47 protein-coding genes, 1 pseudogene and 1 riboswitch (2 of these 49 only partly in view) are annotated in these 57487 nt (G+C 63.6%); of the genes and pseudogenes, 29 read left to right on the forward strand and 19 right to left on the reverse strand.

What is annotated here, in order from left to right:
• The 5 genes from PAN08_RS09295 to PAN08_RS09315 form a co-directional block, all read left to right on the forward strand.
• Positions 1-1194, forward strand: partial view of a methyl-accepting chemotaxis protein gene (locus PAN08_RS09295; RefSeq protein WP_269791240.1) — the 3' portion only. 843 nt of this gene lie to the left of the window's left edge; 1194 of the gene's 2037 nt are visible here — the last part of the coding sequence; the start codon falls outside the window, past its left edge; it ends in the stop codon at positions 1192-1194.
• A 117-nt stretch (positions 1195-1311) separates the two neighbouring features.
• A complete protein-coding gene (locus tag PAN08_RS09300; RefSeq protein ID WP_269791241.1) occupies positions 1312-7935 on the forward strand; it encodes an Hpt domain-containing protein in 6624 nt (2207 codons plus the stop codon).
• Entirely contained in the window at positions 7922-9286 is a 1365-nt protein-coding gene (locus PAN08_RS09305; RefSeq protein ID WP_269791242.1) for a chemotaxis protein CheB, read from the forward strand. The genes PAN08_RS09300 and PAN08_RS09305 overlap by 14 nt, the downstream gene beginning before the upstream one ends.
• A 25-nt stretch (positions 9287-9311) precedes the next feature.
• Positions 9312-9785, forward strand: coding sequence for a chemotaxis protein CheW (locus PAN08_RS09310; RefSeq protein WP_269791243.1), 474 nt, complete (start codon positions 9312-9314; stop codon positions 9783-9785).
• A gap of 175 nt (positions 9786-9960) precedes the next feature.
• The gene (locus PAN08_RS09315) at positions 9961-10500 is read left to right on the forward strand and encodes a hypothetical protein (RefSeq protein ID WP_269791244.1); all 540 of its coding nucleotides are present in this window, start codon (positions 9961-9963) and stop codon (positions 10498-10500) included.
• A 164-nt stretch (positions 10501-10664) separates the two neighbouring features.
• Here the strand turns inward: PAN08_RS09315 and PAN08_RS09320 are convergent, their stop codons facing one another.
• Positions 10665-11399 (reverse strand): 16S rRNA (uracil(1498)-N(3))-methyltransferase, encoded by a 735-nt coding sequence (locus PAN08_RS09320; protein WP_269791245.1) that lies wholly within the window; start codon positions 11397-11399, stop codon positions 10665-10667.
• 123 nt (positions 11400-11522) lie between these two features.
• Between PAN08_RS09320 and nudE the strand changes: the two genes are divergently transcribed.
• The 10 genes from nudE to PAN08_RS09370 all read left to right on the forward strand — a co-directional run bounded on the left by nudE (position 11523) and on the right by PAN08_RS09370 (position 19150).
• Positions 11523-12071 (forward strand): ADP compounds hydrolase NudE, encoded by a 549-nt coding sequence (gene nudE, locus PAN08_RS09325; protein WP_269791246.1) that lies wholly within the window; start codon positions 11523-11525, stop codon positions 12069-12071.
• On the forward strand, positions 12068-12874 hold the full coding sequence (gene cysQ / locus PAN08_RS09330) for a 3'(2'),5'-bisphosphate nucleotidase CysQ (protein ID WP_269791247.1): 807 nt from the start codon (positions 12068-12070) through the stop codon (positions 12872-12874). The genes nudE and cysQ overlap by 4 nt, the downstream gene beginning before the upstream one ends.
• A 74-nt stretch (positions 12875-12948) precedes the next feature.
• Complete coding sequence (gene mazG / locus PAN08_RS09335) at positions 12949-13767, forward strand: nucleoside triphosphate pyrophosphohydrolase (protein ID WP_269791248.1); 819 nt, start codon at positions 12949-12951, stop codon at positions 13765-13767.
• The gene (locus PAN08_RS09340) at positions 13764-14087 is read left to right on the forward strand and encodes a YnfA family protein (RefSeq protein ID WP_269791249.1); all 324 of its coding nucleotides are present in this window, start codon (positions 13764-13766) and stop codon (positions 14085-14087) included. The genes mazG and PAN08_RS09340 overlap by 4 nt, the downstream gene beginning before the upstream one ends.
• 40 nt (positions 14088-14127) lie before the next feature.
• On the forward strand, positions 14128-14430 hold the full coding sequence (locus tag PAN08_RS09345) for a DUF962 domain-containing protein (RefSeq protein ID WP_269791250.1): 303 nt from the start codon (positions 14128-14130) through the stop codon (positions 14428-14430).
• A gap of 146 nt (positions 14431-14576) precedes the next feature.
• The gene (locus PAN08_RS09350; RefSeq protein WP_269791251.1) at positions 14577-15548 is read left to right on the forward strand and encodes an SPFH domain-containing protein; all 972 of its coding nucleotides are present in this window, start codon (positions 14577-14579) and stop codon (positions 15546-15548) included.
• A gap of 3 nt (positions 15549-15551) precedes the next feature.
• Complete coding sequence (locus tag PAN08_RS09355) at positions 15552-15983, forward strand: NfeD family protein (protein ID WP_269791252.1); 432 nt, start codon at positions 15552-15554, stop codon at positions 15981-15983.
• A gap of 89 nt (positions 15984-16072) precedes the next feature.
• Positions 16073-17179, forward strand: coding sequence for a glycine cleavage system aminomethyltransferase GcvT (gene gcvT, locus PAN08_RS09360; RefSeq protein ID WP_269791253.1), 1107 nt, complete (start codon positions 16073-16075; stop codon positions 17177-17179).
• A 90-nt stretch (positions 17180-17269) separates the two neighbouring features.
• Positions 17270-17665, forward strand: coding sequence for a glycine cleavage system protein GcvH (gene gcvH / locus PAN08_RS09365; RefSeq protein WP_269791254.1), 396 nt, complete (start codon positions 17270-17272; stop codon positions 17663-17665).
• Between the two features lie 663 nt (positions 17666-18328).
• Positions 18329-19150: a hypothetical protein gene (locus PAN08_RS09370; protein WP_269791255.1), complete on the forward strand. Its 822-nt coding sequence runs from the start codon at positions 18329-18331 to the stop codon at positions 19148-19150.
• A 467-nt stretch (positions 19151-19617) separates the two neighbouring features.
• Here the strand turns inward: PAN08_RS09370 and PAN08_RS09375 are convergent, their stop codons facing one another.
• Positions 19618-21030 (reverse strand): serine hydrolase domain-containing protein, encoded by a 1413-nt coding sequence (locus PAN08_RS09375; protein ID WP_269791256.1) that lies wholly within the window; start codon positions 21028-21030, stop codon positions 19618-19620.
• A gap of 79 nt (positions 21031-21109) precedes the next feature.
• Between PAN08_RS09375 and PAN08_RS09380 the strand changes: the two genes are divergently transcribed.
• Together PAN08_RS09380 and PAN08_RS09385 are read left to right on the forward strand one after the other, a co-directional pair.
• A complete protein-coding gene (locus PAN08_RS09380) occupies positions 21110-21715 on the forward strand; it encodes a LemA family protein (RefSeq protein ID WP_269791257.1) in 606 nt (201 codons plus the stop codon).
• 97 nt (positions 21716-21812) lie between these two features.
• Positions 21813-23708, forward strand: coding sequence for a M48 family metallopeptidase (locus PAN08_RS09385; RefSeq protein ID WP_269791258.1), 1896 nt, complete (start codon positions 21813-21815; stop codon positions 23706-23708).
• An 80-nt stretch (positions 23709-23788) separates the two neighbouring features.
• Here the strand turns inward: PAN08_RS09385 and PAN08_RS09390 are convergent, their stop codons facing one another.
• Entirely contained in the window at positions 23789-25384 is a 1596-nt protein-coding gene (locus PAN08_RS09390; protein WP_269791259.1) for a choline dehydrogenase, read from the reverse strand.
• Between the two features lie 135 nt (positions 25385-25519).
• Here PAN08_RS09390 and PAN08_RS09395 point away from each other — a divergent pair, with 135 nt between their 5' ends.
• Together PAN08_RS09395 and PAN08_RS09400 are read left to right on the forward strand one after the other, a co-directional pair.
• Positions 25520-26869, forward strand: a complete 1350-nt coding sequence (locus PAN08_RS09395) for an MFS transporter (RefSeq protein WP_269791886.1) — start codon at positions 25520-25522, stop codon at positions 26867-26869.
• Between the two features lie 50 nt (positions 26870-26919).
• The gene (locus tag PAN08_RS09400) at positions 26920-27267 is read left to right on the forward strand and encodes a DUF1304 domain-containing protein (RefSeq protein ID WP_269791260.1); all 348 of its coding nucleotides are present in this window, start codon (positions 26920-26922) and stop codon (positions 27265-27267) included.
• A gap of 29 nt (positions 27268-27296) precedes the next feature.
• Here the strand turns inward: PAN08_RS09400 and PAN08_RS09405 are convergent, their stop codons facing one another.
• The 4 genes from PAN08_RS09405 to PAN08_RS09420 form a co-directional block, all read right to left on the reverse strand.
• The gene (locus tag PAN08_RS09405; protein ID WP_269791261.1) at positions 27297-27701 is read right to left on the reverse strand and encodes a hypothetical protein; all 405 of its coding nucleotides are present in this window, start codon (positions 27699-27701) and stop codon (positions 27297-27299) included.
• A gap of 6 nt (positions 27702-27707) precedes the next feature.
• Positions 27708-28187: a hotdog fold domain-containing protein gene (locus tag PAN08_RS09410; RefSeq protein ID WP_269791262.1), complete on the reverse strand. Its 480-nt coding sequence runs from the start codon at positions 28185-28187 to the stop codon at positions 27708-27710.
• Positions 28188-28252: 65 nt separating this feature from the next.
• Positions 28253-30727: an acyl-CoA dehydrogenase gene (locus PAN08_RS09415; protein WP_269791263.1), complete on the reverse strand. Its 2475-nt coding sequence runs from the start codon at positions 30725-30727 to the stop codon at positions 28253-28255.
• Entirely contained in the window at positions 30724-31608 is an 885-nt protein-coding gene (locus tag PAN08_RS09420) for an alpha/beta hydrolase (protein WP_269791264.1), read from the reverse strand. The genes PAN08_RS09415 and PAN08_RS09420 overlap by 4 nt, the downstream gene beginning before the upstream one ends.
• A gap of 187 nt (positions 31609-31795) precedes the next feature.
• On the opposite strand from PAN08_RS09420, the gene PAN08_RS09425 reads away from it, so the two are divergent.
• Positions 31796-32398: a TetR/AcrR family transcriptional regulator gene (locus tag PAN08_RS09425; RefSeq protein WP_269791265.1), complete on the forward strand. Its 603-nt coding sequence runs from the start codon at positions 31796-31798 to the stop codon at positions 32396-32398.
• A gap of 137 nt (positions 32399-32535) precedes the next feature.
• Here the strand turns inward: PAN08_RS09425 and PAN08_RS09430 are convergent, their stop codons facing one another.
• From PAN08_RS09430 to PAN08_RS09440, 3 genes are all read right to left on the reverse strand, one after another.
• The gene (locus tag PAN08_RS09430) at positions 32536-35376 is read right to left on the reverse strand and encodes a TonB-dependent receptor (RefSeq protein ID WP_269791266.1); all 2841 of its coding nucleotides are present in this window, start codon (positions 35374-35376) and stop codon (positions 32536-32538) included.
• Between the two features lie 237 nt (positions 35377-35613).
• Positions 35614-36438 (reverse strand): hypothetical protein, encoded by an 825-nt coding sequence (locus PAN08_RS09435; RefSeq protein WP_269791887.1) that lies wholly within the window; start codon positions 36436-36438, stop codon positions 35614-35616.
• Positions 36439-36589: 151 nt separating this feature from the next.
• Positions 36590-37483 (reverse strand): Hsp33 family molecular chaperone HslO, encoded by an 894-nt coding sequence (locus PAN08_RS09440; protein WP_269791267.1) that lies wholly within the window; start codon positions 37481-37483, stop codon positions 36590-36592.
• A 73-nt stretch (positions 37484-37556) separates the two neighbouring features.
• Between PAN08_RS09440 and mtgA the strand changes: the two genes are divergently transcribed.
• From mtgA to PAN08_RS09455, 3 genes are read left to right on the forward strand one after another with little or no spacing between them, the layout of a single operon-like run.
• The gene (gene mtgA, locus PAN08_RS09445; RefSeq protein WP_269791268.1) at positions 37557-38306 is read left to right on the forward strand and encodes a monofunctional biosynthetic peptidoglycan transglycosylase; all 750 of its coding nucleotides are present in this window, start codon (positions 37557-37559) and stop codon (positions 38304-38306) included.
• Positions 38307-38333: 27 nt separating this feature from the next.
• The gene (locus PAN08_RS09450; protein ID WP_269791269.1) at positions 38334-39353 is read left to right on the forward strand and encodes a glycosyltransferase family 2 protein; all 1020 of its coding nucleotides are present in this window, start codon (positions 38334-38336) and stop codon (positions 39351-39353) included.
• Positions 39313-39744 (forward strand): CBS domain-containing protein, encoded by a 432-nt coding sequence (locus PAN08_RS09455; protein WP_269791270.1) that lies wholly within the window; start codon positions 39313-39315, stop codon positions 39742-39744. The genes PAN08_RS09450 and PAN08_RS09455 overlap by 41 nt, the downstream gene beginning before the upstream one ends.
• A 19-nt stretch (positions 39745-39763) precedes the next feature.
• Here PAN08_RS09455 and PAN08_RS09460 read toward each other — a convergent pair whose 3' ends face one another.
• The 4 genes from PAN08_RS09460 to PAN08_RS09475 all read right to left on the reverse strand — a co-directional run bounded on the left by PAN08_RS09460 (position 39764) and on the right by PAN08_RS09475 (position 45381).
• On the reverse strand, positions 39764-41734 hold the full coding sequence (locus tag PAN08_RS09460; RefSeq protein ID WP_269791271.1) for an AsmA family protein: 1971 nt from the start codon (positions 41732-41734) through the stop codon (positions 39764-39766).
• A gap of 130 nt (positions 41735-41864) precedes the next feature.
• Positions 41865-42497, reverse strand: a complete 633-nt coding sequence (locus PAN08_RS09465) for a hemolysin III family protein (RefSeq protein WP_269791272.1) — start codon at positions 42495-42497, stop codon at positions 41865-41867.
• 151 nt (positions 42498-42648) lie between these two features.
• Positions 42649-44253 carry a peptide chain release factor 3 gene (locus PAN08_RS09470; RefSeq protein ID WP_269791273.1) on the reverse strand — a complete coding sequence of 535 codons (1605 nt, stop codon included), beginning with the start codon at positions 44251-44253 and terminating at the stop codon, positions 42649-42651.
• A 288-nt stretch (positions 44254-44541) separates the two neighbouring features.
• A complete protein-coding gene (locus tag PAN08_RS09475; RefSeq protein WP_269791274.1) occupies positions 44542-45381 on the reverse strand; it encodes a M23 family metallopeptidase in 840 nt (279 codons plus the stop codon).
• Positions 45382-45500: 119 nt separating this feature from the next.
• A riboswitch (SAM riboswitch) is annotated at positions 45501-45620 on the forward strand.
• Between PAN08_RS09475 and PAN08_RS09480 the strand changes: the two are divergent.
• The 3 genes and pseudogenes from PAN08_RS09480 (at position 45614) to PAN08_RS09490 (ending at position 49029) form a co-directional block, all read left to right on the forward strand.
• A pseudogene (locus tag PAN08_RS09480) lies at positions 45614-46718 on the forward strand (homoserine O-succinyltransferase). (Overlaps the previous riboswitch by 7 nt.)
• Entirely contained in the window at positions 46715-47965 is a 1251-nt protein-coding gene (locus PAN08_RS09485; protein ID WP_269791276.1) for an O-succinylhomoserine (thiol)-lyase, read from the forward strand. The pseudogene PAN08_RS09480 and the gene PAN08_RS09485 overlap by 4 nt, the downstream one beginning before the upstream one ends.
• Positions 47962-49029, forward strand: a complete 1068-nt coding sequence (locus tag PAN08_RS09490; protein ID WP_269791277.1) for a homoserine dehydrogenase — start codon at positions 47962-47964, stop codon at positions 49027-49029. The genes PAN08_RS09485 and PAN08_RS09490 overlap by 4 nt, the downstream gene beginning before the upstream one ends.
• A gap of 205 nt (positions 49030-49234) precedes the next feature.
• Here the strand turns inward: PAN08_RS09490 and PAN08_RS09495 are convergent, their stop codons facing one another.
• Together PAN08_RS09495 and PAN08_RS09500 are read right to left on the reverse strand one after the other, a co-directional pair.
• Positions 49235-50116, reverse strand: a complete 882-nt coding sequence (locus PAN08_RS09495; protein WP_269791278.1) for a hypothetical protein — start codon at positions 50114-50116, stop codon at positions 49235-49237.
• A gap of 356 nt (positions 50117-50472) precedes the next feature.
• Positions 50473-51855, reverse strand: coding sequence for an L-serine ammonia-lyase (locus tag PAN08_RS09500; protein ID WP_269791279.1), 1383 nt, complete (start codon positions 51853-51855; stop codon positions 50473-50475).
• Positions 51856-51951: 96 nt separating this feature from the next.
• Between PAN08_RS09500 and PAN08_RS09505 the strand changes: the two genes are divergently transcribed.
• Positions 51952-52185: a glutaredoxin family protein gene (locus PAN08_RS09505; protein WP_269791280.1), complete on the forward strand. Its 234-nt coding sequence runs from the start codon at positions 51952-51954 to the stop codon at positions 52183-52185.
• A 25-nt stretch (positions 52186-52210) separates the two neighbouring features.
• Here the strand turns inward: PAN08_RS09505 and PAN08_RS09510 are convergent, their stop codons facing one another.
• Both PAN08_RS09510 and PAN08_RS09515 read right to left on the reverse strand, forming a co-directional pair.
• Complete coding sequence (locus PAN08_RS09510; protein ID WP_269791281.1) at positions 52211-52873, reverse strand: response regulator transcription factor; 663 nt, start codon at positions 52871-52873, stop codon at positions 52211-52213.
• Between the two features lie 185 nt (positions 52874-53058).
• The gene (locus tag PAN08_RS09515; protein ID WP_269791282.1) at positions 53059-53856 is read right to left on the reverse strand and encodes a 3-hydroxybutyrate dehydrogenase; all 798 of its coding nucleotides are present in this window, start codon (positions 53854-53856) and stop codon (positions 53059-53061) included.
• Between the two features lie 114 nt (positions 53857-53970).
• Here PAN08_RS09515 and PAN08_RS09520 point away from each other — a divergent pair, with 114 nt between their 5' ends.
• Both PAN08_RS09520 and PAN08_RS09525 read left to right on the forward strand, forming a co-directional pair.
• Positions 53971-55803 carry a 3-hydroxybutyrate oligomer hydrolase family protein gene (locus tag PAN08_RS09520; RefSeq protein WP_269791283.1) on the forward strand — a complete coding sequence of 611 codons (1833 nt, stop codon included), beginning with the start codon at positions 53971-53973 and terminating at the stop codon, positions 55801-55803.
• Between the two features lie 174 nt (positions 55804-55977).
• Positions 55978-56574: a HutD family protein gene (locus PAN08_RS09525; RefSeq protein WP_269791284.1), complete on the forward strand. Its 597-nt coding sequence runs from the start codon at positions 55978-55980 to the stop codon at positions 56572-56574.
• Positions 56575-56649: 75 nt separating this feature from the next.
• Here the strand turns inward: PAN08_RS09525 and PAN08_RS09530 are convergent, their stop codons facing one another.
• A protein-coding gene (locus PAN08_RS09530) for a sulfite reductase subunit alpha (protein ID WP_269791285.1) crosses the window boundary here: on the reverse strand, positions 56650-57487 show its 3' portion. 773 nt of this gene lie beyond the right edge of the window; the window shows 838 of its 1611 coding nt (coding positions 774-1611); the start codon falls outside the window, past its right edge — the gene reads right to left on this strand; its stop codon occupies positions 56650-56652.

The following is a 57487-nucleotide window of genomic DNA, read 5'->3' on the forward strand; positions in this document are numbered from 1 at the left end:
CTGGAAAGCAGCCGCAAGCTGTTCGACGCGTTTTCGGCATTCGGCTCGGCCCGTGACACCCGCATCTTCCCGAACTTCTGGTGGAGCGTGATCTTCGGCGGCCTGTCGGTGTTGTCGATTGTTGGCTTTGTGTGGAGCTCGGTGCGCGGCCGTTCGCGCGAGCAGGAGCTGCGTTACCAGACCCAGGTGGAATTCAACAGCCGCAACCAGCAGGCGATCATGCGGTTGCTGGACGAAATCAGCTCACTGGGTGAAGGCGACCTGACGGTAAAGGCCTCGGTGACCGAGGACATGACCGGCGCCATCGCCGACGCTATCAACTACGCCGTGGACGAACTGCGCAACCTGGTGACCACCATCAACGACATGTCCGGCAAGGTGGCCGTGTCCGCGCAGGAAACCCAGGCAACGGCCATGCAGCTGGCCGAAGCGGCCGGTCATCAGGCCGACGAAATCACCAGCGCTTCCGAGCGTATCGGCGAAATCGCGTCGTCCATTGAACAGGTGTCGCGCAACTCCACCGAGTCTGCCGAAGTGGCACAGCGCTCAGTGGTCATCGCTACCGAAGGTGCCGGCGTGGTGCGCCAGACCATTCAGGGCATGGACCAGATTCGCGACCAGATCCAGGAAACCTCCAAGCGCATCAAACGCCTGGGTGAGTCCTCGCAGGAAATCGGCTCGATCGTGGAACTGATCAACGACATTTCCGAGCAGACCAACATCCTGGCCTTGAACGCGGCCGTGCAGGCGGCATCGGCCGGTGAAGCCGGTCGTGGTTTCGCTGTGGTGGCCGACGAAGTGCAGCGACTGGCAGAACGTACCTCCGGTGCGACGCGGCGAATCGAAGGCCTGGTGCAGGCGATTCAGGCCGATACCAACGAAGCGGTTACCTCCATGGAACAGACCACCGCCGAAGTGGTGTCCGGTGCACGCCTGGCCGAAGACGCCGGTACCGCGCTGACAGAAATCGAACGCGTGTCCAACGCACTGAACAACTTGATTAAGAACATCTCCATCGCCGCGCACCAGCAGGCCTCGGCTGCAACGGACATCACCCAGACGATGGGCGTTATCCGGCAGATTACCGGCCAGACGTCGCAGGGTGCCGGGCAGACCGCCGATTCGCTGGGCCAGCTGAACCAGCTGGCTGCGGAGCTGCGCCGTTCGGTGGCCGACTTCAAGCTGCCGGCCTGATCGGCTGAGTGCGCTGATGCAGGCGGGGATGCAAAGGAACCAGCAGATGAAGTGTCGTCATAACGCAAAGCAGGGCCGCCCGAACGGCATGCGATTGATGCTGTACAGGGGAATGCAATGAGTACCTTGCGCGATGCCATGAGCCACGCGGCACTTGGCTGGGTAAAACCCGAGCTGGACGAGACCCTGCGCCAGGTGCGCAGCGAGGTCGAATACTTCGTGGAAGACCCCGGCGACACCAGCCGCATGCGGTTCTGTGCCGGCTACCTGCATCAGGTGCAGGGCACGTTGCGCATGGTCGAGTTGTACGCACCGGCGATGGTTGCCGAGGAGCTGGAGCAACTGGCAAACGCAGTGCGCGACGGCGCGGTCACCGACCGCGACGAAGCCTGCGGCACGCTGATGCGCGGCACGGTGCTGTTGCCTGACTACCTGGAGCGCCTGCAGAACGGTCACCGCGACATTCCAATCGTGTTGTTGCCGCTGCTCAATGAAATCCGCGCGGCACGCGGCGTGGAAGGCATCAACGAAGGCGTGTTGCTGGCGTTCAACCCGGATGCCAGCAATGCCACCCCGGACGAGGTTGAGCACGCACGCGGTAGCTTGAGCGGTCGCAATCGTGAGTTGCTCGATACGGTTGGCAGTGCGGTCAAAGAAGAACTGATGCGCATCAAGGATGCGCTGGATCTGCACGTGCGTACTGGCGGCAACCCCGCTGATCTGCAGGTGCAGGTGAGTGAACTGGGAGCGGTCGCCGACACCCTCGGGGTGATGGGGCTGGGCGTGGCGCGCGGCATCGTGGGTCAGCAGCGCGATGCGCTGCGCGACGTGGTGTCCGGTGCCCGCATCATCGACGACAACCTGTTGCTGGATATCGCCGGTGCACTGCTGTACGTGGATGCATCGCTGGACGACCAGGTCGAACACCTGGGCGCCAATCCCGGTGGCGAAGACGATGCCGGTACGGTGGAAACCCGCCGCACGGTGGAAGTGCTCGCGCACGAGGCCATTGCCAATTTCACCGCCGCGCGCGAATCGTTCGTGGCCTTCATCGAAACCAACTGGGACCACCAGCGTCTGGCCGAAGTGCCGCGCCTGCTGGATGAAGTCTGCGGCGCGCTGCGCATGCTGGAAATCCCGGAGCCGGCGGGTTACCTGCAGGCGGTGCGCCAGTACATCCAGGCCGAGTTGATCGAACGCCAGCGCGTGCCCAGTGGCCGCCAGCTCGATACGCTCGCCGACGCGATGGCCAGCCTGGAGTACTACCTCGAAGCCCTGCGCGACCGTCGTCCCGGCCGCGAGGAAATTCTCGACATCACCCGCACCAGTCTGGAGACGTTGCGCTACTGGCCGCTGCCGTCAGCGACGGACCGGGCAGAGCCGGTCGAAATTGCCGCGCCGTGGGCAACCGCCGCGCGGGATGGCACCGACGACACCACCACGTTGCAGGAATCGCCGATTGCGGCAGAAGCGCCGGAGCCGACGCCTGTCGCAGCGTCCGCTGTGCCGCCGCCGTTGCCATCGCTGGCTGATGTGCAGGCGTCGACGGACACCGGGATTCCGCTGGTATTCGCAGCCGCGATCAACGCCAAGCCGATGCTTGTTGCACCCGAATCCGCGCCGGAAGTGGCTTCGGATTCGCAGGTGTTCGATCCGGTTGCTGCCGAAGATACTTCGACGACGGGCGACACGGGCTTCACTTTGGCTCCCCTCACGCTCGACGGTTTTGAGCGCGATGAAGCGAGTGAGGCCAGCGCGCTCGAACCGCTTGCCTTCGATCCCATCGCAGCCGAGCGGGACACCGCGTCTTCGGCCTCTACCGATGTCTATACGTTCGACAGCAGCTTGCTGGAGCTGGACGTGCAGGACGAGCCGGCTGCCGAACCACAGTCTGCCGAGCCTGCGTATAACTTTGATCTGGATGCCGCCAACGCCTTCTTCGAGCCGGTACTTGAAGAAACGGCGCCGGTGATGCCCGACGCTCAGGTGTCAGGGGCGTCGCTGGATTGGCAGCTGGATGCAGCGCCGCTGGCGAACGCGGAGCTTGAGCCGCTGGAGCTGCCGACCGACAGCCTCCGCAATGCCGACGTACCTGCTGTCGCGCTCGAAACGCACGTGGACGCCGAAACGGCTGCATTCATGGCCGAGCTCAATGCTGCCTCGGAGTCGTTCGGCAGCTTCACCGCCGCGGCTGACGTGGCTGAGCCGGTTGCCGAAATCGGGCTGACGCAGGCCGCGAGCATCACGGCAACGCCGTTTGCGGGCGCTGCCACGCATCAGCTGGAAGGTGGCTTCATCGACAACGGTGATGCGATTGACCAGGACATCCGCGAAGTCTTTATTGAAGAATTCGACGAAGAGCTGGTGAACCTGGGCAACCTGTTGCCCGCATGGCGTGCTGCGCCCGGCAATGCCGAGCGCCTGCGCCCGGTGCGCCGCGTGTTCCACACGCTCAAGGGCAGTGGCCGCCTGGTTGGCGCCCGCACCCTGGGTGAGTTCAGCTGGAAGATCGAGAGCATGCTCAACCGCGTGCTTGAAGGCAGCCGTTCGGCCAGCCCGGCAGTCGTGGCCATGGTCAGCCAGGCTTACGACGTGTTGCCGGAACTCAATGCTGCATTGCGCGGCAATGGCACCATCCAGTCTGATCTGATCGCCATGCAGGACGTCGCCGAGCGCATTGCTGCCGGCGAGGAAGCCTTCCACATTGTCGGCGCGACGGCCGCTCCTGCGGCCACCGACGAACCTGTGTTTGAAGCAGCGCCGTTGAATGTTGACGACGGCGAAGGCATGCCTGCCTCGGTGGACAGCGTGCTGCGCGAAATTCTGGAAGCCGAGATCGGGGTTCACCTGGAAACGGTGAACCATTGGCTGGCGCAATCGCAGCTGCAGCCGCAACCGGCGTCGGAAGACCTGTTGCGCGCCGTGCACACCATGAGTGGCGCATTTGCGATGACCGATGTGCCGGTGATCACCGGCATTACGACGCCGGCCGAGTCGTTCGTGAAGCGCTCGCTGGCGGCGGGCATCACGCCGACCGCCAGTGGCGTGGACGCGTTGGCACAGATGGCAGCTGCAGCGGCGACTACCATCGCTGCATTGAGTGACCCGTCGCCGCGTATTCCGGCCTTCCCGGGTGTTGCCGAGCGCCTGCAGGCGCTGGCTGACGCGCTGCCCGATGCCAAGTGGCCGCCGATGGCGATGGATGAGGATGTCGCATTTGGCGATGCTGAATCCCCGTTTGACGCCGAACCCGAAGCTGAGCAGGGCGCGCTGGAAAAAGCCCCCAGGGCCGCGCTGGAAGGCGTCGAAGACCTGTCCGCCTACTTCGACCCGACGTTGCTCGATGGCACCCTCGGCGATCTGCCATCGTTCCTCTCCGAGCCCGTGCGTCCGGTTGCTCCCCCGTACGACGAAGCGGTCGTTGCGACGACTGAACAGTCGTTCGTTGAAGCGCCGGCCATCGTGGCCTCCGTCGATGAGCCGTCTGAGTTGTTGCAGGTTGAAACGCTGGATTTCAGCGATATCGGCGTGCCGGACACGGTCGAAGCCGAGGCCGCGCACACGAGCGACACCGTAGTAGCGGACGAACGGGTTGTGCCTGCGCCGCTGGCCGAAGAAATTGTGGCTGACGAAATCAGCCTTGCTGACGCAGACCTGGAAGAAGTGGCGTTGGTCTCCGCAGCGTCTGTTGACGCCGAGAATGCTGCCAACGACCAACTGGCTGTTGAGCTGCAAACGGGCGCGGTCGCGCAGCGTCCTGCGATGGACTTCGACGCAGAAAGCGCCACTGAATCGTTTGAGGTCGAAAAGACCGTTGTCGGTGAAGAGGCCGCTGACGCCGCTGCCGTGGAGAACGACGCCGTTTCGGCTGAAATCGCAGCGACGGACGCAAGCCAAACCGAATTGCCGGTTGAAGCCGCCGATGTGGCCGACGCTCCGGTGGAAGTGGTCACCGAAACCGAAACCGAAATCGAGGCTGCCGGCGAAGTCATCGACAATGCCGATGAACTGGACATCGCTGCTATCGCACCGGCCGTGATCGATGACATCGAAGAAGAAACGGCTTCGGTGGAAATCGCCTCGGTAGAAATTGATGAGACGGCGGAAGCGTCGGACGCCATCGACGTTGAAGCGTCTGCCGAAGCATCGCAGCCGTCCGTCGAAGAAGTCGAAGTTGCAGAGGCTGAAGAAGCTACGTCCGAGGCTGCCGTGGTTGAAGACAGCGCCGACATTGAAGAGCAGCAGGAAGAAACCATCGACGAACTGCCGTCGGAGCCGACCAGGATCGAACTGGCGCCGCTCACCGCGCCGCTGCCGGACGATGCTGCACCGCCGGTCACCGTTCCGCTGGCCGCACAGTTCGATGCAGGCCCGCTGGACTTCAGTGAGTTGGATCGCGAACTGATCGACATCTTTGTCGAGGAAGGCAAGGACCTGCTCGACCATTGCGATGGTCTGGTCAGCGAACTGCGTAGCGCGCCGGAAGACCGCGAAGCACTGGCCGGCCTGCAGCGTGATCTGCACACCCTCAAGGGTGGCGCGCGCATGGCAGGCATCAACGCCATCGGCGACCTCGGCCACAGCATTGAATCGCTGCTGGAAGCCGTTGCCGCGAACCGTACCGAGATGACCCGCAGTGACGTGCAGCTGCTGGAGCGTGGTTTCGACCGCTTGCACCAGTTGCTGACCCGTACCGGCGAGCACCGCGCGGTGCTGATGCCGACCGACCTGCTGGAAGCGTTTGAAACGCGTACCGAGGGCCGTGCTGAAGCAGCTGCCGGGCCGGCCGTTGCTGCCGTGGTCAAGGCCGCATCGGTCACTACCGTGCAGGCGCCCGCAGCCGTGGTGCCGCAACCGCTGGCTGCCAACGAGCCGTTGTCGGCACCGTTGGCCGAAGAACAAGCAAGCGAAGAAGACGGTTCACCGCGCGGGCAGGAGCAGGTGCGCGTGCGCGCCGATCTGCTCGACAGCCTGGTCAACCATGCCGGTGAAGTGGCGATCTACCGCTCGCGTCTGGAACAGCAGCTAGGTGCCTTCCGCGGCGCCATGGCCGAGCTGGACCGTACCAATGCGCGTCTGCGCGACCAGCTGCGCCGTCTGGATCTGGAAACTGAAGCGCAGATCGTCGCCCGCTATCGCCGTGAGCACGAACAGGCTGACCAGACTTTCGATCCGCTGGAGCTGGACCGCTTCTCCACCCTGCAGCAGCTCAGCCGCGCGCTGAACGAATCGGCGGCCGACTTGGGTGGCTTGCAGGGTGTGCTGGACGATCTGTCCCGCAACTACGACGTACTGCTGCAACAGCAGTCGCGCGTCAGCTCGGAACTGCAGGAAGGCCTGATGCGCGCGCGCATGGTGCCGTTCGATGGTTTGGTGCCGCGCCTGCGTCGTGTGGTGCGCCAAGCCGCGCACGAAACGGAGAAACAGGTTCACCTGAAGCTGGAAGGCACCCACGGCGAACTGGATCGCAATGTGCTCGACCGCATGGTCGCGCCGTTGGAACACATGCTGCGCAATTCCGTGGCCCATGGCTTGGAGCAGCCTGCCGCACGTGTTGAAGCGGGCAAGCCGGAGGAGGGCGAAATCACCCTGCGTCTGCGTCGCGAAGGCTCGGAAATCGTGCTGGAAGTCGGCGATGACGGTGCCGGCCTGGACCGCGAGGCGATCCGTCGCCGTGCGGAACAGCGCGGCCTGCTGGCCGCCAACGAAGAACTGGACGACGTGCAGCTGGATCAGATGATCTTCGCTTCCGGCTTCAGCACCAGCGAACAGGTCAGCCAGTTGGCCGGCCGTGGTGTGGGCATGGACGTGGTGCGCAACGAGGTCCGTCAGCTCGGTGGCTCGGTGGACATCCACTCGGTGCGCGGCCAGGGCGCCATGTTCACCCTGCGCCTGCCGCAGACGCTGGCGGTTACCCAGGCGGTGTTCGTGCGTATTGGCGAAACCACCTACGCGGTGCCGGTGGCTTCGGTCAGCGGTATCGGCCGCATCTCCCGCGAGCGTTTTGAAGCCGGGCAGGGCGGTTACCACTACAACGGCGAAGACTTCACCCTGTACAACCTCGGCGCATTGGTCGGCCATGCCGCTGCCAAGGCGGAGGGTCAGGCGGAAATCCCCTTGCTGCTGGTGCGCTCGGGCGACCTGCGTGCGGCCGTGGCCATCGACCAAGTGCTGGGCAACCGCGAAATCGTGGTCAAGCCGGTAGGCCTGCAGCTGGCTTCGGTGCCGGGTATCTACGGTGCAACCATCACTGGCGAAGGCAATGTGGTGGTGATCCTGGACGTGGCGCCGCTGGTGCGTCGTCACCTGGCCCAGCCGCAGCAGCCGGTGGAAACCACGGTGGTCGCACAGCAGCGTCATGTGCCGCTGGTGATGGTGGTGGATGACTCGCTGACCATGCGCAAGGTCACCGGTCGCGTGCTGGAGCGCCACAACTTTGAAGTCGTGGTTGCACGTGACGGTATCGAGGCACTGGAGCAGCTGGAAGAGCGCGTCCCCGACCTGATGCTGCTGGATATCGAAATGCCACGCATGGACGGCTACGAGCTGGCTACTGCGATGCGAGCCGATGCCCGCTACAAGGGCGTGCCGATCGTGATGATCACCTCGCGCAGCGGCGATAAACATCGCCAGCGTGCCTTCGAGATCGGCGTGCAGCGCTACCTCGGCAAGCCGTATCAGGAGCTGGATCTGATGCGCAATGTTTATGACCTGCTGGGGATAGCACGTGTACGCGACTGATGACTCGGCCAAGCCGGTAGCACTGTTGGCCCGCGCCGGTGCGGCCCGCGATCGCCTGCGCGAAGCGGTAGCCGCTGCCGGCGGCCGCATCGTGCTGGAAGAAGATCCCAACGCGTTGGACGCGGCAGCCTTCGACGCGGCCGCGCCCCAAGTGGTGCTGGTGGCGCTGGAGCCGGCGGTGGAAGACGCATTGGAGCGTCTGGAAGCCGTGCTGGAAGCGCCACACTTGAGCCTGCTTTTTGAAGAAGCCGAACTGGCCGCGCGTCGTGAAGGCTGGGAAGCGCAACGCTGGATCCGCCATCTGGCAGCCAAGTTGCAGGGCCACCACAACGTGTTGCCGCCGGGTTCGGAGAGTGAACAGGCCGAAGCGGCCATCGCTGCGACGGCAGCACCGGAATCGGCATGGCAGGCGCCCGCGCCACCGCGGGATGCGGCGTTGAATTTCGAACTGGAGGAAGCTGCTGCCGTGCTCGGTGATTGGCAGCCGGACGCTCACCCACCGGCACCGGTGGTGCAGGAAGCACGCCCCGAAGTATTGGATTTCGATCAGCTGATCGCCGCGCCAGCAACGGTTGCCACGCCTGCGCAGGAAACAACAACGCGCAGCAGTGCGGTCCCGCCGCCGTTGCCGCCGCTGGACGCCACCGTGGTCGAACCTGACACCGCGCTGCCAAAAGCTGCCGGTGATTTCCATAGCTGGTCGCTGCTGGAAGACGACGGCTACACCGTTGAACCCGTCGTGGTGGACGTGGAGAAAGAACAGGCCCCGGTGCTGGCCAGCCTGCTCAACAGCGAATTTTCGCTGGTAGACATTGATGCGGGCGCTGATGAGGTGAACGGCGCCGTGCTGCTGCTTGCCGGCATCGGCGGCCCTGATGCAGTGCGTCGTGTGCTGTCGGGCCTGCCGGAAGATTTTCAGCGGCCAGTGCTGGTGCAGCTGCGCCTGGACGGTGGCCGCTACGCCAACCTGGTCAAGCAGATGGCGCGGGCAACGGTGTTGCCGGTGGTGTTGGCCGACCCGGGCCAGCCGCTGGTTGCGGGCAACGTTTACATCCTGCCGGACGAAATTGGCCTGGAGCTGTCTGGCGCCGGTTTGAGTTTCAGTGCCGAGCAAAACGATCTGCTGTCGATCATGCCGCCTGCACGCAGCGCGGTAATGATGCTTAGTGGCGCCGACGTGGCCCTGGTGCCGCAGGTGCTGGAATTCGCTGACAAGGGCGGTTGGGTGGCCGGGCAGATCGGTGAGGGTTGCTACGACCCCGCTGCCGCCAGCCAGTTGGCCGTGGCCGAAATGACCGCCGGCGATCCGGAATACCTGGTAGCGGAATTGGCCGTGCACTGCGCCGGCTGACACCGCCGCGATCAAGGAACAGACGATGAGCTATGCAAACAATGACGAAGTACGCGGTGTCCTGATTCAATCCGGCAACGAGCGCGTGCTGTTGCCCAACGCCACCGTGGCCGAAATGATGTCACGCGTGCCGGTGGAGCCCATCGCCAATGCGCCGCACTGGCTGATCGGGCAGATTGCTTGGCATGGCTGGAGCGTGCCGCTGCTGTCTTACGCCGGCTTGAGCGGCCACGGCCACGAGACGGTGACCGCCAACAACAAAGTGGTGGTGCTCAAGGCGCTGGGTGGAAATCCGGACCTGCCGTACTTCGCGCTGCTGACCCAGACATTCCCGCAGTTGATTGCGGTGCCGCGCGACGGCCTGCTGGCTGATGCATCGGAAGAAAGCCTGCCCGCCGGCGTCCATATGCGCGTGCTGCTAGGCGAGCAGAGCGCACTGCTGCCGGACCTGGACGCGATTGAAAGCGCCATCGTCGGCGCATTGGCTGCTGCTGCCTGATAGGGCAGCGTCGGTCCGCTCCAGGCCGCTTCAAGATCACCGAGTTGGCCTGCTGTGCGGGCCGCCAGCGGCGGCTTTGCCAGCGGCTTGGTCCGTTTGACGCCGTTGAATTGAATGCGGGTACCCCCGCAGGCACCATCCGTTGCTCGTCTGCGGGAACGCAAAGGAATGCGGAATGGAAAGCTGCGCCAAGGCGTGCCGACGTCTCTCGATACCCGCTGCTCGCTGCCTGCTACGGGTGCTGACGGTCACGCCGTTGCTCGGTTGCTCGGGTCCAGCCCAGCCGGGGCAAGCGCATGTTGCCCCCGCGCCTCTCTCGCTTGAACAGGCGTTGCAGGGTTTCAGCAACTGCCGACTGCACGGTTTCTACCTTGAGGGCGACCCGCCCGAGCCGGTCAGTCCGTATTTTCGCGAACGCGGCCTGCTGACCCCATGCGAGGTCGACGATGCTGCCGAAATTGCCTATTTCTGTGTAAAGGACAGTTTTTACGGGCTGCCAGTGGATCGCATCGAAATACCGTCTTCCACTGCCGCGTTCTCACAGGGCCTGCATTTCACCGTGCCCGTGGAGCAGGCCCGCGCCGTGTTGCTGCGGACCTTGGGCTCGGATTTTGCCCAAAGCGCGGCGTCAAACGAAGGCAATGCGCCGGAACTTGTCGAAATCCCGGAAGACCCGCAACGCTCGGCGTTGCTGTGCATCCAGCCATTTGGGTAACGCCGGCTATAAGGCGCTTGCTTGAAGCCCGTCTCCCGCCTGCGGGAGAGGGGAAGTCATCGGGTATTTCCGGCGCTTCAGCTCTCCTCGTCACCGGCCCCGGCTCAAATCCAATCCCGATCAACCCGCTCTCAGCACCCCCAAACCAAACCGCCGGCAGCACCCTACAAGTCACCCAGCCGCGCCTGCAACGCCGCCACAGCGGCCAGGCCGGCCGTTTCCGTGCGCAGGATGCGCGGGCCCAGCTGCAGGCCCTGGAAGCCCGTCTCGGCCAGCTGCTGGCGATCACGCGGCGACCAGCCACCTTCCGGGCCGATGGCAATCACCACGCCGTTGGCCGGTGCAGCAGGCAATGAGGCCAGCCGATGCTCGCCCAGCGGGTCCAGCGTCAGTCGCAGCATCTGGTCCGGCAAGCTCGCCGCCGCAGCCGCCAGCGATTGCGGTGCGCTGATGGCCGGAATGCGGGCGCGGCCGGATTGGCCACAGGCCGAACCGACCACGTTGCGCCAATGCGCGATGCGCTTCTCAGCGCGGGCGGCATCCAGTTTCACCTCGGTGCGCTCGGCGTTGACCGGAATGATGGCAGTGACGCCCAACTCGGTGGCCTTCTGCAGGATCAGGTCCATTTTCTCGCCGCGTGCGATGCCCTGCAGCAGGGTAATTGCCAAGGGTGACTCATTGTCCACGGCTTGCCCGGTCTCGATCCGCACCAGCACTTCACGCTTGCTGATGCTTGCGAGGGTGGCGCTGTAATCGTGGCCATCGCCGTTGAACAGCACACAGCTGTCGCCCTCACGCAGGCGCATGACCCGTACCAGGTGGTTGGCCGCTTCTTCCGGCAACGGCAAGGTCTGGCCCACGCTGAGCGGTAGTTCGATAGGGCAACGGGTCAGGCGCATGCGGAGGTCTCGGTAGGGCGGGGCGGCTGGGGTGGGCCGGGTCTGCTAGCATTTCAGGCTCATGAGAACGTATCAGCCAATGCGCATTCTATCGGTCGTCTGCATTCTTGCCGGGGGCGATGCATGACCCGCCCGCTGCCGTTGATTCACAAAGTCGTGGAAGAACACATCGGCCCGTTCCGTCAGGAGCAGCTGGATCTGGAGTTTTCCAACGGTGAGCGTCGCCATTTCCAGCGGCTGGTTAGTGGCGGACATGGTGCGGTGGTGGTGGTGCCAATGCTCGACGACGAAACCGTACTGCTGGTGCGTGAGTACGCTGCCGGCCTGCACCGTTATGAATTGGGATTGGTGAAGGGCCGCATTGATGCCGGCGAAAACCCGTTGCAGGCCGCCGACCGCGAGCTGAAGGAAGAGGCCGGCTACGGCGCACGACAGCTGGATATATTGCGCACTCTCACCTTGGCGCCCACGTATATGAGCCATCAGTCATCGCTGGTGGTAGCGCGCGATCTTTATCCAGAGCGCCTGCCCGGCGACGAGCCGGAGGAGCTGGAAGTGGTGCCATGGAAGTTGGCTGAACTGGACAAATTGATGCTGCGCGAAGATTTCTCCGAAGGCCGATCGCTGGCGGCGTTGTTCATTGCCCGTGAGTGGTTGGGGAGCCAGCGGTGAGCGGCCTGGACGCGGTGCTACGTGAGCGCGTGATCGAGATTGCCGAGCAGGCAGGCGCGGCGATCATGCAGGTCTACGCCAGCGGTTTCGATATCGAACAAAAGGCCGACGACAGCCCGGTGACCACCGCCGATCTGGCTGCGCACCGGCTGATCGTGCAGGGCCTGACGCAGCTGACCCCGGACATCCCGGTGCTGTCCGAAGAATCGGCACAGGTGGCGTGGGAAACCCGGCGGCAGTGGCAGCGCTACTGGCTGGTCGACCCGCTCGACGGCACCCGCGAGTTCATCAAGCGCAATGGCGAGTTCAGCGTGAACATCGCGCTGATTGATGGCGGCACGTCGGTATTCGGCGTGGTGCAGGCGCCGGTCACCGGGCTGGTCTGGCATGCCGAGCGCGGCGCAGCGGCGTACCGTCGCGAAGGTCAGCAACAGGACGCGATCAGCACACGCGTGCCTCCGGCGGTGCCACTGCGGGTGGCGGCCAGCCGCTCACATCGCAGCGAGCGTACCCAGACGCTGTTGGCGCGGATGGGAGAGATCGAGCTGATCGCACAGGGTTCGTCTTTGAAGTTCTGCCGCATCGCCGAGGGCACGCTGGACGTATACCCGCGACTGGGGCCGACCAGTGAATGGGACACCGCCGCTGGCCAGTGCGTACTGGAAGCCGCTGGTGGTGTGCTGCTGGCGGCCGACAGTGGTTTGCCGTTCCAGTACAACCAGCGCCCGCGCCTGCTCAATGGCGACTTTGTCGCCTTGGGTGATGCAACGTTGCCATGGCAGGACTGGGTGGCAGGGCTGTAAGTCTTGCCGCCCCGGATTGCGAATGTTTCAAGCGCCGGCATCAGCCGGCGCATTGCTGATGAGGGTGAGGTGATATGTCCGAATTGAACGATATCCAGTCGTTGTTGAAGATCATGGCGCGTCTGCGCGACCCACGCGATGGCTGCCCATGGGATCTGGAGCAGGACTTCGCCAGCATCGCCCCGTACACGGTGGAAGAAGCCTACGAAGTGGCCGACGCCATCGACCGCAATGATCTGGTCGACCTCAAGGACGAACTCGGTGACTTGCTGCTGCAGGTGGTGTTCCATGCGCAGATGGCCAGCGAGCAGGGCGCCTTTGACTTCGGCGACGTGGTGGCGGCGATCAGTAACAAGATGGTCCGCCGCCATCCGCATATCTTCGGCGACGCTCAGGTTGGCGACGCTGCGGAGGTTCTGACCAACTGGGAAGAAATCAAACGGCATGAGCGCGCCGCCAAGGGCGAGCAGGACACCTCGGCGCTGGCCGGCATTTCGCGCGGCCTGCCGGAATGGCAGCGTGCGACCAAGCTGCAGTCGCGTGCCGCCCGCACCGGGTTCGATTGGCCCGATGCAACGCCGGTGTTGGACAAGCTGCGCGAGGAGATCGACGAAGTACAGGCTGAATTCGAAGCCGGCCCGGTCGCCGACAACCAGGCGCGGCTGCAGGAAGAACTCGGCGATGTGTTGTTCGTCTGCGCCAACCTTGCACGCCACGCCAAGGTGGATGTCGGCACTGCACTGCGCCAGGCCAACCATAAATTCGAGCGCCGCTTCCGCGCGATGGAAGCCTTGGCTGCAGCGCAGGGCGATGAGATGGGAGCCATGACGCTGGAGCAGCAGGAAGCGTTGTGGCAGTCGGTCAAGCGCGATGAGAACGCGGGCGCGCCATGAAAACCGCACTCCTGTTCATGCTGACTGCGTTGGCCGAAATCATCGGCTGCTATCTGCCGTGGTTGTGGCTGCGCAAGCAGGGCAGCCCGTGGTTGTTGGTGCCGGCGGCGGCTTGCTTGGCACTGTTCGCGTGGTTGTTGACGTTGCATCCCACCGCGACGGGCCGTGTCTATGCCGCTTACGGCGGCGTCTATGTCTGCGTGGCGCTGTTGTGGTTGTGGCTGGTGGATTCGGTCAAGCCGTCGCGTTGGGACCTGTTGGGCGGCGGCCTGTGCCTGTTGGGGATGGCGGTGATCATGTTCGCGCCACGCAGCAACTGAAGGTCGTATTCTCACGCCGGGATGCCCGGGAGCAGACGCCATGCCGCAGTTCAGCAGTTTCCGCCAGTTCTATCCTTATTACCTGCAGGAGCATCGCAACACGGTGTGCCGACGGCTGCACTTCATCGGTAGCTGGGGCGTGCTTGCGTGCTTGGCGATGGCGCTTTGGCAGGGGAGTGGTAGCTGGTTGCTGGCAGCGCTGCTCTGCGGTTATGGCTTCGCCTGGGTGGGCCATTTTTTCTTTGAGAAAAACCGGCCGGCCACCTTCAGTCACCCTTTCTATTCATTCGTGGGTGACTGGGTGATGTTCGTCGACATCCTGCGTGGGCGCGTGGCGATCTAGCCTGCCAACCGTTGCCCGGGCTGCAAGCCCATTCAGCAGTATTTTGGTGAATGCAGCCAGCCGCTTCGCAATGGGCAATGGACACGAATCGCCGCCTCCAGCGGATAGCTATACTCGGCCAAACATCACAGGGTGGGAGCAGGCATATGGGCGGTGGCGCAGGGGTTCTGGCATTGGTCGTGGTGGTGGCGGGCATCATCATTCTGTTCAAGACGGTGCGGATGGTGCCGCAGGGCTATGAGTGGACCGTGGAGCGCTTCGGCAAGTACACGCATACGATGACGCCCGGCCTGCATTTCCTGATTCCGGTCGTGTACGGCGTGGGCCGCAAGATCAACATGATGGAACAGGTGCTGGATGTGCCCAGCCAGGACGTCATCACCAAGGACAACGCGGTGGTGCGCGTGGACGGCGTGGTGTTCTTCCAGGTGCTGGATGCCGCCAAGGCCGCTTATGAAGTCGCCCATCTGGAAGTGGCGATGATCGCGCTGGTGCAGACCAATATCCGCACCGTGATCGGTTCGATGGACCTGGACGCATCGCTGAGCCAGCGCGAAACCATCAACGCGCAGTTGCTCGGTGTCGTCGACCAGGCCACCAATCCGTGGGGCGTCAAGGTCACCCGTATCGAGATCCGCGACATCCAGCCGCCGCGTGACCTGATTGATTCAATGGCGCGGCAGATGAAGGCCGAGCGCGAGAAGCGTGCCCAGATCCTGGAAGCGGAAGGTCTACGTCAAGCCGCCATCCTGCGTGCCGAGGGTGAAAAGCAGGCCGTGGTGCTGGACGCCGAAGGCCGCAAGGAAGCTGCATTCCGCGATGCCGAAGCGCGTGAGCGTCAGGCCGAAGCCGAAGCCACGGCGACCACGCTGGTGTCCCAGGCCATCGCGCAGGGGGATGTACAGGCGATCAACTACTTCATCGCGCAGAAGTACGTGGAAGCCTTCGGCAAGCTGGCCAGTTCGCCCAACCAGAAGCTGGTGTTGATGCCGATGGAAGCCACGGGCGTGATCAGCTCCATTGCCGGTGTAGCCGAGTTGGCCAAGGAGGCGTTCGCCAAGCAGGAAGAGCGTAGACCCGCCGCGTCACGCGGCAACCCGCCACCGCTGGAGCGCTGAGTCATGCGTTGGGAAGTCGTGATCTGGGCCGCATTGGCGGTAACACTGTTTGCTGCCGAAGCGTTGGCTCCCGGCGCATTCATGCTGTGGATGGGCTTCGCTGCCGCTGCGGTGTTCCTGACCGTGTGGGCGTTCGAGGGCATGACCGTGCTGCTGCAGGTCATCCTGTTTGTGGTGCTGAGTTTCGTATCCATCCAGGTCTACCGCACCTGGTTCCGCAAGCGTGGGCGTCAAAGCGAACAGCCGCTGCTCAATCGCCGCGCCGAGCAACTGGTCGGCCGCGTGGTGGTCCTTGAACAGGCCATTGCCGATGGCATTGGTCGCGCGAAAATCGACGACGCCTTCTGGGTGGTCGCTGGCCCGGATCTCCCCAGCGGCAGCCGCGTGCGGGTGGTTGCGGTGGATGGCATGACCTTGAAAGTCCAGCAGGCCTGACCTGCCTGCGGCACGCCGTGTGGCGGTGCCGCAGGTTTTACCGGTAACCATCTGGGATAATGGCGCACCCCTTTTTTAGTGGAACGGCCATGACCCTGAAAACCCTGCTCAATGAAACCCACCGCTCGCTCGGCGCCAAGATGGTCGACTTCGGCGGTTGGGACATGCCGATCCACTACGGTTCGCAGATCGATGAACATCACCTGGTGCGTAACGCCGCTGGCATGTTCGACGTCAGCCACATGACCGTGGTTGACCTGAAGGGCGCGCGCACCCGCGAGTTCCTGCGCCACCTGCTGGCCAACTCCATCGACAAGGTCAAGGTCACCGGCAAGGCGCTGTACTCCTGCATGCTCAACGCGCAGGGTGGGGTGATCGATGACCTGATCGTGTACTTCCTGGCCGATGATTTCTTCCGCATGGTGGTGAACGCGTCCACCCGCGAGAAGGACCTGGCCTGGATTCGCCAGCACGCCGCTGCGTTCGATGTTGAAGTTGTCGAGCGCGAAGACCTGGCCATCATCGCCGTGCAGGGGCCGCAGGCCCGCGCGCTGGTCGCCGGCCTTGTCGCCGAATCCGATCGCGCCGCGCTGGACAAGCTGGGCCGATTCGCGGCACTGGATGTCACCTCCACCGACGGCGCGCCGCTGTTTGTCGCGCGCACCGGTTACACGGGTGAGGACGGTTATGAAGTGCTGCTGCCGCAGAGTGCTGTCGTCGCTTTCTGGAACGCACTGCATGCTGCCGGTGTTAAGCCTGCCGGCCTGGGCGCGCGCGACACGCTGCGTCTGGAAGCTGGCATGAATCTTTATGGTCAGGACATGGACGAAGCCGTTAGTCCTTACGAAGCCGCACTGTCCTGGACGGTAACGCTCGATGAAGGGCGCGAGTTCATTGGCCGCCCGGTACTGGAGGCGCAGAAGGCCGCCGGCAACGCACGTCAGATGATCGGCGTGGTGATGGACGACAAGGGCGTGTTGCGCCACGGGCAGAAGGTGCTCACCGCCAATGGCGAGGGTGAAATCCTGTCGGGTACATTCTCGCCGACGCTGGGCAAGGCTATCGCCTTTGCACGGGTGCCTGCGGGCGAGCTGAGCGACGTGCGCGTGGACATCCGTGGCAAAGAAGTGCCGGTGCGCGTGGTGAAGTTCCCGTTCGTGCGCGACGGCCAGGCGCAGGCTGGTATCAACCTTTGATCTTTGTAAGACCGGGCGCAGGCGCTACCCTGCGCTCGGTTCGTTAAACTAGCGTTCCATCCCGACCACCGCTTTTTTCGGAGCAGTTCCATGAGCGAGATCCCTGGCGACCTCAAATTTCTCAAGTCCCACGAGTGGGCCCGTGCCGAAGGCAACGGCCGCGTCACCGTTGGTATTTCCGACCACGCCCAAGGCTTGCTGGGCGACCTGGTCTACGTCGAGCTGCCGGGTGTCGGTGACACCGTGCAGGCCGGCAACGGCGCTGCCGTGGTCGAGTCGGTGAAGGCAGCGTCGGACGTGTACAGCCCGGTGTCCGGCACCGTGGTCGAAGTCAACGAAGCGGTAACCGACAAGCCGGAGACCATCAACGAAGATGCGTACGGCGACGGCTGGCTGTTCGTCGTCGAGCTGTCCGACCCGGCGCAGTTGAACGACCTGCTGGGTCCGGACGACTACGCGCAGATGCTGGAAGACGACGAGCACTAAGCTCCTCGTGTGCCAGAAAACGGTCGCCTTTGGGCGGCCGTTTTTTTTTGCCCGCAGCCGCGTTGCCGGAGATAAGCCGGACGCAGCGCATGTGCTTGAAACCGTCGTGGATGTCATCGCGTTGCGTCTGCCCCCATGCAACGGATGTCATCACCATGTGACGAAAGTCGGCAGGTACAGCACGTGTGATGCATGCCGGGAACGGAGCATGAGCTGATGCATCGGACGACAGGAGGTCGTGTCGCCGCCGGTCGGAGGTGCAAAAATTTCTGCGCAAAACGATCGCCACACACCGCAATGTATGACCGCCGGATGAAATATTTTCAGGGTGTTGCACGCGGCACTTTGGGTGCGAGAGTGGTGTGGTAAGACATCCTGCAGGGATGTGTGTCTGCATGCACTGCGTTTGTCGCAGCGAAAGAAAAGTGCATATTCCTCGACGTTTTTTTGCATTCGTGTTTTTGTAGAGCACTACAACACGACAACCGCGGGTACTTGTAGGCGGTTGTTGCAAGGCGGGCGAAGGCAGGTGGGTTGGCGGCTGTCAGAAAAAAAATACAGAAAGACGGTTGACAGTAAAAAAAACCGTGATTAGGTTTCGCCCAGCAGACCTTTCCTGCGGAAGCGAGTGAGCCGGATCAACATTCAGACGCGAAGCACAACTTGGACGTCCGCCAGGATCTCTTTAATGGTGGAGCAGGACTCGCTTCCTTCCGCGAAACACCCCCCCGAATCAGACATGGCACCCGCAGCGGGAACCGATGCGGGTGTTTCTGTATCCGTCACGACGCGCCAGACGCGTCGTCGGTCCTCCGCGGTCCGCCGCGGATTTGCTTCAACTGGGCATTTCAATTCCATAGATCACTGACGAGGAACCATCCCATGGCTACGAAAAAAGCTGCTAAAAAGCCGGCCGCCAAAAAGGCGGTAAAGAAAGTTGCCAAGAAGGCTGCTGTGAAGAAGGTTGCCAAAAAGGCAACCGCCAAGAAGGCAGTGAAGAAGGTCGCCAAGAAGGCCACCGCCAAGAAGGCAGTCAAGAAGACTGCAAAGAAGGCAGTGAAGAAGACCGTCAAGAAGGCTGCTGCCAAGAAGACCGTCAAAAAGGCTGCGGCCAAGAAGACCGTCAAGAAGGCCGCCAAGAAGACCGCTAAAAAGGCCGTGAAGAAGACTGTCAAAAAGGCTGCGGCCAAGAAGACCGTCAAAAAGGCTGCCAAGAAAGTAGCCAAGAAGGCCGTAAAGAAGACCGTCAAGAAGGCTGCGGCCAAGAAGACCGTCAAAAAGGCTGCCAAGAAAGTAGCCAAGAAGGCTACTGCCAAGAAGACCGTCAAGAAGGCTGCGGCCAAGAAGACTGTCAAGAAGGCCGTAAAGAAGGTTGCCGCCAAGAAGCCGGCTGCCAAGAAGGTCGCTGCGAAGAAGAAGCCGGTCGCCCGCAAGAAGAAGGCGGCTCCGGTCGCGCTGCCGGCTACCCCGGCGCCGCTGATCTGATCCAGCTCCAATAGCAACACCTGAAACTCCTTCCCCGACTGCCCAGCGGGGAGGGAGTTTTTTTATGTGTGGACGCCGTTGCCGAGTAGCGCAGGCCCGGACGGCCGGGTCACATCGTGCTGCTGAGCCATGCTCCGCAGAAGTGTGTCGCCGGTGAGCGCCAACACGGCAAGGCCGCACTCCACCACACCGACAGCATCAGGATGGGTATCCCGGAATCTCGACTGTGCTGTGCGCGCCCGTGCTGCAGATTGCCGCGGCAGTCCGAGGCCTGTTCGACAGAGGCTTTGCCAGGGCGGTGCCGACGCAGCAGGAGTGCGCTCCAAAGAGGGGAAGCGGAACTGGCATTGCAGCGTGTGCCGCTGTTGCCTACTCCGGCTATCTCGCTGTTGAGAGCATCCAATGACAGGTACAAAAAAGGGCGGCCAATTGGTCGCCCTTTGTCTGTGCAGTTGAGCCGCCGTCACTCAGCGTGGTGAGGCCACTGCACGGTCGGATGAAGCGCCCTTCTTGCCGCCGCGTGTTGGTGCGGCATCTTCGGCCATCAGGTTGTCGCTGCCGAAGTCGGTGTCCACATCCAACCAACGCTGGGTGGGCAGACCGATGGCACGATCAAGAATGGTTGGCATCAGCCCAGACGGCAGGCTGCTTTCGCCGTTCCACATTACCGCGATGCCGAGGTCGCGCTCCGGTAGCAGTGCCACCAGTCCGCGATAACCCTGGACCGCACCGGCATGGAACACCACCGGATGACCGGAGTAATCAAACACGCGCCAGCCCAATGCGTAGCCGGCCGAATCCAGGCGCTGGTGACGCCAGCCCGAGCGCATCTCCCCCGGCGTGTTGACCAGCGGTGCATGCAGTGTGGCCAGCAGCGGCGCCGGCAATACGTCGGGGCGGTGACCGGTGTGGGCCAGCAACCACTGCGCCATGTCGCTGGCGCTGGCATTGACGCCAGCGGCCGGCGCTACGCGGTAGTAGGTGGGCTTGGGCGTCAGCGAGACCCAGCCGTTGCGGCTGCGCACATGCGGGCGTGCCCAGCGCGAGCTGGCCTGGATGCCAGCCAGGCCGAGGCTGGCATCGTTCATGCCCAATGGCTTGAGCAGGCGCTTTTCCACGGCCTGCTCATAGAAGTTGCCAGAGGCAGCAAACACCACATCGCCAATCAGGCTGAAGGCGACGTTCTGGTAGGCATAGCAATCGCCGGGTTCGCACTTGAGCGGGGCATTGGCGAGCTTCTGGGTGAGCGTGTAGTAGTCCGTGTTGGCTTCGACATCGCGGTCATAGGCGTTGTACGACAGGCCGACGCGGTGGCTGAGTACGTCAGCGACGGTCAGTCGGCTGGTGGCTTCGGGCGTGGCCAGATGGAAGCCGGGGACATAGTCGGTGACCTTGCTGTCCCAGCGCAGGGTGCCGTCGTTGACCAACAAGCCCGCCATGGTGCCGGCGAAAGCCTTGGACAGCGACGCCAGGCGGAACACGGTATGGGCATCTACCTGCTGCGGATTGCTGATGTCGGTAACGCCATAGCCGCGCGCGGACAGGATGCGACCGTTCTGCACGATGGCCATCGCCATGCCGGGGACGCGGTTGCCATAGGTCAGCTGCTCGGCCAACGCCTCGATGGCAGCGACATTGAATTCGGTAGGTAGTGGCTGCACCTGGTCGGGCCGCAACGCGGTGCGATAGGGCATCGGTTGCGTGGGCGACTGTGCCGGTGCGTTTTCCAGGTTTACCGGCAATGCGGTGGCCGGTGCGGTGGCGGGCAGGCTTACCTGGGTAGGCGTCTGCGCGGTCGATGACAATGCAAAGGGCATCAATACCCCCAGCAACCCCGATGCAACCGGGCGAATATGCCGGCGCCTGCTGTTGTCTTTCATCGTGATCGGTGCCTGTAAGCTACTGCTGGCATGGATTCTAGCGCTGCTTTTTACGATTGCACAAACGGGGAGAGGATGAATGGGCATCACTTTGATATTTCTTGTTTTTCTTGTGGTGGTTATCGCAGTTATCGCCGTGGGGATCGGCATCTATAACGGGCTGGTGCGCTCCCGCAACACTTATAAGAACGCGTTTGCCCAGATTGACGTGCAATTGCAGCGCCGCTTTGACCTGATCCCCAACCTGGTGGAGACCGCCAAGGCCTATATGGGCCACGAGCGGCAGACGCTGGAAGCCGTGATTGCGGCACGCAGCGCTGCGCAGTCAGGTTTGGCGGCGGCCAAGGCTGATCCCGGTGATGCGGCAGCGATGGCGCAGTTGGCTGCGTCGCAAGGGCAGTTGAACAGCGTGCTGGGGCGGCTGATGGCGGTAGCCGAGGCCTACCCGGACCTCAAGGCCAACCAGAACATGATGCAGCTGAGCGAAGAGCTGGCCAGCACCGAGAATCGCGTGGCATTCGCGCGGCAGGCTTATAACGATGCGGTGATGGGTTACAACAATCGCCGCGAAACATTCCCGGCCAATGTGTTTGCCGAGATGTTCAATTTCAGCACTGCCGCGTTGCTGGATATTCCGCTGGAGAAGCGTGAGCAGGTGCGCGAAGCCCCCCAGGTCCAGTTCTGAGCTACGGCAGCCGAGCGCGCTGCGGCGCACTGTTGCGGTCGGGGAGCTGCAGGGGGAAGGAATGAATTTTTTTGAACACCAGGCACAGGCGCGGCGGATGTCAACGCGCCTGTTGCTGTTGTTTGCCATGGCGGTTGTGGCGATCGTCGCCATGGTTGATGCGCTGCTGTTGGTGACTGGCGCCAGTCACCAGGCGATATTCGGGTGGAGCGTGCTCACGCTGGCGGTGATTGGGTTCTCCTCGCTGTACCGCATCTCCAGCCTGCGCGGAGGTGGCGAAGCTGTGGCGGTGCAGATGGGTGGCACCGAAGTGCCGGCGAGCAGTGCCGATCCTGCGCTGCGGCGGCTGCGCAATGTGGTAGAGGAAATCGCCATCGCCTCCGGCGTGCCGATGCCACGCTTGTATGTGCTGGAGCAGGAGCCGGGCATCAATGCATTCGCGGCGGGTTATTCGCCGGCTGATGCGGCCATCGCGGTGACGCGTGGCACGCTGGACCGGCTCAATCGTGATGAGCTGCAGGGCGTGATAGCCCATGAGTTCAGCCACATTCTCAATGGCGACATGCGCTTGAACATCCGCCTGATGGGCGTGTTGTTCGGCATTTTGATGATCAGCGTGATCGGCAAGCGCGTGCTGCTGCACATGAGCGTCGGTTCGCGCGGGCGCGGTGGACGCACGTTGGGGCCGGTGGTGGCCCTGTTGGTGGTGGGCGTGGTTGCGATCGCCATCGGCAGCATCGGCGTGTTCTTCGGCCGTTTGATCAAGGCGGCGGTGTCGCGTCAGCGTGAAATCCTGGCCGATGCGTCGGCGGTGCAGTTCACCCGGCAGACTCAGGGGTTGGCCGGCGCCTTGAAGAAGATTGGCGGTCTGCCGGAAGGCTCGCACTTGGGCAATCGTGCCGATGCCGAGGAGGTCAGCCACATGCTGTTCGGCGAGGGCCTGGGGTTCTCGCGTTGGTTTGCCACGCATCCCCCTTTGGTTGAACGCATCCAGCGGCTGCAACCTTCATTTCGCCCCGCTCAGCTGCAGGTGCTGCGCGGCAACTGGTTGGCGGCACCGCCCGATGGTCTTGCCGAAGACCGCGCGCTGGGGCTGGCCATGCATTACGCACCGAGCGTGGATGCGGTACTGCCTGCTGCGTTGTCAGGTACGCCGAATCGGGTGCGGGTGGATCCTGCGAAGGTTGCCGCGCAGGTAGCCGCGCCGGCCGACGATGATTTCCAACAGGCAGTGCGCCTTGCCGGCAATCTACCGGCGGGATTGCGCGAGTTGGCACGTGACCGTGAGGCCGCGCCTGCGTTGTTGCTGGCGCTGTTGCTCGACAGTGATGCACAGGTGGCAGCGCGTCAGTGCGAGGCCGTCCGGGTGCAACTGGGGGCGTTACAGGCGCAACGCACGCAGGAACTGGCCGCTGGCCCACTGCGTGACCTGCACGCGGCGTTGCGGTTGCCGATGGCGACATTGGTGTTCCCGACGTTACGCAGCTTGCCGCGCCCGCAACTGCAGGCCTTCGTGAAGTGCATCGACGCACTCACGCATGCTGATGGACGCATCTCGCTGTTCGAGTACTGCCTGTCGCGCTTGTTGCAGGTGCAGGTGCAGGCAGCGTTGGAGCCGTCCAAGCATCTGCACTTCGGTCGCCGCAAGGTGGTTGGGGTACGTCGGGAGTTCGCGACGTTGCTGGCCGTGGTGGCGCGCGCGGGGAATCCGGGCGACGAAGCCGGCGCGCGTCGCGCTTACCTGGCCGGGCTGCAGCGCATCCTGCCGCAGGACCACCTGCCTTACGCACCGCCGCCCAACGGTGTGTTGGCATTGGACGCGGTGTGGGAGCCATTGGACGCACTGGATCCGCTGGCAAAGCAACTGCTGGTCGAATCGGTGACAGCCACCGTCAGCCACAACCAGCGCGTGAATGTGGCCGAGGCCGAACTGCTGCGCACCATCTGTGCGACGTTGCATTGTCCGTTGCCGGCCTTGCTCCAGGTGGCGTGAGCGACGGCGGCGGTGCAGTGCCGATGCATCATCCCCAGCATGTGTTTCCCAAGAGGGTGACAGCGGAGCCTGGCTTCGCGTTACGGGCCGTTGTCATCAAGAATCAGGCTGGCCGCGCGCTCGGCGATCATGATGGTTGGTGCGTTGGTGTTGCCGCTGATCAGGGACGGCATCACCGAGGCGTCGACCACGCGTAGGCCGTCAATGCCGCGTACCCGCAGTTGCGGATCGACGACGGCGGTGTCATCGCTGCCCATGCGGCAGGTGCCGATCGGGTGATAGATGGTTTCCGCCTTGGCGCGAATGAAGGCTTCCAGACCGGCGTCATCCAGGTCGTCGCGCTCGGGAAACAGCGGCGCCTTGCGCCAGGGAGTAAATGCAGGCTGCTGCAGAATGTCGCGGCTTAGACGCGCTGCCTCGATCATCATCTTCAGGTCGAAACCCTCGGCATCGCTCAGGTAGTTGGCGTGGATGCGTGCCGGCATCCGTGGGTCGCTGTTGGCCAGCGCGATATGGCCACGACTGCGCGGGTGCAGGTAACAGGCGTGCAGTGTGTAGCCGTCACCGGGCAGTCGATGGCGGCCGTGGTTGTCGAGCATGGCCGGGACGAAATGGAACTGGATGTCGGCCCGTTCGTCCGGGGCGTAGCGCGAGCGCACGAAGCCACCGGCCTCGGCCACGTTGCTGGTGCCGGCGCCGCGATGACCACGCAGGAAGTAGTCAAAGCCGATCTTCAACTCGCTGATGCGGTCATAGCTGACGCCGGGCACGGTGCGGTAGAGCGTGCAGATATCGAGGTGATCCTGCAGGTTGGCGCCAACGCCAGGTTGATCGAGCTGCACGTCGATACCCTGCTCGCGCAGGTGATCGGCAGGGCCGATGCCCGACAACATCAACAGTTGTGGTGAATTGATCGCGCCGGCACTGAGCAACACCTCGCGTGTTGCCTGGAAATGCTGGCGCTGGCCACCCATGTGCAGCACCACGCCGGTGGCGCGGCCGTTGTCGACTTGCACCCGCTCGACCTGCACACCGGTGAGCACCCGCAGGTTGCGGCGCTGGCGCACCGGGGCCAGATAGGCGGCCGCCGACGAGCAACGCGCGCCATCTTTCTGGGTGACTTGGTACAGCCCCACACCTTCGTGTCGTGGGCCGTTGAAGTCGATGTTGAGCGCATGACCGGCTTGCTGGCCGGCTTCGATGAAGGCATGGCTGAGTGCATTGACGTGGCGCAGGTCGGCAACGTGCAGCGGTCCATCGTGGCCATGCAATGCATCGGCACCGCGTGTGTTGCCCTCGCTATGACGGAACCAAGGCAGCACGTTGTCCCAGGCCCAGTCGACGGCGCCTGCCTCCGCCCAACGGTTGTAGTCCCCAGGTACGCCACGCACGTAGCACATGGCGTTGATCGAGCTGGAGCCCCCCAGCACCTTGCCGCGTGGCCACCACAGGCGGCGGTTGTCCAGGGCCGGTTCCGGCTCCGTGTCGTAGCTCCAGTTGACCCGGCGGTTGTTGACCAGATGGGCCAGACCCGCAGGCATATGGATGAAGGGGTGCCAGTCGCGCGGCCCGGCTTCAATCAGCAGTACCCGCAGCTGCGGGTCGGCGCTGAGCCGGTTGGCCAGTACACAACCGGCCGAGCCGGCGCCGACGATGATGTAGTCGAATTCCTTCACGACGTCTCCCTTTCAATACCTTGCAGGATAGAACGGCGTGTTGTTGCCTGACATCACCGCCCGCACTGGCGATGTTGCGGTGCATTAGATAACTTACGCGCTTCGCAGCCCCCCGGAGTTCCCGATGTCGCCGTCCTGTCGTCACCCGCTTGCCCGGGGTGCTGCATGAGCGCCGCTGGTCGAACCCTGCGGCTGAGGCAGGCGCTGCGCGAGTCCCCGGCGCTGTTGTGGTCGTTCCTGTACTTCTTCTGCCTGCTCAGCGGCTACTACGTGCTGCGCCCGGTGCGCGAGGCCATGGCTGCCTCGTCGGACATGCAGACCTTGTTTCCCCAGCCGCTGATTGACTGGTTTGCCGGCCACGGCATCGCGCTGCAGGACTTCACACTGCAGTTCCTGTTCTCCTGCGTGTTCGTGATCATGCTGGTGCTGCAGCCACTGTATGGCTGGCTGGTCAGCCGATACCCGCGGCGGGTGTTCCTGCCGCTGGTATATGGCTTCTTCATCGTCACCCTGCTCGTGTTCTACGCCATGTTCAACGCTGGCGTGCCGGGCCGTGGCATGGCGTTCTTCTTCTGGATTGCCGTCTACAACCTGTTCGCGGTGGCAGTGTTCTGGAGCTTCATGGCCGATGTGTTCTCCAACGCACAGGCCCGCGCCTATTACGGCTATATCGGTGCGGCCGGTACGTTGGGGGCATTCCTTGGCCCGCTCATCACCAGCACCCTGGTGCAGCGGGTAGGTATCGCCAACCTGATGCTGGTTTCAGCCGGCTTCCTGCTGGCCTGCATGCTGTGCATCTGGCGGCTGCGGCCATGGGCGGTGCTGCGTGAGCGCGAACAGAAGCTGGTTGACGGCGAGCAGCCGATGGGCGGAAGCGTGATCGACGGCCTGAAGCTGATCGCACGCGAACCCCTGCTGCGCTGGCTGACCTTGTTGGTGGTGTTCGGCGTGGGTGTGGGCACCATGTTGTACAACGAGCAAGCGTCCATCGTGCGCCGCATGATCACCGACCCCGCGGCCAGCACCGCGTTTTATTCGCGCATTGATCTGGCAGTGAACGCACTGACCTTGGTCGTGCAGCTCGGGCTCACCCGCTGGCTGCTGTCGCGCTTCGGCATCGCGCCGGCGTTGTTGATTCCGGGTTTCGCGATCATCGTCGGCTTCTCGGTATTGGCCGCTTCGCCGCTGCCGTTGATGGTGGCGATGGTGCAGGTGATGACCCGTGCCAGCGAGTTCTCGCTGGGCAAGCCGGCGCGCGAGACCATCTACACCCGCGTGGACCGGCAATGGCGCTACAAGGCCGGCGCGGCCATCGATACCGTGTTTTACCGTGGCGCGGACATCACCTTCGCCTGGGTACACAAGGGCTTGTCGCTGTTCGGCTCGCATGTGGTGTTTGCCGGAGGCACGCTGGTGGCGATATTGATGACACTGTCGGCGCTGGGTGTGTTGCGTGAGGAAAAGAAGCTGCCCCGCGATCGCTGAATGCAGCGGCGCGTCACCTTGTCGTTGATGACCTGAAGGAAGCCACGTCCATGACCTTGCTCGCGCTGCTGCTGACCGTACTGGTCGCCGTTCTACACGTGTACTTCCTGGTGCTGGAGATGTTCCTGTGGACGCGCCCGCTGGGGCTGAAGACGTTCCGCAATTCGCCGGAGAAGGCCGAGACAACCCGCGTGCTGGCAGCCAACCAAGGGTTGTACAACGGCTTCCTCGCGGCCGGGATCATCGCCGGCCTGACGCTTGGCCAACCGGTGCTGGTGACGTTTTCGCTGATCTGCGTGGTGGTGGCTGGTGCCTATGGTGCGTGGACGGTGAGCCCGCGCATCTTCTACATCCAGGCTGTGCCGGCGATTCTCGCGCTGGTGTTGCGGGTGCTCTGAAGGCGGCGTTGTTCGATGAGCGCCGCAGCTCAGCGGCTGATGGCGCGCATGAAGCCCAGCCACATCGGCACCGTGTGCAGCGCCGCGCCCAGCACGAACAGGCCCGTCAGCAGATGCACGCGCCAGTCGTTGATACGCAGGAAAACGAACTGCTCAATCGTGCGGCCCACCCAGAACAGCGCCATGAAGCACAGCAGGACCAACCCCAGACGCGTGTCGACCAGGTCCGAGGTGAACGTCAGTGCGATCACCCCCATTCCCAGGAACACGTAGATCACGCGCAGATTGAGGATCTGCATGATCGCGCGGTTGGCGACGCTGATTTGGGCAAGCGCGCGCTTCCAGCCGAACAGCCGCCAGAACGCCAGATGGAACACGGCAAAGCCCAGGCTGTGAACGCCTGCAAGGCGCACCAGCAATTCAGCGGTCGTCATGTTCCATCAGCCTGTGCGAGAGGGGCGCGGTGACACCCACATCGCGATGGTCGCATGGAACACCTCAACCCCCGCCGCGTCGGTCACGCTGACCTTAACCGGCAGGTCGTAACCGGCGGTCGCGCTGACGATGGGCAGCGCCGGCGTCGCTACCGCCTTCAAGGTGCCCAGCGCCTTGGCCTGGTATTTCACTTCCATGCCTTTGGGAATCCAGCGCATGTCGGCGGGCAGCGTGGCATCGACCATCACGCCGGCGACCAGTTCGGCGAGGTTGCACATGGCGATCGCATGCACTGTGCCGAGGTGGTTGTTGATGCGCCGGCGGTGCCGGATCACGCCCTCGCAGCGGCTCGGCTCCAACAGCGTGATCGTCGGCGAGATGCTGGCGAAGTAGGGCGCCTTGAAGCACACCGCACGCGAGAACAACCAGTTCCCGGCCGGCCAGCGGATGAAACGTCGGTACAGCGAAAGCAGCGGAGCGGCCATGAGCAGGATTCCTGATATGAAAACGGCGGGCACAAGGCCCGCCGTTGGTGTCGCGTTGCGGGAGCTTACGCCGCCTGCTGCGGGCGCTGCTTGCCCGGCAGGTCGTAGTAGCCGGCCGAACGCAGTTCGTGCGGTTCGAAGTCGTCCACGGTGATCGTGTCCATGGTGAGTTCGCGCAGCTCTTCCAGCAGCTTGCGCTCGTCCTGGGTGATCACGCCTTCGGCCACGGCCTCGTCCAGCTGGGTGGCGAAGGTCAGTGCCTCAATGCCCTTGGTCTTCAGCGCCTTGATGAACTTGCGCTCCACCGGCTCGGCCATGATCGCCTTGGACAGATAGCTGTTGATGCGGCCACCCGGGTTGTTCTCGCACGGGGTCATGAACACGCCGTGCGCCAGGCGGTCACGCGCTTCGTTCGGAGCCATCAGCGTGGCAGCAACGCGGCGGCTCAGGCGATCGCCCGGGGCCTCAGCGCGACGGCCAAACGGGAAAATCAGCGCCCACATCAGCCAGCCGATCGGACGGATCGGGAAGTTGCGCAGCGCCGCCGACAGCGCCTCTTCGATCTTGTGTGCACTGTCGTGGAAGGCCCAGGCCAGCAGCGGCTGGTCGGCCTGCGGTGCGCCTTCGTCGTGGTAGCGCTTGAGCATGGCGCTGGTCATGTAGATGTGGCTGAGCACATCACCCAGACGACCCGACAGCGACTCCTTGAACTTCAACTTGCCGCCCAGCGTCATCATCGAGATGTCGGCCATCAGCGCCAGGTTGGCCGAATAGCGGTCCAGCTTGCGGAAGTAGCGGCGGGTGTATGCATCACCCGGTGCAGAACCAACGCGCGCGCCGGTCAGGCCGAACCAGAACGAGCGCGCGGCGTTGGAAATACCGAAGCGCACGTGTCCGAACAGCGCCTTGTCGAACTCACGCAGGCCGGTCTTGCGGTCTTCGTCCTGCGCGGCCTTCATTTCCTTCAGCACCCACGGGTGGCAGAGGATTGCGCCCTGGCCGAAGATCAGCAACGAGCGGGTCATGATGTTGGCGCCTTCCACCGTGATGGCGATCGGTGCAGCCTGCCAGTTGCGGCCGGCGAAGTTGCGCGGCCCCAGGATGATGCCCTTGCCGCCGATCACGTCCATCACATCCGCGATGACCTCGCGGCTCATGTTGGTGCAGTGATACTTGGCAATGGCCGACGGCACCGATGGCACGTCGCCACGGTCAACGGCTGCAGCGGTTGCCTGCGACAGTGCGCTGATCTTGTAAGCCTTGCCGCCGATGCGGGCCAGCGCTTCTTCCACACCTTCAAAGCGGCCGACCGACAGGCCGAACTGCTTGCGGATGCGCGCATAGGCACCGGTCACGACTGCACCGGCCTTGGCACCGCCAGACGCGGTCGAAGGCAGGGTGATGGAGCGGCCCACGGCCAGGCACTCGTTGAGCATGTTCCAGCCAAGGCCACGCTTCTCGGCACCGCCGATCAGCTGTTCCATCGGGATGAACACGTCCTTGCCGCGGATCGGGCCGTTCTGGAAGGTGGAGTTCAGCGGGAAATGGCGACGGCCGATTTCAACGCCGTCGGTGTCACGCGGCAACAGGGCCAGGGTGATGCCGATGTCCTTGGTATCGCCCAGCAGGCCGTCCGGGTCGTACATGCGGAACGCCATGCCGATCAGCGTGGCGACGGGCGCCAGCGTGATGTATCGCTTGTCGAAGGTGAGCTTCAGGCCCAGTACTTCCTCCCCCTTCCACATGCCCTTGCAGACGATGCCGAAGTCGGGAATCGATGTCGCATCCGAACCGGCGAACGGACCGGTCAGGCCGAAGCAGGGTACTTCCTGGCCGATGGCCAGACGCGGCAGGTAGTAGTCCTTCTGTGCCTGCGTGCCGTAGTGGTTGAGCAGTTCACCCGGGCCCAGCGAGTTGGGTACGCCAACGGTGGAACTGACCACGCTGGAAACCGAGGCCAGCTTCTGGATCACCTTGTGGTGCGCCAGCGCACTGAAACCCAGGCCGCCGTATTCCTTCGGAATGATCATGCCGAAGAACTTGTTCTTCTTGATGAACTCCCACATCTCCGGCGGCAGGTCCGCGTGCACGTGGGTGATCTCGAAATCGTTGGTCATCGCGCACAGTGCTTCCACCGGGCCATCCAGGAAGGCCTGTTCTTCGGCGGTGAGCTGCGGCTTGGGATAGTTGAGCAGGATGTTCCAGTCCGGGTCGCCGGTGAACAGCTCACCCTCGAAACCGACCGAGCCGGTTTCCAGTGCGATGCGTTCGGTCTTGGACAGCGGCGGCAGCACTTTGCGGAACACGCCCATGAACGGTGCGGTGATCAGCGGCTTGCGCAGGAACGGTAGCAGCACCGGCACACTGACCAACGCGAGGATGGCGGCGGCCACGATGATTGCGGTTTGGTTGATGCCTGCAAACCAGCAGGCAGCCAACAACGCTGCGCTGACCAGGGTCCAGACGACGAGCCGCATGCGGTGGTAGGCGACAAAAGCACCTACCAACAGCAGGGCCAGGAAGGGAACGACAATGCTCATTGACTTGCTCCGGTAACGTGCTCGGTTCGGGCGGACGCTGCAGCCGAAGGCAGGGCGTCCAAGTAGTTCAACACGGCGGTGGTAAACGCGTTGTTGTCATCGCCGGCCACCATGTGAGTGGCGTCGGGCAGATGCACATGCTGTGCGTGCGGTACCAGCGTCATGAATTCTTCAACGGTCTTTGGTGAGACCAAGTCACTGCGGCCGCCGCTGATCAGCAGCAACGGGCATTCCACCCGGCGCGCAGCCTCAGCGATGGCGTCTTGGTGCTGCTCGCTGTCACGCGCCAGTTCGTCCACCAGACGTGGATCCCAATGCCAGTTCCAGCGGCCATCGTCGGTCAGGCGCAGCAGGGCGCGCAGTGATTCCTCACTTTTACGTGGGCGGTGCGGCATGTACGTGGCAATGCTGTCAGCAGCGGCTTCCAGCGAGGCGAAGCCATCTGGATGAGCACTCATGAACGCGAGGATGCGCTCGACGCCACGGGTTTCCCAGCGCGGGGTGATGTCTACCAGCACCATTGCGGAGAACAGGCCGGGCCAGCGTGATTCGGCCATCAGCCCGAACAGCCCGCCCATCGAGGCAGCAACCAGCACTGGCGGGCTGCGCAATTCACCAGCAACGACGATCAAGTCATCGGTGAACTGGTCACCGTGATAGACCAGTCCGGCCGCGTTCCAGTCAGAGCCGCCGTGACCGCGGGCGTCATAGCTGAGCGTGGCATGGCCGGCGGCGGCCATGACGTCAGCGGTCGTGGTCCACGCGCCGCGTGTCTGGCCAAAGCCGTGAGCGAACAAGATGGGTGGCCGTTTGCCGGTAGACCGGGTAGCCGCCAGCCTCGCGCCATTCGCACCTTCAAGACGGATATCTTCGCTACGCATGGAAAAAAAGGAGGTGGATGCCATACGCGATGGTATGGAATGTGGTTGGATGCTGTCAATACTCACCGGTATGGAAGCGGGGCGCATGGCCTGCGGAACGTGCCAGAGGTTCCCGCTGGAGCGCCCGGCATGGCTTTTCGCCACCTGCATACTGCAACCAGTCCCCGCCGTATGGTTAAATCTGCGAATGAACGACACAGCAGCTTCACCTGCGGAGAACCGCAGCGGACGACACAGCCGCCTGAGCGCGGATGACTGGGCGCAGGCCGCCCTCGACATGGTGGCCGAGCAGGGCGTTGGCGCGGTGGCTGTAGAGCCGTTGGCCCGTCGTCTTGGTGTCACCAAAGGAAGTTTTTATTGGCATTTCCCGTCGCGCGATGCGTTGTTGCAGGCGGCATTGGAGCGCTGGGAAGTCGTCGAGCAGCAACAAGTATTCGGCAGCCTCGAAGAAGTGCCGGATCCGCGCACGCGCTTACGCGCGTTGTTCCAGTTGGTCGCGCACGAAGTCACCCCGCACGTGATCTACAGCGAGTTGCTGAAGGCATTGGATAACCCGATGGTGCGCCCGGTCATTGACCGTGTTTCGCAGCGGCGCATGGAATACCTGATTGCCTCTTTTCGTCAGGCTGGCTTGAGTTCCACCGACTCCCGCCACCGCGCACGACTGGCATACGCGGCTTACGTCGGCTTCCTGCAGTTGTCGCTACAGTTGCAGCAACCCAAGCAGGCCCGCGAAGATTTCGAGGCGTATGTCGAGCATGTGATTGAGACGTTGATTCCGGGTAATTGACGGCATAGCGACGAAAAGAAAGGCCGCAGTCTGCTGCGGCCTTTTTTATGTCTGCATGTTTTGCTTGCCTCTTTGTGGCAAAAAAAACCACGGCCCCGAAGGGCCGTGGTCTGTTTCCGGGTTCTAGCTGGCTACGATCAGAACTTCTGGTTGTAGCGCATGTAGAAGAAGCGGCCCGGGATTTCGTACTGCGGGTCGAACGAGTTGGCGAAGGTGGTGTATGCCTTCGGCGGGTCACGATCGAACGCATTGTTCACGCCGACAGTGATCTGGGCGTTCCACGGCGTCTTCCAATAGCCGCTCAGATCGGTGTAGGTCACGCTCGGGATGTGGCGCTGCGGATCAGCCTTGTTGCCACGGCCGATATGGTCCGGATCCGAGCACAGGCGGCCGAAGTTGCCGTTCACGCCGCCGGTGTAGTTCGCACCGGTGCAGTCCTCGACCTGGCTGGAGTAGTAACGGGCCGAGGCGGTTGCGCCGAAGTCACCCATCTGCCAAGCGACCAGCAGGTTGGAGCGGATACGCCAGTAGTTGTCGCGGCTCAGGTAGTTGCCGACGCGGTTGTAGCCTTCGGTCACCGGATCTTCGATGGTGTAGTTGGAGTTGTAGGTGCTGTCCCAAACGAAGGTGAAGGCGCCGAAACGGGTGTCCGGCAGGCGATAACCGACCGTGAAGTCCCAGCCTTCCACTTCCATGGTGCCGACGTTGTTCGGCACGGCCAGCATGTTGGAGATCTGGCCAGTGGAGTCACGGGTGATCATGTCGCAGATCGCGCCCACGCCCTGCGTGTAGCAAGCGTCCAGCATCTGCTGGGCGTTCTGGGCGTAGATGGAGTCTTCGACCTTGATGTTCCACCAGTCGAGCGAGATGTCCAGGCCCTGCACGAAGCTCGGGCTGTAGACGAAGCCCAACGTCTTGGAGACCGAGGTTTCCGGGCCCAGCGTGGTATTGCCGCCAACGGTGGTACGGATCTGCGAGTTGGACTGCGTGTACGCCGGCACGCCAGCGCAGCTGGCCGGAGGCGTGTTCGGATCGGAGCCGATGACGCCGGCGCACGGATCGGCGACGTCTTCAAAGGTGTCGCTCACGCCGGAGAACAGTTCGCTGATCGACGGAGCGCGGAAGCCCTGCGACCAGTTACCACGCACCATCAGGTCGTTGATCGGCTTCCAGCGGAACCCGAACTTGCTGTTAACGGTGTTGCCGAAGTTGCTGTAATCGGAGATACGGCTAGCCACGCTGAAGTCCAGCAGCTGAGCACCGGTCACGCCGGACAGCAGCGGGATTGCCAGTTCCAGGTAGGCTTCGTCGAGCTTGTAGCCACCTGCAGTAGCGGTACGCGAGTTGCCGGTGGTGTCGCCGGAGTTGATCAGGCCGTCCGGATCGTCGAAGCCCGACTCGTCACGGCGCTCAACGCCCGCCGAGAAGGCGAACGCGCCGCCCGGCAGATCGAACAGCTCACCACCGATGTTGGCGTAATAGGTCTTCTGCTCATAACCATAGACGTCGTGCGCGGTGAAACCCGCGTACTTGATCATGTCCGGGGTGATGGAGCCGGCACCGCTGAGCATATTCATCGGTACGCAGCCATCGACCACGTTGGCGGCGGTTCCGCAGCGTGCAACGCCGCCGCCATCAATGAAGGACGGGCCCAGTGCATTGCGCAGCGCGGAGATGTTGAAGAAGCCGGTGGTGATGTCGGTCTGGTCGTTCTTGCCGTAGAACATACCGGCTTCCCAGTTCCAGAAGCGGCTGCCGACTTCGAAGTCACCTTCGAACGCGCCGTTGAAACCGTAGGTCTTGACGTTCTGCTTGTAGATACGACCACCAGTCTCCATCGCGCGGTACTGGATGTAGTCGATGTCGCGGCCGGTTTCGTTGTAGACGTTGTCTTTGCTGATGACGATGTTGGCACCGTTGGTGCCCGGCGCGGCGCGGCCCAGCACGATCGGCATGGCTGCCAGGATCTGCTCGGACTGGCGCTCGTTGTAGGTCACCGTGGTCTTGAAGCGGACGTTGTCGGTGATCGACAGGCCGGCATCGGCAAACAGCGAGGTGCGCTCTTGCGGGGTGACCAGCAGGTTGCCCGGAGCGTGGTTGAAACTGTCGGCCGAAGTGTACGGACGCCAGGTGGCGCCACCGTTGCCGGTGACGAAGTAGCCTGCAGCGCCGTCCGGGCGGGTGGATTCGAACTTCGGCGAGCCGTCGGAATTGGTGCCGGTCTGGCCGAAGTAGCCGAAGCGGCCGTCCGGGGTGGTGCTGCTGTTGCCGGTATTGGGCAGCGAGTTGAAGGCTGGTACTGCGGAGATCGCGCGATCGCCTGCCCAAACGGCCTCTTCCTTGACGTAGCCGACGCCGACGGTGGCATGCCAGCGATCGCCGCTGGAGCCGATGGTGAAGTCATACGACTCGCGCGAGCCGTCGCCCTTGTCGAACTGACCGAAGTAGGCGTTGGCTTCCGCACCGTCGAAGTTCTGGCGCAGGATGATGTTGACCACACCGGCAATGGCGTCCGAGCCGTAAATGGTCGAGGCGCCGTCCTTCAGGACTTCAATGCGTTCGACTGCAGCGGTCGGAATGGTGTTGAGGTCGACTGCACCACCCAAACCGGTGCCACCAACCCAGCGACGACCATTGACCAGGACCAGCGTGCGGCTCGAACCCAGATTACGCAGGTTGACGCGGGTTTCGCCGTTGCCACCGTTGTTGTAGGTGCTGTTGAGGCTGGAACCGTTGGTGCTGATGTTCTGGATGATGTCGCCGATCGAGGTCTGGCCCTGGGCCTGGATCTGTTCGCGGCTCATGGTGAAGACAGGCTGGGAAGTCTCAACGTCGGCGCGCTTGATGCGCGAACCGGTGACTTCGATCTTGTCCAGCGTCTGGGTGGTGTCCTGAGCGAAAGCGGCGCCAGCCGGGAGCACGCTGGCGGCAAGCGCGATGACGACTGCATCGCGCAGCTTGTTGGTCCTGCAATTCATTGGGTTCTCTCTCTCTGCCAAGTGGACTTGGTAAATCCGGGTAGGGCCTCGGGTGGGTTCGAAAGGCGAACTCAAAGCCCAAGGCTAGGACCGATAGTACTTGCGACTGCAAATAAATTAAAGATTGGTTAATGATTGAGAAAAATTGCATCAAAATCGGCAAAGGCTTGATTTGACTGGCAGAAATGCAAAACGCCCCGTCAGGGGCGCCTTGGCACAAACATTTTGTAATTTAAATTACAGGTCCTGCTCGTAACGGACGTACGGGATTGCGCCGTCGTCATTGCTTTCGTTACGGGGAGAGAAGGGGTTTTTGCCGCGGGTGATGACGTTTTCGGCGCCGACGGTCAGCTGGCCGCTCCACGGGGTACGCCAGGTGATGCCCAAGCCGAGGCCTTCCCATTTGCCGCTGCTGCCGGGAGCGTCCACGACGCGGCCGATGACGTTGGCGCTGAAGGGCCCGTAGCCGCCGCCCACGCTCAGACTCTTGCTGTCCCACTGGTCGACGATTGCCGGTGAGGCATCGCTGAGCGGGACCAGGCGCGCCTTGGCGTAGGTGCCGCCGATGGAGACGAAGCCTTCGCGGCCGATGTTCTTCTGGCCGAATACGGTCAGATCGTTCTGCTCCATACGTGCGGTGCCAGTCTTGTTGCCGCCGGCCAGCCATGCAGGAAGGGTGTCGCGGCCGGTGCCGGCAGTGATGCCGACGCGCCCGCCGGGACGATTGAACGCGGTGGTGGCCGAGATATGGCGGCCGTCGGTATCGTCGTCATCGCCCAGACTGGCAAGCATGCAATGGCTGGCCAACCCGCCGATGCTGGTGCCACGGCTGCTGTTGCAGAGCAGGCCCAGCGAGTCGCCGGAAGACAGGCCAAAAGCGGCGTCCAGCGAGCTGCGGCCGAAGTTCCAGCGGGCGCCGGCACGTTGTTCGCCGGTCGGTTCCAGATAAAGGAGTGCTTCGACCTTGCCGCTGCCACGGTTCCAGACCGGAATGACGGTGCTGTCCACTGCCATCGGCTTGCTTTGCGCATGCACACCCGTGACCGCGCTCAAGGCGATCATCAGGGCAAGCGGTAGGCGCAGGAAGGCGTTCATGGACTCAATCAGACTCAGTACGCGCCAGGAAGTTCCCGGCGCATGAGGATTTGATCGTATGTCGTTTATGGTTTCTTAACAAGTCTTCGCCCTCCCCAGAACGCAACTCGTAAGGCCGTCACTGCAGCCGCTCTGGAGCGGGCTGATTGGCCGGTGTGAACGCAAACAATACGCCGAAATCAGTCAAAGGGAAGTGATATTCCTGACCGCAGAATTCGCAGCGCACGTCTACCTGGCCGGTGGCTTCGGCCGCCGCCCGGGCTTCTTCTTCGCCCAGCGACTGCAGCATCGAGCTCACCCGTTCATAGGAGCAGGAACAACCAAAGCGCAGCGGTTTGTCACCCATCAGCTCCGGGTGCTCTTCATGGAACAGGCGGTGCAGCAGTTCGCTGCCGGGCAGCGCCAGCAGCTCCTCCTGACCCAGAGTGTCGAACAGGGCGCCGATGCGGACCCAGCCGTCTTCGTCGCCGCTGTCGCCGGGCAGCTTCTGCAGCAGCAGGCCGGCGGCATGTTCGCCGTCGCAGGTCAGTAGCAAGCGGGTTGGGAGCTGCTCCGAATGACGGAAATAGTCCTCAAAGGCCTCGTCCAGGCTGTCGCCGCTCAGGTTTACCAAGCTCTGGTAGCGCTGCGGCTCACGGGGGTCCAGGCCGGGGTTTTCGATGGTGATGGCCAACAGGGCGCCTTCACCCAGTGCCTGCAGCGTGGGTGGGGCATCTTCGCCATCAGCCAGCTGCACGATGCCGCGCAGGGTGCCGGCTGAGGTGCATTCGGCGAAAAGTGCCCGCAGCGCCGAAGCGCTGCGCAGCTGGATCGATAGGCGGCCATCGACCTTGGTGTGGCCGGTGAACAGCGCCGAGGCCACAGTGGCTTCGCCCAGCAGGCGTGTGGCGGCGGCGGGGTAATTGCCGTGGGACAGGATTTCGCGCCAGCTTTCGCTCAGTCGTACGTGAACACCGCGCACGCCGGCGTCGGGAAGGAGGAAGCGGACAAGGAGGTCGGACGTATCAGTCATGAGCGGCATCTGCGCGAGGTGGGGCCGGTGCCGGATAATGCGCCGGACAGTGGAAGGTGCAAGGTGAAGATCAATGGGGGCGGAGCAGGCCAAGCTCAAGGCGGAGCCAGCGGTCAATTCAGGTCGCAAGCGGAACAGATGGCGATGGTTGCTGTGGGTGCCGGTATTGCTGGTGGCCGGCAGTGTGCTGCAGGTGGTGGTGCTGCGCTTCGTGGACCCGGTGGTCTCCACGGTGATGGTGTTTCGCCAGCTGGAAGCATGGGGCGAGGGCGATTGGAAGTTCCGGATTCATTACCAATGGCGCGATCTGGATGAGATGGCGCCAAGCGTGCCTATCTCATTGGTGGCCGCGGAGGACCAGCGGTTCCCGGAGCACAACGGTTTCGACCTGAAGGCCATCGAAAAAGCGCGCAAGCACAATGCCGATGGCGGGCGCCTGCGCGGTGCCAGCACCATCAGTCAACAGACCGCAAAGAACGTGTTCCTGTGGCAGGGGCGCAGTTGGCTGCGCAAAGGGCTGGAGGCCTGGTACACGGTGTTGATTGAACTGTTCTGGTCCAAGCAGCGGATTCTGGAGGTGTACGCCAACGTCGCCGAATTCGGTGATGGTGTGTATGGCGTGCAGGCCGCTGCGCAGCAGTACTGGCACAAGGACGCCGCCAGGCTGAGTCCGGCCGAGAGCGCACGGCTCGCGGCAGTGCTGCCATCACCGCGTCGTTACAACGCCGCCAAGCCTGGGCCGTATGTGCAGCGTCGTGCGACCTGGATCCAGCGTCAGGCCCGCCAGTTGGGCGGCGCGGGATACATCGACAATGCCGATTGATCCGGACGGCCTGCGTAGAATCGCCCTATGAACACGCGCGACCGCCTGACCCTTGTCATCACCGCTTTCAATGAGCAGGACGCACTGCCGTTGCTGCATCCACGGCTGTGCGCGCAGTTGGATGCGCTGGCGGAGATTGATGGCCGCATCCTGTATGTGGACGACGGCAGCAGCGATGCCAGTTGGGCGGTGATGCAACAGCTGGCGGCGAGCGATCCGCGTGTTGCCGCGCTGCGTCTGTCGCGCAATTTCGGCAAGGAGGCCGCGCTGACGGCGGGCCTGGATTTCATTGAGGAAGGCGCGGCCATCATGCTCGACGCCGATGGTCAGGACCCGCCGGAAATGCTGCCGCAGTTTGTTGCGCTGTGGCAGCAGGGTTATGACGATGTGTATGGCATGCGCATGGAGCGCAATGGCGATGGCTGGCTCAAGCGAGCCACCGCGTCGGTGTTTTATCGTGTGATCGGACGCCTGTCGAAAACGCCGATTCCCGCGGATGCCGGTGATTTCCGTCTGCTGTCGCCGCGCGCGTTGGCGGGCCTGCGGCAGCTGCGTGAACGTCAGCGTTTCATGAAGGGCTTGTTTGGCTGGGTTGGGCATCGCCGCGTGGCGTTGCCTTATCGGCGTGAGCGACGTGTGGCAGGGCGCAGCAAGTTCGGTTTCTGGAAATTGTGGAACTTCGCGCTGGAGGGCATCACCAGTTTTTCCACCGCGCCGCTGCGGGCGGCAACCTATCTGGGGCTGTTCACCGCCGCCGGTGCATTCGCGTTTGGCGCATGGGTGGTGTGCAAGGCAGCATTTTATGGCGACCGCGTAGCGGGCTGGCCGACGATGATGGCGGCGATCCTGTTCCTGGGCGGCGTGCAATTGATCGCGCTGGGCCTGATTGGCGAGTACCTGGGGCGTCTGTATATGGAAGCCAAGCAGCGGCCGCTCTACCTGGTCGACACCTGGTTGCCAGCGAACGTGGCAGTATCTGCCCCATCCGCCAGCGCAGGAGAACGCAATGCAGACCGTTCGACAGTTGCTTGGGGCCAAGTCCCCTGAAATTCATGCGGTAACGCCAGATGCGGCCGTCGTTCAAGCCATTCGGCTGATGGCTGAGAAAGGTATTGGTGCGGTGCTGGTGATGGACGGCCGGCGTCTGGTTGGCATTCTTTCCGAACGCGATTACGCACGCAAAATTGTGCTCAAGGACCGGTCTTCGGCCACCACGGCGGTGCACGAGATCATGACCTCCGAGCTGGTGACCGTGGCGCCCACGGTCACGGTGGAGCAATGTCTGGAGCTGGTGACCAACCGCCGCATCCGTCACCTGCCGGTCGTGGACGGTGACGACGTGGTCGGCGTGATTTCCATCGGTGACCTGGTCAAGGCCGTGATCGAGCAGCAGCGGCTTGAGCTGGGCCAGCTGCAGCAGTACATCACCGGTACCTGAGCCGCGGCGTTCGGCGGCACTACCTGGCGTAGCGGCCGCCGCAATCAATATCCTTGCCCGGGCCCGTCTCGATGGTGGCAAGCAATGCCGCCGGTGGCGTGATGCTGGCCAGCGTCAGCGCGATGGCGCCGCGTATGCCCAAGGCCTTGAAGTCGGGCCGGAAGGATGGGTCTTTGAAGCTGCCGCCGATGCGCAGCGGTGAGCGTAGCGCAAGGATGCTGATGTCCTTGGGCCGCGGGCGCAACAGCAGATCCAGTTGTTCCTGTTTGAGGTTGACCGTGCCTTCGCCCAGTACCAGTGTGTCGGTGGTATCGAAGGCCATTGCGCGTGTGCGCATCAGGCCGTCGCTTACGTCGAAATCGGCGAAGGCGCAGCGCAGCGGAATCTGGCGGTCACCGGTGAACAGGAACTTCACCGACTCGGCTACATCCAGACCGGCCAGTTCCATCAGCAGGTTGCCGATGTGGCCGCGACCCATGCCGATGGCCACGTTGCCATCGCTGCTGCCGAGCATGGCAGCCACGGAATTTCCATTGCCGCTCAGCCGCACTTCGCCGCTGATACCGCCGGATGCCTGTTCGGCCAGTTTTGCATCGGGAAACAGTTGGCCGAGCTGCACGTTGCGCAGACTGGCGTTCAACGTGGTGGCAATCTGAGGGCGGCGTGCATCCATGCGGATGTTGCTGCGGATGTTGCCGCCGGCCACGCCGAAATCCAGTGGTTCCAGCCGCAGCAGGCCGTCATCGAGCATGAGATGCGCGTCCATGTCGCCCAATGGCAGTGATGGCGAATTGATGCGTTGGGCCTTCCAACGCACGTCGGCATCCATCGCGCGCAGCTTGCTCAGGTCGTAGGCCTTGTCCGGCAATACCGTGGGTTTGGCGGCCAGTTGTGCTGCCTGGGCCTTCTGTTGGGCGTTGGCTGATTCGGCGCCGCCGGTCTTGGGGGGCGCGCCGACGAAGCCAGCAAGATCATCGAAATCCAGTCGGCGTGACAGCAGGTTGGCAGTGAGCCTTGGACGCTCGCCAGCCACATCAATCTGCACATCGCCAGACAGGTCGCTGTCACCGAAGCGACCACTGAATTTTTCGTAGTGCCATATCTGGTGGTCGCGCTTGAGTTGGCCGTCCAATTGATACGGCGGCGAGGACGGGATGGCGATGCCGATCAATGGGTACAGGTCTTCCATGTCCTGGCCACTGAGGCGAAAGCGCAGGTCGAAAACCTGCAGCTGGAAAGGGTTTGTCAGCGTGCCACTGGCGATGGCGCGGGTGGCGCCGGCGCGGGCATCAAGATGGATGCGGAAAGGGGCGGCGCTGTTGACCAGCTCCAGTGGCGATTCGGTATCGCCATGCAGGGTGAAGGTGGCGCCACGCCATCGGCCTTTGCCCTCCACCAGGATCGGCGGTGCGGTGTCGGCCTGTTTCGCTTTCCCACTCTGTAGGTGCAGTTGCACATCGGTGCGGCCGGCTTCATCAAGAAACTGCAGTGTGCCGTTGTCGATGCGCAGGCGCTTGAGCTGCGGAGGCTCGCCGCCGCCATTGCCGAGAAAGTTCCAGTTGCCAGATATGTTCTTGTCCGGAGAGGTCTGTAGCAGCACATCAGGGCGGGTCAGGCGTATTTCAGGCAACTGCACGCTGGCGCGCAGCAATGGCCACAGGCGGATGTCGATCTCTACCCGTTCGGCACTGGCCATATGAGGCGCTTTGGCCCAACTGGCGTTGGCGAAGGTGATGGCATCGGCACGTACGGTGGTGGTGCGGCCGAGATCGACATCCAGATTGCCGATGTGCAAGGCACGGCCGGTGCGGGCCTGCACGGCACGTTCGACGGGGCCTTTGAACCAGTTCCAGTCCCAAAGCAGGATCAGCGCGATGATCGCGGCGGCCAGCAATGCCAAGACGGCGAGCCAGCGTTGGCCGCGTTTGCCAGGGCGTTTGAAGCGCCAGCGCGACGCGCGCGACGTGGCGTGAGCAGAAGAAGTATTCACGCGCCCATGGTTGCCTGACGGCAGTGCAGGGAGTGCGAAGCGTTCATTGGCGTGATGTGCAGGTTCCGTTGCCGGAGCGTGTTGCTGCAGCAGTGCAAGCGGCGGCTTGGGCCGCCGGTGCCGTGACGACTCAGAGGATCTGCGCGGTCACCGAGACGAAGTGGCAGACGCTGCCGGCAATCACGAACAGGTGCCAGATTGCATGCGAATACGGCAGTTGTTCGCGGTGATAGAACACGGTGCCCAAGGTGTAGAAGAGGCCGCCAGCAAACAGCCAGCCGATGGTCCAGGCATCCAGCGAGTTCCACATCGGCTTGATCGCCACCATAACCAACCAGCCCATCGCGATATAGATGGCGGTGGAGAGTTTCTTGAAGCGGCCGGTGTAGAACAGCTTGAACACCACGCCGAACAGCGCCAGTGCCCAAATGCCCGCGAACATGCCCCAACCCCAGGGTCCGCGCAGGCCGATCAGGGTGAACGGCGTATAGGTGCCGGCAATCAGGATGTAGATCGCGCAGTGGTCGAAAATCTTCAGCCGGCCTTTGACCACCGGATGCTGGATGGCGTGGTACAGGGTGGAAGCGGTGTAGAGCAGCAGCAGTGCAACGCCGAAAACGATGGCGCTGGCCAGTTGCCAGCCATCGCCGTAGATCGCAGCCAGCGTAATGAGCACGGCGCCAGCGGCCAGTGCAGTGACAGCGCCCAGACCGTGGGTCAGGGCGCTGGCGATTTCTTCCCGGATGGAAGCAGTAGCGGTCATGTAGGAAATGCCGCGGGCTGGGGGGTGCCCGGTGCCGCCTATTAAAGCAGGAACCGGTGAGCAGAAAACAGGAGCCTGCACGAAGATGCGGCCAACGCAGGGACTTGATGGGTCCCTGCGTTCACTGATTGCTGCTTTGCAGGTGACGGGCTTAAGAGACCGAAACCGTATGCGCCGCTTCGCGGGTTGCGGAGAAGCGCACGTCCGGTGCGCGTTCCTGGGCCAGCTGCAGGTTGACGCGGGTCGGGGCCAGATACACCAGGTGGCCTGCGGCATCGATGCTGAGATTGCTGGCGTTTTTCTCGCGGAATTCCTCCAGCTTCTTGGCGTTGTCGCAGGAAATCCAACGGGCGGTGGTCACCGACACGGGCTCGAACACCGCTTCCACACCGTACTCATCCTTCAGGCGGTACGCGGCCACATCGAACTGCAGCACACCCACCGCGCCCAGGATCAGGTCGTTGCTCATCAGAGGGCGGAAGAACTGGGTAGCGCCTTCCTCCGACAGCTGGGCCAGGCCCTTCTGCAGCTGCTTGAGCTTGAGCGGATCCTTCAGGCGTGCGCGGCGGAACAGTTCCGGGGCGAAATTGGGGATGCCGGTGAAGGTGACGGCTTCACCTTCGGTGAAGGTGTCGCCGATGGAGATGGTGCCGTGGTTGTGGATGCCGATGACATCACCCGGCCATGCTTCGGCGGCAATTTCACGGTCACTGGCCATGAAGGTCAGCGCATTGGCCAGCTTCATCTCCTTGCCGGTGCGGACATGGAAGGTCTTCATGCCGGCAGTGAATTTGCCCGAACACACGCGCATGAACGCCACGCGGTCGCGATGTAGCGGGTCCATGTTGGCCTGGATCTTGAAGACGAAGCCGGTGAGCTTGTTTTCCTGGGGGGCGATGTCGCGGCCGGTGGTGGCGCGCGTCTGCGGCGATGGCGCGTGCTCGACGAAGAAGTCCAGCAGCGGCTGTACGCCGAAGTTGTTCACACCCGAGCCAAAGAACACCGGGGTTTGCACACCGCGCAGGTAGGCATCCTTGTCGAACGCATGGCTGGCGCCCTGCACCAGCTCCAGTTCATCGCGCAGGTCGGCGAGCATCTTTTCGCCGATCTTTTCGGCCAGGCCGGGCGAGTCGATGGACGGGAAGATGGTGGAATCCTGGCGGGTGAAGTTGCGGCCCACTTCGTACAGATGCACTTCGCCGGTAAGCAGGTGCACCACGCCCTTGAGGCGCTGGCCCATGCCGATCGGCCAGGTGACCGGGGCGCATTGGATGCCGAGCACGGTCTCCACTTCATCCAGCAGATCGATCGGGTCTTTGCCCTCGCGGTCGAGCTTGTTGATGAAGGTCATGATGGGGGTATCGCGCAGGCGGCAAACCTCCATCAGCTTGATGGTGCGTTCTTCCACGCCCTTGGCCACGTCGATGACCATCAGCGCCGAGTCCACGGCGGTCAACACGCGATAGGTGTCCTCGCCGAAGTCGGCATGGCCGGGGGTATCGAGCAGGTTGATGATTTTGTCGTCGTACGGGAACTGCATCACCGACGACGTGACCGAGATGCCGCGCTCCTTTTCCAGTGCCATCCAGTCGGAAGTGGCGTGCCGGCTGGTCTTGCGCGACTTCACCGAGCCGGCCATCTGGATTGCGCCGCCGAACAGCAACAGCTTTTCGGTCAGCGTGGTCTTGCCGGCGTCAGGGTGGGAAATGATGGCGAAGGTGCGGCGACGCGCAGCTTCGGAGGCGACTTCGGACATGGCAGTCGCGCCCGCTTGGGCGCATCAGAAACGAATGAACCGGCGATTATACCTGTGGGCAGGCCAGCGGCGAGGGTGGGCGCCGGGTAGCGCTGCGCCGCACCCGGCGGGAACGGGTGGGCAATTTCCGTGGTTTGGGCTGTATTCGTTGCTGAAATGCCAGCAACTCCCCAACACATACCTTGGAAGATGCTTGAGAGACAGCTGCCAGCCCGGTCGAAACCCCGCAGTGCTCGGCGATGCCCGGCTGGGCTTCATCGATAACGCCCTGCGCATCCTGGTTGCCCGCTACCGACTGGCAGGCTGTTCAGGGGTTTCCCTTGGAAACTGCAGCTCACCGCGTTCACTGCGCATGCGGAAACGGAGCGAAGTCAGCGTCAGGCCGGTGTTGGCCTGTATCGCGAAGTGCAGGTGTGGGCCGGTGCTGTTGCCGGTATTGCCCGAGGCGGCGAGTGCTTGGCCAGCTTCCACGGATTGGCCCGGGCGCACCTGCAGGCTGCCTGCCTGCAGATGTGCGTACAGCGCCATGCTGCCGTCGCGATGCAGTACCCGCACCAGGCAGCCCAGGTCCGGCGCGTTCTCCACTACTTGCATGACCTTGCCGGCGCGCGCGGTCAGTACCGGTGTGCCTTCGGCCAGGGGGAAATCGACGGCGTTCAGATTTTGCGTGTCGGTGTGGCTATAGCGTCCGCCAAAGGCTTGGCTGACCCGTACCGGTTGGCCGCGGAAGGGCAGCTGATACACAAAGTCGTCGGGCCGGGCGGCGGGGTCGCCGGGGAAGGCGTCGAGCAGTAACCGCGTCGGGCCGCCATCGGCAGGCAGCCAGAGCAGGGTGCGTTGTTCACCGGGCATCAGCAGAGCCGGGGACGGCAGTGTTTCCTGCAACGCGGCACTTTGGCCGTGCAGGCGTACCTGTACCGGCCCGGCCAGCAGGTTGGTGGCGATGGCGGCATGGCCACCGGCGCGCGGCTCCAGATTCAGCTTGGCGAAGGCGGGGCTGGTGGGCACGCGTGCTGTCGCGGCGCTGTTCAACCCCCAGCTTTGCCGCCAACGGGCGCTGGGGGCGGCGTCGGCAATGGCCGGGGTGACCAGCACGGCTGCAAGAGTTAGTAAGGAGAGAGCGCGCACGGTGCTTACGGTGACATGACAGGGCTGCGATTGTGCCTGTTTGGTTGCGCCTGAAATTGTTCCATCGCTTTATCCGAATAAAGAGATTGACACTGATGCGGCGCGCTGGCATCGTAGCGCCACCATCGAGACCGGCAGAGGGACAGGCCCTTTGAAGCCGGGGCAACCAGCAGACGCGCAAGCGCCTGTGTTTGGTGCCAAATCCTGCGGGGACCACGTGTCCGCCGAAAAGATGGTTCGTTACGTGCATCGCACGGCGAACACGGGCTCCGCGAAGCTCGATGGCTGCTCCTTATCGGGATACCGCCATGAGTTTCGCCACTGCAATTGCCGCCCAAGAGTTTCCTGCTGCTTCCTTCGATAACGCCGAGCGGGCGGTCACCGCCGTGCGCGGTGAAGTGGAAGTGCGGGTGGCGATGCGTCACGCAGGACAGCGTTTGCTGCGCCTGCGCTATGAATTGGTCGGCGCTGCCGGCTTGCCGGTGGTGCTGGTGGCCGGCGGTATTTCCGCACACCGTCATATCGCGTCCAACACGGGCTTTGCCGAGAAGGGCTGGGCCGAGGGCCTGGCCGGCTTCGGCCGCGCGCTGGACCCACAACGCCGTCGCCTGCTTGGTTTCGATTTCATCGGTGCCGATGGCGATCTCGATGTGCCGATCGACACCGCCGATCAGGCCGACGCCGTCGCCGCGTTGCTGGATGCCTTGAACATCGAGCAGCTGCACGGCTTCGTCGGCTATTCCTACGGCGCGTTGGTGGGCCAGCAACTGGCCGTGCGCCACCCGCAGCGCCTGGCAAAACTGATTGCCGTCAGCGGTGCGCATCGTCCGCATCCGTATGCCTCGGCATGGCGCGCGCTGCAGCGCCGTGCGGTGGCGCTGGGCCAGTTGCAGTGTGCCGAATCGCATGGGCTGGCATTGGCGCGACAGTTCGCCATGCTCAGCTACCGCACACCGGAAGAATTCGGCGAACGCTTCGACGCCGCACCGGAAGTGGTCAATGGCCGCGTGCGCGTGGCTGCTGAAGATTATCTCGACGCGGCGGGTGCGCAGTACGTCGCCCGGACCCGCGTCAACGCTTACCTGCGTCTGTCCGAATCCATCGACCTGCACCGCATTGACCCGGCCGCTGTCAGCGTGCCGACGCTGGTGGTCGCGGTGGAAGGCGATCGCCTGGTGCCGCTGTCCGACCTCGTCTCGTTGGTGGAAGGCCTGGGCCCGCGCGGCAGCCTGCGCGTGCTGCGCTCGCCTTACGGTCACGACGCCTTCCTGAAAGAAACCGATCGCATCGACGCAATTCTTGCCAACGCCCTTCGTCTGCCTGGAGAAACTGCATGAGCCTGTCCCCCACTTCCGATATCTCCTGCAGCCGCGCCACGGCGGCCGTGCGTGCCGGCATTGATCGCGATACCGCCTATGGCGCGGTGACGCCGCCCATCGTGCTGTCGTCAAATTTCAGCTTTGACGGCTTTGGCAACAAGCGCCAATACGACTACACCCGCAGCGGCAACCCCACTCGCGATCTGCTGGGTGAAGCCCTGGCGGAACTGGAAGGCGGCGCCGGTGGCGTGATCACTGCGACCGGTATGGGCGCGATCAACCTGGTGCTCAACGCGTTGTTGGAGCCGGGCGACCGTCTGGTGGTGCCGCACGATGCGTACGGCGGCAGCTGGCGCCTGTTCAACGCGCTGGCGACCAAGGGCCATTTCGAGCTGATCACCGCTGATCTGACCGATCCGCGTTCGCTGGCCGATGCGCTCGCACAACAACCGAAGCTGGTATTGATCGAAACCCCATCCAACCCGTTGCTGCGCATCACCGACCTGCGCTTCGTGATCGACGCTGCGCACAAGGCTGGCGCCAAAGTCGTGGTGGACAATACGTTCCTGTCCCCGGCACTGCAGACTCCCATCGCCTTCGGTGCCGACGTGGTGCTGCATTCGACCACCAAGTACGTCAACGGCCATAGCGATGTGGTCGGCGGCGCGGTAATTGCACGCGATGCCGAGGTGCACCAACAGTTGACGTGGTGGGCCAACGCGCTGGGCCTGACCGGCTCGCCGTTCGATGCGTTCCTGACCCTGCGCGGTCTACGTACACTGGATGCACGCCTGCGCGTGCATCAGGAAAACACGCAGGTGCTGGTTGACCTGTTGGCCGCCAGCGACGTGGTGGCCAGTGTCTATTACCCAGGGCTGGAATCGCACCCGGGGCACGCGGTGGCCGCGCGTCAGCAAAAGGGTTTTGGCGCGATGCTGTCGTTCGAGCTGGTGCCGAGCGAAGGCGAAGATCCGCACGCGGTAGTGCGCGCCTTCCTTGATGGCCTGCATTACTTCACCCTGGCCGAGTCGCTGGGTGGTGTGGAAAGCCTGGTTGCGCACCCGGCCACCATGACCCACGCCGCAATGACTGCCGAAGCACGTGCCAACGCCGGCATCAGCGATGGTCTGCTGCGCCTTTCGGTGGGCATCGAATCCAGCGCCGATCTGCTGGGTGATCTGCAGGCCGGCCTCGCCCGCGCCGCGCAGGTGGTTGCTGACATCCAGGCTGGCAAAGCCGAGTGTAAAAAAACGGTGGATGCATGAGCGCCCAGCTGCGTCCGTTGGAAGTCCCGCAAACCCGGCTGGTGCTACTCGGCACCGGCACCGTGGGCTCGGCGTTTGTCGCGCGTTATCAGGCGCTGCAATTACGGCAGCTGTCGTTGCCGCAATTGCATGTGGTGGCCAATTCACGCATCGCTTTGGCTTGTGACGATGCGCCGGCTGCCGCGCTGTCGGCGGCGCGTAGTGCGCAGCCGCACGCAGGCGAACCGGTACATCGGCAGGAAGTCGGGCGCCTGAGCGCGGGCGATATCGTGGTCGATGCCACCGCCAGTGAAGACGTGGCGGCCGATCATGCGCATTGGCTGGGGCAGGGCATCCATGTCGTCACCGCCAACAAACTGGGCAATGGCACGGCGTTGTCCCGCGCGCGCGGCATTGACGCGGCAGCCAGCGCTGGAAAGTCGCGTTACGGCGATGCGGCGACGGTTGGTGCGGGTTTGCCGCTGTTGCGCAGCATCCGCGCGCTGGTGGCCGGTGGCGACCATGTACATGCCATCGAGGGTGTGCTGTCGGGCTCGCTGGCGTGGTTGTTTGATCGCTTCGACGGCAGTACGCCGTTTTCTGCCTGCGTGCGTGAGGCCGCAGCGGCCGGTTACACCGAGCCGGATCCACGCATCGATCTGTCCGGTGAAGATGTGCGCCGCAAGTTATTGATCCTGGCCCGTGCAGCTGGTGTGGCATTGGAGGCAGAGCAGGTCAAGGTGGACTCGCTGGTGCCAACGGCACTGGCTGCATTGCCTGCCAGTGACGTGAACGCTGCGCTGGAACTGCTGGACGCGCCGTTGCAGGCGCGTGTGTTGCAGGCACGGGAGCAGGGTTTGAAGTTGTGCTTTGTCGGTCGCTTGGATGCGGAGGGTGCAAGCGTTGGGCTGCGGGCCTTGCCGGCGGATCACCCGCTGGCGGGTGGCCGCGGTACCGACAACCGTGTGGCGATCCACAGCGACCGTTATTGCACGCAGCCATTGTTGATCCAGGGCCCGGGTGCGGGCGCGGAAGTGACGGCCGCAGCGCTGTTGGATGACGTGCTGGGCATCGTCAATCGCTGAAGCGCGGCGTGGCGCACAGGCATGTAGCCTGGGTAAGCGAAACGCATCTGGGAAATGCCTGCGTTCTGCATTTTTGTTGGTCAACCAACACCCAACCCCGGGAGTATTTTGCCTGCCGGGGTGACGGGGTGATGCGGCTTTTGGTGGCCGTTACAACAGTCGGCGCCGCGATGCGTGTTGCTTCAATCGCAATAGTCCAGCTGCCTCAGCGCCGGTCAAATTTTTCCGCAAGATAGCCTTGGACCTCGGCGCGGGTCATGCGAGCTCCTTCGTGGTTGACCACGCTGAAGTCCACGCCGTTTTCCCAGAGCTGGGGAGCTGTAAGTACGGCGATGTCCTTCGATGCGGTTTTGGTCTGAAGATCAAGCAGGTAGTGGTTGAAGCCGGCCTCACGCAGCCATGCGTCGTAACTGGAGTCGTGGTCGGTGGCGAACTGGACCTGATAGTTGCACTCCTCGCGATCGGGCGAGGGGCGGAGATCACAGCGGGCATCCCAATCGTGCAGGCCGATCCACGCGTCAGGCTCCATCTGTCGCTGTGCGCCGGCTGCCCAGAGTGCCACGCACATGCTTGCGCATTGCGATTGCACACGAACGACGAGGTTGCGGCGGCGGATCATCCGCGCCGCTTCCAGTCCCGGACCGGCGTAACCGCCGCCGCTGGTGATGTCGATACGTTGCAATGACGGGTTGGCTTCCAATGCGGCGCGCAGATCAGTGGCGAAATTCGCGCCGACACTGCCTTCAATGCGCAACACGCTGCCTTGCTCCTGCACCACCATGCGGGCTTCATCCGGGGCGGTCAGCGTGGTGGCCTTCTCGCCCTGTATCACCATGGCTCCGCGCTTGGCGGCAGGAGGTGTGGCGGGCGGGGTTTCGGATTCGACCGCCGTTGCGGTGGCTTCGGAATCTGCCGGTGCTGGCTTTTTATTGCCAAGAAACCAGGCGCCAATTACCAGCGCAATTGCTGCAAACGCGAGCTTGCCCAGACTGAGGCCGCCAGAACGCGGTGCGGGGCGTGGTGCAGGCCGCGCAGGCCGCATAGGTGGCGCGGGTGGTTGCTCGCTGGGTTCCTGTTCGGTTTGCATCCGTCCCCCTGACGTTCCTTCGTGTGGCGGGATTCTGTTACGCCTGGTTGGGCGATTGCAATACGTGGTGGCCGGCGCGCGGTGAGGTTGCAGGGAGGGCTGGTGGTTCGTTGTGCTGTAGTGCCGCGGGTACGTAGCAGGGCGCCGCCGGGAGAAGACTCCAGCGCTCTATAGGGCCGCTTTTGGGTGTTGCCAATGGCGCCATAGCGCGTGTGCGGTCAGCGCCAGCATCGATGGCGCCTTCGGCGGGCGCCGCTGTCCAGTAATGATTCCAAAGCGTGCTGGCGGTAAGCCACAGCAGCAGGAGTGCGAGCAGATGCCAGCCCCATCGGGGCCAGCGTCTGCCCGTTGGCGCATCAGCACTCGATGACGTTGACGGCAAGGCCGCCACGGCTGGTTTCCTTGTACTTGTCCTGCATGTCGCGGCCAGTGTCGCGCATGGTCTTGATGACCTTGTCCAACGACACCTTGTGCTTGCCGTCGCCACGCATCGCCATACGGCTGGCGTTGATCGCCTTCACCGCGCCCATCGCGTTGCGCTCGATGCAGGGAATCTGTACCAGCCCGCCGATCGGGTCGCAGGTCAGGCCGAGGTTGTGCTCCATGCCGATTTCGGCGGCGTTTTCAATCTGTCCCGGATTGCCGCCCAGTGCGGCCATCAGGCCACCGGCAGCCATCGAACAGGCCACGCCCACTTCGCCTTGGCAACCCACTTCGGCGCCGCTGATCGACGCGTTTTCCTTGTACAGAATGCCGATGGCCGCAGCGGTGAGCATGAAATTGAAGATGCCCTGCTCGTTGCTGCCGGGGCAGAAACGGTCGTAGTAATGCAGCACCGAGGGAATGATGCCGGCCGCGCCATTGGTGGGCGCGGTGACGACACGGCCGCCGGCGGCGTTTTCTTCATTCACGGCCAGGGCGTACAGGTTCACCCAGTCCAGCGTGGTCAGCGGATCGCGCATGGCCGCTTCTGGGCGCTCGGACAGCTCGCGATACAGCGCGGGTGCGCGACGGCTGACGTTGAGCCCGCCGGGCAGGGTGCCTTCGGAGCGGATGCCGCGGGTCACGCAGGACTGCATGGCGTCCCAGAGTTCGCGCAGGCCGGCACGGATCTCATCCTCGCTGCGCCAGCACTTCTCGTTTTCGAAGATCATCTGGGCGATGCTCAGACCACTGCGCGCGGCCTGCGCCAGCAGCTCGTCGCCGCTTTTGAACGGGTAGGGCACCGGCGTCTGGTCGGGCACGATGCGGTCGTCGGCGGCGTCGTCCTCGTTGACCACGAAACCGCCACCCACCGAGTAGTAATCGCGCGTGGCGATGATCTGGTCATCGGCGTCATAGGCGGTGAAGCGCATGCCGTTGGTGTGGTACGGCAGTTTCTGGCGCTTGTTCATGGCCAGGTCGCGCTTCTCGTCGAAGGCAATCTCGCGCTGGCCCATCAGGTTGATGCGCTTGCTGGAACGGATGCGCTCCAGCGCGGCAGGAATGACGTCCGGGTCGATCTCGTTCGGGCGGTGGCCTTCCAGGCCCAGCAGTACCGCTTTGTCGGTGCCGTGGCCACGGCCGGTGAGGGCCAGCGAACCGAACACCTCGGCGCGGATGCGCACCACGTCCTGCAGGCGGCCCGGATCCAGCAGCCAGCGGTGCACAAAGCGCTCGGCCGCGCGCATGGGGCCCACGGTGTGTGACGAACTCGGGCCGATGCCGATCTTGAACAGGTCGAACGTACTGACGGACATGCGTATTTCTGCGGACTGCGTAGAGAGGCCGCTATTCTACGGGCTCGCCGCCGCTGGCCTTGCCTGCAGCGCAGCATTCCCCCGGTGGAGCAAAGAATGAGCGGATTGGTTCTGTATCAGCGCGACGACTGCCATCTGTGCGATCTGGCGCTGGCGGTGTTGGCGCAGGCCCGGGCCCCGGAGTTCGACAGCGTGTTCATCGACGAGGACGCCGTGCTGGAAGACCGCTACGGCGTGCGCGTGCCGGTGTTGCGCGATGGCACAGGCCGCGAGCTGGATTGGCCGTTTGATGTGGCACAGCTGAGCACGTGGTTGGGTGGCGGGTACTGACGGGCGCTCTGCGTCTGCGTCGGGCTCAGACCACCTGACGGGCCGGATCGCTTAGTTCCAGCTCGCGCAGCACCACGCTGGCCTGGGTACGGTTGCGCACGGCGAGGCGCTCGAAAATTGCCGACAGATGCGCCTTGACGGTGCGTTCCTGAACGTCCAGCCGGTCGGCAATCTGCTTGTTGAGCAGACCTTCGGCTACCAGCACCAGCACGCGGAACTGTTGTGGCGACAAACTGGCCAGACGCGCGGCCAGCTCGCTGTCGTGGCGCGAGGATTGTGCCCGGGTCACCGAGGCGCGCAGCGACGCCGGCAGCCATTGCTCGCAGGCCATCACGCAGCGAATGGCGTCGTGCAGTTCGTTCAACCCGGAACTCTTGGGCAGGTAACCGGCAGCACCGTGATCGAGCGCGCGGCGGACCACGCGCGGGTCGTCATTGGCCGAGACCACGATCACCGCCACGCCCGGGTGTTGGGCGCGGATGGCGGCCAACCCCGCCAAACCGTGGTTGCCGGGCATGTGCAGGTCCAGCAGGATCAAGTCGGTGTCCGGCGCGGCATCCAGCGCGGCCAGCACGCCCTCCAGTGATTCGGCCTCCCGCACCTGCATGCCGCTGACCGCATCGCTTGCCGCTTGACGCAAGGCAGCGCGGAACAGGGGATGGTCGTCGGCGATCAGCAGGCTTGGCATGTAGGGCAACAATGGGTGAACAGGGGTGAGTAGAGGCCGAAGCAGGCGTAAAGGCAACAGGCCAGAAATGAGCGGGCGGGTTGGGAGTGAGTGAAGAAGCGAGATGCGTGAGAGAAAAGCGAAACTCAGCTTTGGCTCCCGCTTCTGCTCTGGTCTTCCCTCACGCCGCTCCGCTCACTGCAGCATCACTGCGCTGTCCACGCTCCATCCATCGGCAGGGCGGCGCCGGTGACGTTGTGGGATTCGCGACGACACAGCCACACCGCCATCGCAGCGATGTCCTCGGGCAGCGACATGCGCAGGCTCGGTTGCTTCTCTTCGAGCAGGGCTCGCACGCCGTCTTCGCGGCTGCCGCCATTGCGATGGGCCTGGATCTGCGGCTCGATCAGCGGGGTTTCCACCCAGCCGGGGCAGATGCAATTGACGGTGACGCCACCGCTGTCGCGGCTACCGGCGGCGGCGTATTCCAGCGCGGCAACCTTGCTCAAGCCGACGATGCCGAACTTGCTGGCCACATACGGTGCCTTGTTCTTGGACGCCACCAAGCCATGCACCGAGGCGATGTTGAGCACGCGGCCGTAACCGCGTTCGGCCATGCCCGGCAGCGCGTGCTGCATGGTATGGAAGGCCGCGCTGAGGTTGATGGCGATGATGTCATCCCACTTCTGCGCGGGCTGTTCGGCCAGCGGTGCGGCGTGCTGGATGCCGGCGCAGTTCACCAGTACATCAATCTGGCCCCAACTTTGTACCGCTTCGAGCATGCCGTTGATCTGGTCGGGTTGACGCAGGTCGGCGTCGAAGTGACGCGCCTGGCTGCCGGCGTCGGTGACGCTCTTGAGCGCGGCGTCGATCTGTTCGTCGCTGCCCAGTCCATTGATCGCAACGCGTGCGCCCGCTGCGGAGAGGGCTTGGGCAATGGCCAGGCCGATACCGGAGGTACTACCGGTTACCAATGCGGTGCGGCCTTGCAGAAAGCGGTCCATGGGGGACTCCATAAAAACGTGGGGAAGTGCAGGGAACGTAGCAGCCAGCGTGCTAAAGGCGTGTGGTACCAAAGTACGATGAGCCGGCCCGGGTGCCTCTGCTAGGGTGCGCCCATGAGCCAATCCCTATTGCGCGCCGCCTGCGGCCTATTCGTCGGACTGAGCCTGGCCTCCTGTGCCAGCGGCCCAGCCTCCAAGTCCGTGGAGCCTTCCATGTTCAGCAACGAACTCCGCAGCGATCATCGCGGCAGCGACGATCTGCTCACCGCCGGGCTGGGCTTGACGGGTCTGCGCAGCATGGCGCCACCGGCCTTCGCCGATCCCAACGCACCGACGGTGGAAGAGCTGCGCCGACGCGCGCTGTGGGGCAGCTGGCGCGGCATTGCCGATCTGGCTCCGGGCGGTGGTTATGGCGAGGTGTTCGGTAGCCTGGCAGCGGCGCCGGGGCGCGAATATTCGGCCTATGCACGGTTGCCCGGCGCCAAACAGCCCCACCGCGTGCTGACGCAGGTGCCCGACAACTTCGATCTTGAAAAGCGCTGCGTGCTGGTCGCACCGGCCTCCGGCTCGCGCGGCATCTACGGTGCGGTATCGGTGGCAGCGGCCTGGGGCCTGCCCAAGGGGTGTGCGGTGGTCTACACCGACAAGGGCGCGGGCAGCGATTATTACGATCTCAATGCGCAGATGGGGGTGCGTGCCAACGGCACCGTGGGTGCATTGGGCGAGGTCGCCGACCTGGCCTTCGTGCCGGATGCACCCGTCAACGCGTCGGGCGTGGCGTTCAAGCATGCGCACTCCAAGGACAACCCGGAAGCCGACTGGGGCCGCCATGTGAAGCAGGCGGCCGAGTTCGCACTGTTGGCGCTGGAGCAGGCCTATCCGCAGGCAGCGCCCTTCACCTTCGACAACACCCGCATCATCGCCGTGGGCATTTCCAACGGTGGCGGCGCGGTGCTGCGTGCCGCCGAGTTGGAAGGCGACTGGCTGGATGCAGTGGTTGCCGGTGAGCCCAGTATCTATTCCGATGGTCCGGGCGCCCGCGCCCTGTACGACTACACCACCGAGGCGGCGCTGTTGATGCCGTGCGCGCAGCTGCATATGAGCAATCTGCCCCAGCCACCGATGACTGCTGCCTTGCAGGCGGGTGCCGCAATGCGTTGCGCCGCGTTGGCGGCCGAGGGTGTCATCAGCGGCGCTACCCCAGCAGCGCAGGCCAAGTCGGCTTACGAACTGATGATGAGCAAGGGCTGGACCGACGAAGCGTTGCGTGCCGGTGCCTTGTCCACCGGCTTCGACCTGTGGCGTGCCATCGCCGCAACCTATGCATCGGCCTACGGCCGTTATGGCGTGGGCGAGCATCCGTGCGGCTTCAGCTTTGCCGCGCAGAACCCCGACTTCTCGCCGCGCGCCTCTACTGCCGCCGAACGCGCGGCATGGATATCCGATGGCAGCGGCATTCCGCCGGGCGCGGGTGTGGGCTTGTTGGACAGCAAGGTGCAGCTGCCGGATCTGACCTACGCTGGCCTGAAGTGCCTGCGGGGTTTGTGGGACGGGCAGAGTGAGGATGCCAAACGCGTGCAGGCCGGGATCCAGGCCACCCGCGCCGGGCTCCCGCGCAAGGGGCTGCCGGTGATGGTGATTCACGGCACCGACGATGGCTTGATTCCTCCGGCCTTCAGCAGTGCGCCGTATGCCGCTGCAGCAAACGCTGCTGGGCGCGAAGTGAGCTACTGGCAGGTGCGCCATGTGCAGCACTTCGACGGATTCCTCGGCCTGCCGGATTACGGCGCGCGCTATCTGCCGCTGCTGCCGTATGTGTATGCGGCGCTGGATCGTGTGCAGGCGCGCTTGGATAATGGTGCCGCGTTGCCGGCCAGCGCGGTGATTGCCACCACGCCGCGTGCAGGCAAGCCGCTGACGGCGGAGCATTTGGCAATGCCGCGTTGACCCATTCGCCTTGGGAGCAGTTTCAGCCGTGAAGCACGCAATGCTTGCCGGCATGTGGCCTCGGCAATCCGTCGCTGGTTGACGGGTTGCGCCCTGCCTGAAGTCCCCGTGGCTTTGCGGCGGAGGCGGCTCTTGCACATGCGTTGAGTTACGCGACGATGGCATCATGCGGCGATGGATATTCTCAACGCCCCTTCCCGCATCCTCCCTTCAGCTGACTATCACCGCGAACGCTGGCGCAATGGCCAGGGCTGGACCCGCGAAATCCTGCGTCTGCCCGAGCAGGGCGATTGGCAGCTACGTTTGTCGATTGCCGAGATCGAGCAGGACGCAGCGTTTTCCACCTTCCCCGGCGTGGAGCGCGAACTGGTACTGCTGCAGGGCGAAGGGCTGCGGCTGCGCTTTGCCGATGGCCGCTGTGAGACCTTGCTGCCGCCGTATCAACGGCTGCGTTTTGCCGGTGAAGAAGATATTGCCGGAGCGTTGGTCGATGGGGTGACACAGGATTTCAACCTGATGTGGCGCCGCGATGTACTGCAGGCCGAGCTGCTGCACCGGCCGCTGGTCGGCAGCATGTTGTTCTTCACTGAGCCGCAGGCGGCATGGGCAATTCATCTATTGGCTGGACAGGCGGAGTTTGAAGACGGCGCGCTGGCTGCGATGTCCGCAGGTGATACCGCTTGGTTGGGCGCCGGCGAGCGCAGACGTTTCGCGTTGAATGGTGGTGGCGAGCTGCTGGCCATTCGCGTGACCCCGGCAGCCACGCTGTAGAGCGGAGCCATGCTCCGCTGAGGCCTTGCCGATTGAGCTTCGTGCCGAGCATGGCTCGGCAATAACGCGGGTTTGTCAGTACACGTCGCGGCGATAACGGCCGGCGATGCGCAACGCCTCATGCGCCTCTGCGCCGAGTGCCTGCGCGATGACGGCATCCACTGCGGGTGCCATGCCCTGCAGGCTGCCACAGACCAGGATCGTTGCACCTTGTTCAACCCACTCGCGCAGTCGCTGTGCATGCGCGGCGAACGCGTCCTGCACATAGTGGAACTGGTCACCGTCACGGCTGAACACGGCATCCAGGTGTTCGATACCACCGTCACGCTGCCACTGCAGCAACTCGTTGCCGAAGTGGAAGTCGTGGCTGACGTTGCGCTCGCCGAACAGCAACCAATTGCGCTGCGCGCCGGCGTCGATACGCGCACGCAGGTGCGCACGCAATCCCGCGATGCCGGTGCCGTTGCCAATCAGGATCAGCGGTGCGTCTCCGAGCGGCGGGTGAAAATTGCGGTTGCTGCGCAGTCGTAGATCGATGGTGTCGCCAGGTACGGTGTAATCGCACAGCCAGCCACTGGCCAGCCCGGGCGTGCCGTCCGGTCGCAGTTGGCGGCGCAGCATCAGCTGCAGTGTGCCGTCCGACGGCATCGACGCAATGGAGTACTCGCGATGCGGCAACGGCTTGAGTGCGGCGGCAAGTGCAGTGAGGTCACCGCTTGGAATCTGCTCAGGAAAGTAGGAGACCGCCAGAACATCACGTAGCAGGCGTCCATCCGGCAGCGACGTGGTCGTGGCGAAACCGTGCCCGATCATCCACTGGGCAACCGCATCGGGGGATTGATGCGGGCCGACCTCGGCGATGTCGCCGGCCTGCCACATCGGCAACGCGCCTTCCGCCGGAAGCAGCGTGAGG

The sequence above is a fragment of the Stenotrophomonas sp. Iso1 genome, from assembly GCF_027497995.1.
GTDB lineage: Bacteria > Pseudomonadota > Gammaproteobacteria > Xanthomonadales > Xanthomonadaceae > Stenotrophomonas.

What these genes read in the sequence shown, in the direction of transcription:
- mtgA (WP_269791268.1), top strand. Translation starts at nt 37,557, where the DNA reads ATGGGGGCGGAGCAGGCCAAGCTCAAGGCGGAGCCAGCGGTCAATTCA.
- PAN08_RS09470 (WP_269791273.1), bottom strand. Translation starts at nt 44,253, where the DNA reads ATGTCCGAAGTCGCCTCCGAAGCTGCGCGTCGCCGCACCTTCGCCATC.
- PAN08_RS09505 (WP_269791280.1), top strand. Translation starts at nt 51,952, where the DNA reads ATGAGCGGATTGGTTCTGTATCAGCGCGACGACTGCCATCTGTGCGAT.
- PAN08_RS09500 (WP_269791279.1), bottom strand. Translation starts at nt 51,855, where the DNA reads ATGTCCGTCAGTACGTTCGACCTGTTCAAGATCGGCATCGGCCCGAGT.
- gcvH (WP_269791254.1), top strand. Translation starts at nt 17,270, where the DNA reads ATGAGCGAGATCCCTGGCGACCTCAAATTTCTCAAGTCCCACGAGTGG.
- PAN08_RS09455 (WP_269791270.1), top strand. Translation starts at nt 39,313, where the DNA reads ATGCAGACCGTTCGACAGTTGCTTGGGGCCAAGTCCCCTGAAATTCAT.
- PAN08_RS09400 (WP_269791260.1), top strand. Translation starts at nt 26,920, where the DNA reads ATGACCTTGCTCGCGCTGCTGCTGACCGTACTGGTCGCCGTTCTACAC.
- PAN08_RS09450 (WP_269791269.1), top strand. Translation starts at nt 38,334, where the DNA reads ATGAACACGCGCGACCGCCTGACCCTTGTCATCACCGCTTTCAATGAG.
- PAN08_RS09310 (WP_269791243.1), top strand. Translation starts at nt 9,312, where the DNA reads ATGAGCTATGCAAACAATGACGAAGTACGCGGTGTCCTGATTCAATCC.
- PAN08_RS09405 (WP_269791261.1), bottom strand. Translation starts at nt 27,701, where the DNA reads ATGACGACCGCTGAATTGCTGGTGCGCCTTGCAGGCGTTCACAGCCTG.
- PAN08_RS09350 (WP_269791251.1), top strand. Translation starts at nt 14,577, where the DNA reads ATGGGCGGTGGCGCAGGGGTTCTGGCATTGGTCGTGGTGGTGGCGGGC.
- PAN08_RS09315 (WP_269791244.1), top strand. Translation starts at nt 9,961, where the DNA reads ATGGAAAGCTGCGCCAAGGCGTGCCGACGTCTCTCGATACCCGCTGCT.
- PAN08_RS09435 (WP_269791887.1), bottom strand. Translation starts at nt 36,438, where the DNA reads ATGATCGCCTTGAGCGCGGTCACGGGTGTGCATGCGCAAAGCAAGCCG.
- PAN08_RS09465 (WP_269791272.1), bottom strand. Translation starts at nt 42,497, where the DNA reads ATGACCGCTACTGCTTCCATCCGGGAAGAAATCGCCAGCGCCCTGACC.
- PAN08_RS09375 (WP_269791256.1), bottom strand. Translation starts at nt 21,030, where the DNA reads ATGAAAGACAACAGCAGGCGCCGGCATATTCGCCCGGTTGCATCGGGG.
- PAN08_RS09495 (WP_269791278.1), bottom strand. Translation starts at nt 50,116, where the DNA reads ATGCAAACCGAACAGGAACCCAGCGAGCAACCACCCGCGCCACCTATG.
- PAN08_RS09385 (WP_269791258.1), top strand. Translation starts at nt 21,813, where the DNA reads ATGTCAACGCGCCTGTTGCTGTTGTTTGCCATGGCGGTTGTGGCGATC.
- PAN08_RS09485 (WP_269791276.1), top strand. Translation starts at nt 46,715, where the DNA reads ATGAGCCTGTCCCCCACTTCCGATATCTCCTGCAGCCGCGCCACGGCG.
- PAN08_RS09300 (WP_269791241.1), top strand. Translation starts at nt 1,312, where the DNA reads ATGAGTACCTTGCGCGATGCCATGAGCCACGCGGCACTTGGCTGGGTA.
- PAN08_RS09425 (WP_269791265.1), top strand. Translation starts at nt 31,796, where the DNA reads ATGAACGACACAGCAGCTTCACCTGCGGAGAACCGCAGCGGACGACAC.
- PAN08_RS09345 (WP_269791250.1), top strand. Translation starts at nt 14,128, where the DNA reads ATGCCGCAGTTCAGCAGTTTCCGCCAGTTCTATCCTTATTACCTGCAG.
- PAN08_RS09490 (WP_269791277.1), top strand. Translation starts at nt 47,962, where the DNA reads ATGAGCGCCCAGCTGCGTCCGTTGGAAGTCCCGCAAACCCGGCTGGTG.
- nudE (WP_269791246.1), top strand. Translation starts at nt 11,523, where the DNA reads ATGACCCGCCCGCTGCCGTTGATTCACAAAGTCGTGGAAGAACACATC.
- PAN08_RS09410 (WP_269791262.1), bottom strand. Translation starts at nt 28,187, where the DNA reads ATGGCCGCTCCGCTGCTTTCGCTGTACCGACGTTTCATCCGCTGGCCG.
- PAN08_RS09510 (WP_269791281.1), bottom strand. Translation starts at nt 52,873, where the DNA reads ATGCCAAGCCTGCTGATCGCCGACGACCATCCCCTGTTCCGCGCTGCC.
- mazG (WP_269791248.1), top strand. Translation starts at nt 12,949, where the DNA reads ATGTCCGAATTGAACGATATCCAGTCGTTGTTGAAGATCATGGCGCGT.
- PAN08_RS09415 (WP_269791263.1), bottom strand. Translation starts at nt 30,727, where the DNA reads ATGAGCATTGTCGTTCCCTTCCTGGCCCTGCTGTTGGTAGGTGCTTTT.
- PAN08_RS09525 (WP_269791284.1), top strand. Translation starts at nt 55,978, where the DNA reads ATGGATATTCTCAACGCCCCTTCCCGCATCCTCCCTTCAGCTGACTAT.
- gcvT (WP_269791253.1), top strand. Translation starts at nt 16,073, where the DNA reads ATGACCCTGAAAACCCTGCTCAATGAAACCCACCGCTCGCTCGGCGCC.
- PAN08_RS09320 (WP_269791245.1), bottom strand. Translation starts at nt 11,399, where the DNA reads ATGCGCCTGACCCGTTGCCCTATCGAACTACCGCTCAGCGTGGGCCAG.
- PAN08_RS09355 (WP_269791252.1), top strand. Translation starts at nt 15,552, where the DNA reads ATGCGTTGGGAAGTCGTGATCTGGGCCGCATTGGCGGTAACACTGTTT.
- PAN08_RS09380 (WP_269791257.1), top strand. Translation starts at nt 21,110, where the DNA reads ATGGGCATCACTTTGATATTTCTTGTTTTTCTTGTGGTGGTTATCGCA.
- PAN08_RS09520 (WP_269791283.1), top strand. Translation starts at nt 53,971, where the DNA reads ATGAGCCAATCCCTATTGCGCGCCGCCTGCGGCCTATTCGTCGGACTG.
- PAN08_RS09340 (WP_269791249.1), top strand. Translation starts at nt 13,764, where the DNA reads ATGAAAACCGCACTCCTGTTCATGCTGACTGCGTTGGCCGAAATCATC.
- PAN08_RS09515 (WP_269791282.1), bottom strand. Translation starts at nt 53,856, where the DNA reads ATGGACCGCTTTCTGCAAGGCCGCACCGCATTGGTAACCGGTAGTACC.
- PAN08_RS09430 (WP_269791266.1), bottom strand. Translation starts at nt 35,376, where the DNA reads ATGAATTGCAGGACCAACAAGCTGCGCGATGCAGTCGTCATCGCGCTT.
- PAN08_RS09440 (WP_269791267.1), bottom strand. Translation starts at nt 37,483, where the DNA reads ATGACTGATACGTCCGACCTCCTTGTCCGCTTCCTCCTTCCCGACGCC.
- PAN08_RS09420 (WP_269791264.1), bottom strand. Translation starts at nt 31,608, where the DNA reads ATGCGTAGCGAAGATATCCGTCTTGAAGGTGCGAATGGCGCGAGGCTG.